The 56480-nt window shown below is 65.3% G+C and carries 48 protein-coding genes, 1 tRNA gene, 1 rRNA gene, 1 pseudogene and 3 riboswitches; of the genes and pseudogenes, 23 read left to right on the forward strand and 28 right to left on the reverse strand.

All coding sequences use genetic code 11. From position 1 onward, the window contains the following. Positions 1–7: 7 nt before the first annotated feature. The 4 genes from ACFVYC_RS14200 to ACFVYC_RS14215 all read right to left on the reverse strand — a co-directional run bounded on the left by ACFVYC_RS14200 (position 8) and on the right by ACFVYC_RS14215 (position 3907). Complete coding sequence (locus tag ACFVYC_RS14200; protein WP_387551092.1) at positions 8–781, reverse strand: NlpC/P60 family protein; 774 nt, start codon at positions 779–781, stop codon at positions 8–10. Between the two features lie 165 nt (positions 782–946). Further along, a complete protein-coding gene (locus ACFVYC_RS14205) occupies positions 947–1639 on the reverse strand; it encodes a C40 family peptidase (protein ID WP_387551210.1) in 693 nt (230 codons plus the stop codon). Positions 1640–1709: 70 nt separating this feature from the next. Beyond that, positions 1710–1905, reverse strand: a riboswitch (cyclic di-AMP (ydaO/yuaA leader). A 113-nt stretch (positions 1906–2018) separates the two neighbouring features. Next, positions 2019–2840 (reverse strand): M23 family metallopeptidase, encoded by an 822-nt coding sequence (locus ACFVYC_RS14210; protein WP_387551213.1) that lies wholly within the window; start codon positions 2838–2840, stop codon positions 2019–2021. A 10-nt stretch (positions 2841–2850) separates the two neighbouring features. Further along, a riboswitch (cyclic di-AMP (ydaO/yuaA leader) is annotated at positions 2851–3094 on the reverse strand. A 117-nt stretch (positions 3095–3211) separates the two neighbouring features. Next, positions 3212–3907: a metal-dependent transcriptional regulator gene (locus tag ACFVYC_RS14215; protein WP_387551095.1), complete on the reverse strand. Its 696-nt coding sequence runs from the start codon at positions 3905–3907 to the stop codon at positions 3212–3214. A gap of 278 nt (positions 3908–4185) precedes the next feature. Here ACFVYC_RS14215 and serC point away from each other — a divergent pair, with 278 nt between their 5' ends. Beyond that, on the forward strand, positions 4186–5316 hold the full coding sequence (gene serC, locus ACFVYC_RS14220; protein ID WP_387551098.1) for a phosphoserine transaminase: 1131 nt from the start codon (positions 4186–4188) through the stop codon (positions 5314–5316). Between the two features lie 305 nt (positions 5317–5621). Here serC and ACFVYC_RS14225 read toward each other — a convergent pair. Next, positions 5622–6152, reverse strand: a pseudogene (locus tag ACFVYC_RS14225) (DUF3027 domain-containing protein); the annotation flags it as partial. Positions 6153–6350: 198 nt separating this feature from the next. Beyond that, complete coding sequence (locus ACFVYC_RS14230; protein WP_013599963.1) at positions 6351–6734, reverse strand: cold-shock protein; 384 nt, start codon at positions 6732–6734, stop codon at positions 6351–6353. A 219-nt stretch (positions 6735–6953) separates the two neighbouring features. Between ACFVYC_RS14230 and ACFVYC_RS14235 the strand changes: the two genes are divergently transcribed. The 7 genes from ACFVYC_RS14235 (at position 6954) to ACFVYC_RS14265 (ending at position 14619) form a co-directional block, all read left to right on the forward strand. Beyond that, complete coding sequence (locus tag ACFVYC_RS14235; protein WP_387551101.1) at positions 6954–7187, forward strand: hypothetical protein; 234 nt, start codon at positions 6954–6956, stop codon at positions 7185–7187. A gap of 10 nt (positions 7188–7197) precedes the next feature. After that, positions 7198–9684 (forward strand): helicase-associated domain-containing protein, encoded by a 2487-nt coding sequence (locus tag ACFVYC_RS14240; protein ID WP_387551104.1) that lies wholly within the window; start codon positions 7198–7200, stop codon positions 9682–9684. A 13-nt stretch (positions 9685–9697) separates the two neighbouring features. After that, positions 9698–11344 carry a DNA repair helicase XPB gene (locus ACFVYC_RS14245; RefSeq protein WP_387551107.1) on the forward strand — a complete coding sequence of 549 codons (1647 nt, stop codon included), beginning with the start codon at positions 9698–9700 and terminating at the stop codon, positions 11342–11344. Between the two features lie 63 nt (positions 11345–11407). Beyond that, complete coding sequence (locus ACFVYC_RS14250; protein WP_387551110.1) at positions 11408–11908, forward strand: DUF427 domain-containing protein; 501 nt, start codon at positions 11408–11410, stop codon at positions 11906–11908. 75 nt (positions 11909–11983) lie between these two features. After that, complete coding sequence (locus ACFVYC_RS14255) at positions 11984–12694, forward strand: response regulator transcription factor (protein ID WP_163165678.1); 711 nt, start codon at positions 11984–11986, stop codon at positions 12692–12694. A gap of 2 nt (positions 12695–12696) precedes the next feature. After that, positions 12697–14223 carry a sensor histidine kinase gene (locus ACFVYC_RS14260; RefSeq protein ID WP_387551113.1) on the forward strand — a complete coding sequence of 509 codons (1527 nt, stop codon included), beginning with the start codon at positions 12697–12699 and terminating at the stop codon, positions 14221–14223. 108 nt (positions 14224–14331) lie between these two features. Further along, entirely contained in the window at positions 14332–14619 is a 288-nt protein-coding gene (locus tag ACFVYC_RS14265) for a WXG100 family type VII secretion target (protein WP_387551115.1), read from the forward strand. 18 nt (positions 14620–14637) lie between these two features. Here ACFVYC_RS14265 and ACFVYC_RS14270 read toward each other — a convergent pair whose 3' ends face one another. Then, entirely contained in the window at positions 14638–15783 is a 1146-nt protein-coding gene (locus ACFVYC_RS14270; RefSeq protein WP_387551118.1) for an RNase H family protein, read from the reverse strand. 271 nt (positions 15784–16054) lie between these two features. Here ACFVYC_RS14270 and ACFVYC_RS14275 point away from each other — a divergent pair, with 271 nt between their 5' ends. After that, entirely contained in the window at positions 16055–17365 is a 1311-nt protein-coding gene (locus tag ACFVYC_RS14275; protein WP_387551120.1) for an ABC transporter substrate-binding protein, read from the forward strand. Between the two features lie 153 nt (positions 17366–17518). Here ACFVYC_RS14275 and groL read toward each other — a convergent pair whose 3' ends face one another. The 5 genes from groL to ACFVYC_RS14300 form a co-directional block, all read right to left on the reverse strand. Continuing rightward, the gene (gene groL, locus ACFVYC_RS14280; RefSeq protein WP_387551123.1) at positions 17519–19147 is read right to left on the reverse strand and encodes a chaperonin GroEL; all 1629 of its coding nucleotides are present in this window, start codon (positions 19145–19147) and stop codon (positions 17519–17521) included. Between the two features lie 280 nt (positions 19148–19427). Further along, a complete protein-coding gene (locus ACFVYC_RS14285; protein ID WP_387551125.1) occupies positions 19428–20708 on the reverse strand; it encodes an ABC transporter substrate-binding protein in 1281 nt (426 codons plus the stop codon). After that, complete coding sequence (locus ACFVYC_RS14290; protein ID WP_009358138.1) at positions 20705–20911, reverse strand: cold-shock protein; 207 nt, start codon at positions 20909–20911, stop codon at positions 20705–20707. Before ACFVYC_RS14290 ends, ACFVYC_RS14285 begins: the two co-directional genes overlap by 4 nt. Positions 20912–21084: 173 nt before the next feature. Next, the gene (locus tag ACFVYC_RS14295) at positions 21085–21744 is read right to left on the reverse strand and encodes a LytR C-terminal domain-containing protein (protein ID WP_387551128.1); all 660 of its coding nucleotides are present in this window, start codon (positions 21742–21744) and stop codon (positions 21085–21087) included. 46 nt (positions 21745–21790) lie between these two features. Further along, a complete protein-coding gene (locus tag ACFVYC_RS14300; protein WP_387551130.1) occupies positions 21791–22120 on the reverse strand; it encodes a DUF3263 domain-containing protein in 330 nt (109 codons plus the stop codon). Positions 22121–22245: 125 nt separating this feature from the next. On the opposite strand from ACFVYC_RS14300, the gene ACFVYC_RS14305 reads away from it, so the two are divergent. After that, positions 22246–23016, forward strand: coding sequence for a uracil-DNA glycosylase (locus tag ACFVYC_RS14305; protein ID WP_387551132.1), 771 nt, complete (start codon positions 22246–22248; stop codon positions 23014–23016). Between the two features lie 14 nt (positions 23017–23030). Continuing rightward, positions 23031–23870 (forward strand): siderophore-interacting protein, encoded by an 840-nt coding sequence (locus ACFVYC_RS14310; protein ID WP_387551135.1) that lies wholly within the window; start codon positions 23031–23033, stop codon positions 23868–23870. Between the two features lie 15 nt (positions 23871–23885). On the opposite strand, the gene ACFVYC_RS14315 is transcribed toward ACFVYC_RS14310, so the two are convergent. From ACFVYC_RS14315 to ACFVYC_RS14325, 3 genes are all read right to left on the reverse strand, one after another. Beyond that, positions 23886–25373: a threonine/serine exporter ThrE family protein gene (locus tag ACFVYC_RS14315; protein WP_387551138.1), complete on the reverse strand. Its 1488-nt coding sequence runs from the start codon at positions 25371–25373 to the stop codon at positions 23886–23888. A 34-nt stretch (positions 25374–25407) separates the two neighbouring features. After that, the gene (locus ACFVYC_RS14320) at positions 25408–26724 is read right to left on the reverse strand and encodes a peptidoglycan bridge formation glycyltransferase FemA/FemB family protein (protein WP_387551140.1); all 1317 of its coding nucleotides are present in this window, start codon (positions 26722–26724) and stop codon (positions 25408–25410) included. A gap of 104 nt (positions 26725–26828) precedes the next feature. Then, a complete protein-coding gene (locus ACFVYC_RS14325; RefSeq protein WP_387551143.1) occupies positions 26829–27902 on the reverse strand; it encodes a lipid II:glycine glycyltransferase FemX in 1074 nt (357 codons plus the stop codon). A gap of 200 nt (positions 27903–28102) precedes the next feature. On the opposite strand from ACFVYC_RS14325, the gene ACFVYC_RS14330 reads away from it, so the two are divergent. Next, positions 28103–28648: a TspO/MBR family protein gene (locus tag ACFVYC_RS14330; RefSeq protein WP_387551146.1), complete on the forward strand. Its 546-nt coding sequence runs from the start codon at positions 28103–28105 to the stop codon at positions 28646–28648. A 47-nt stretch (positions 28649–28695) separates the two neighbouring features. Here the strand turns inward: ACFVYC_RS14330 and ACFVYC_RS14335 are convergent, their stop codons facing one another. From ACFVYC_RS14335 to ACFVYC_RS14350, 4 genes are all read right to left on the reverse strand, one after another. Beyond that, positions 28696–30138: an L-serine ammonia-lyase gene (locus ACFVYC_RS14335; RefSeq protein ID WP_387551149.1), complete on the reverse strand. Its 1443-nt coding sequence runs from the start codon at positions 30136–30138 to the stop codon at positions 28696–28698. 253 nt (positions 30139–30391) lie between these two features. Next, complete coding sequence (gene gcvT, locus ACFVYC_RS14340) at positions 30392–31552, reverse strand: glycine cleavage system aminomethyltransferase GcvT (RefSeq protein WP_387551151.1); 1161 nt, start codon at positions 31550–31552, stop codon at positions 30392–30394. A 9-nt stretch (positions 31553–31561) separates the two neighbouring features. Beyond that, complete coding sequence (gcvP, locus tag ACFVYC_RS14345; RefSeq protein WP_387551153.1) at positions 31562–34489, reverse strand: aminomethyl-transferring glycine dehydrogenase; 2928 nt, start codon at positions 34487–34489, stop codon at positions 31562–31564. A gap of 178 nt (positions 34490–34667) precedes the next feature. Continuing rightward, positions 34668–34766: riboswitch (glycine riboswitch) on the reverse strand. Between the two features lie 91 nt (positions 34767–34857). After that, the gene (locus tag ACFVYC_RS14350; RefSeq protein WP_387551156.1) at positions 34858–35397 is read right to left on the reverse strand and encodes a TetR/AcrR family transcriptional regulator; all 540 of its coding nucleotides are present in this window, start codon (positions 35395–35397) and stop codon (positions 34858–34860) included. 65 nt (positions 35398–35462) lie between these two features. On the opposite strand from ACFVYC_RS14350, the gene ACFVYC_RS14355 reads away from it, so the two are divergent. Further along, complete coding sequence (locus ACFVYC_RS14355) at positions 35463–37040, forward strand: MFS transporter (RefSeq protein ID WP_387551158.1); 1578 nt, start codon at positions 35463–35465, stop codon at positions 37038–37040. A gap of 130 nt (positions 37041–37170) precedes the next feature. Here ACFVYC_RS14355 and ACFVYC_RS14360 read toward each other — a convergent pair whose 3' ends face one another. Then, on the reverse strand, positions 37171–37650 hold the full coding sequence (locus tag ACFVYC_RS14360; RefSeq protein WP_387551161.1) for a Dps family protein: 480 nt from the start codon (positions 37648–37650) through the stop codon (positions 37171–37173). A gap of 215 nt (positions 37651–37865) precedes the next feature. On the opposite strand from ACFVYC_RS14360, the gene ACFVYC_RS14365 reads away from it, so the two are divergent. From ACFVYC_RS14365 to ACFVYC_RS14375, 3 genes are all read left to right on the forward strand, one after another. After that, positions 37866–38894 (forward strand): nitrilase-related carbon-nitrogen hydrolase, encoded by a 1029-nt coding sequence (locus ACFVYC_RS14365; RefSeq protein ID WP_387551164.1) that lies wholly within the window; start codon positions 37866–37868, stop codon positions 38892–38894. A 65-nt stretch (positions 38895–38959) separates the two neighbouring features. Beyond that, complete coding sequence (locus ACFVYC_RS14370; RefSeq protein ID WP_387551216.1) at positions 38960–39985, forward strand: agmatine/peptidylarginine deiminase; 1026 nt, start codon at positions 38960–38962, stop codon at positions 39983–39985. Further along, entirely contained in the window at positions 39982–41544 is a 1563-nt protein-coding gene (locus tag ACFVYC_RS14375; protein WP_387551167.1) for an APC family permease, read from the forward strand. Before ACFVYC_RS14370 ends, ACFVYC_RS14375 begins: the two co-directional genes overlap by 4 nt. Before the next feature lie 113 nt (positions 41545–41657). On the opposite strand, the gene ACFVYC_RS14380 is transcribed toward ACFVYC_RS14375, so the two are convergent. The 3 genes from ACFVYC_RS14380 to ACFVYC_RS14390 form a co-directional block, all read right to left on the reverse strand. After that, positions 41658–42206 carry a hypothetical protein gene (locus ACFVYC_RS14380; protein WP_387551170.1) on the reverse strand — a complete coding sequence of 183 codons (549 nt, stop codon included), beginning with the start codon at positions 42204–42206 and terminating at the stop codon, positions 41658–41660. A 274-nt stretch (positions 42207–42480) separates the two neighbouring features. Next, positions 42481–42783, reverse strand: a complete 303-nt coding sequence (locus ACFVYC_RS14385) for a DUF4193 domain-containing protein (RefSeq protein WP_387551173.1) — start codon at positions 42781–42783, stop codon at positions 42481–42483. Positions 42784–42875: 92 nt separating this feature from the next. After that, positions 42876–43079 carry a hypothetical protein gene (locus ACFVYC_RS14390; RefSeq protein ID WP_387551175.1) on the reverse strand — a complete coding sequence of 68 codons (204 nt, stop codon included), beginning with the start codon at positions 43077–43079 and terminating at the stop codon, positions 42876–42878. 186 nt (positions 43080–43265) lie between these two features. On the opposite strand from ACFVYC_RS14390, the gene ACFVYC_RS14395 reads away from it, so the two are divergent. Further along, positions 43266–44687 (forward strand): FAD-binding oxidoreductase, encoded by a 1422-nt coding sequence (locus ACFVYC_RS14395; protein ID WP_387551178.1) that lies wholly within the window; start codon positions 43266–43268, stop codon positions 44685–44687. A 39-nt stretch (positions 44688–44726) separates the two neighbouring features. Here the strand turns inward: ACFVYC_RS14395 and ACFVYC_RS14400 are convergent. Together ACFVYC_RS14400 and ACFVYC_RS14405 are read right to left on the reverse strand one after the other, a co-directional pair. Beyond that, positions 44727–44800 (reverse strand) — tRNA-Thr (locus ACFVYC_RS14400). Positions 44801–44962: 162 nt separating this feature from the next. Further along, positions 44963–45838, reverse strand: a complete 876-nt coding sequence (locus ACFVYC_RS14405) for a DsbA family protein (protein ID WP_387551180.1) — start codon at positions 45836–45838, stop codon at positions 44963–44965. Positions 45839–46017: 179 nt separating this feature from the next. On the opposite strand from ACFVYC_RS14405, the gene ACFVYC_RS14410 reads away from it, so the two are divergent. The 4 genes from ACFVYC_RS14410 (at position 46018) to ACFVYC_RS14425 (ending at position 51171) form a co-directional block, all read left to right on the forward strand. Further along, a complete protein-coding gene (locus ACFVYC_RS14410; protein ID WP_387551183.1) occupies positions 46018–47520 on the forward strand; it encodes a trehalose-6-phosphate synthase in 1503 nt (500 codons plus the stop codon). Further along, positions 47510–48352 (forward strand): trehalose-phosphatase, encoded by an 843-nt coding sequence (gene otsB / locus ACFVYC_RS14415; protein ID WP_387551219.1) that lies wholly within the window; start codon positions 47510–47512, stop codon positions 48350–48352. Before ACFVYC_RS14410 ends, otsB begins: the two co-directional genes overlap by 11 nt. A 210-nt stretch (positions 48353–48562) precedes the next feature. Beyond that, positions 48563–49645 (forward strand): ABC transporter ATP-binding protein, encoded by a 1083-nt coding sequence (locus tag ACFVYC_RS14420; RefSeq protein ID WP_387551185.1) that lies wholly within the window; start codon positions 48563–48565, stop codon positions 49643–49645. A gap of 107 nt (positions 49646–49752) precedes the next feature. Further along, positions 49753–51171, forward strand: coding sequence for a DUF4032 domain-containing protein (locus tag ACFVYC_RS14425; protein ID WP_387551188.1), 1419 nt, complete (start codon positions 49753–49755; stop codon positions 51169–51171). Here the strand turns inward: ACFVYC_RS14425 and ACFVYC_RS14430 are convergent, their stop codons facing one another. Further along, positions 51172–52542: an FAD-binding oxidoreductase gene (locus ACFVYC_RS14430; protein WP_387551191.1), complete on the reverse strand. Its 1371-nt coding sequence runs from the start codon at positions 52540–52542 to the stop codon at positions 51172–51174. A 222-nt stretch (positions 52543–52764) separates the two neighbouring features. Here ACFVYC_RS14430 and ACFVYC_RS14435 point away from each other — a divergent pair, with 222 nt between their 5' ends. Then, complete coding sequence (locus tag ACFVYC_RS14435; protein ID WP_387551194.1) at positions 52765–54495, forward strand: glycoside hydrolase family 13 protein; 1731 nt, start codon at positions 52765–52767, stop codon at positions 54493–54495. Between the two features lie 2 nt (positions 54496–54497). Next, positions 54498–55556, forward strand: coding sequence for a LacI family DNA-binding transcriptional regulator (locus ACFVYC_RS14440; RefSeq protein ID WP_387551197.1), 1059 nt, complete (start codon positions 54498–54500; stop codon positions 55554–55556). Positions 55557–55573: 17 nt separating this feature from the next. Here the strand turns inward: ACFVYC_RS14440 and ACFVYC_RS14445 are convergent, their stop codons facing one another. Continuing rightward, positions 55574–56086, reverse strand: coding sequence for a hypothetical protein (locus ACFVYC_RS14445; RefSeq protein WP_387551200.1), 513 nt, complete (start codon positions 56084–56086; stop codon positions 55574–55576). 300 nt (positions 56087–56386) lie between these two features. Further along, positions 56387–56480, reverse strand: a 5S ribosomal RNA gene (gene rrf / locus ACFVYC_RS14450); the annotation flags it as partial.

The following is a 56480-nucleotide window of genomic DNA, read 5'->3' on the forward strand; positions in this document are numbered from 1 at the left end:
CGAGGTGTCAGTTGACGCGGATGAATACCGGGCCGGAACCTACGTTGGCGCTGAACACAACGGTCTGGTTGCCGTTGTAGCCACCGTGGACTGCCTGGCCGTTGCCGGCGTAGACAGCGATGTGGGCCATGCCGGAACCGCCGTTGGCGTAGTAGATGAGGTCGCCCGGCTGAGCCTCGGCAGCGCTCACGGTGCGGCCCAGGCCGAGGTAGCCTGCCGGCCAGTCGTGGAAGTTGATGCCCACGGCAGCCAGGGAGTTGGTCACCAGCATGGTGCAGTCCTGCGTGACGCCGAGCTGGGCGTAGGCGGCGGACAGGATGGCTGCACCCTTGCCGCTTGCCGAGGCGGGAGCAGCGGGGGCGGCGGCAGCCGGAGCCGTGGCGGTCACCTTGGCTACAGCCGCCGTCTTTGCGGCGGGAGCAGGCGCCGGAGCGGCTTCCTGAACCTCAACCTCGGGCTCCGGGGCTTCCACAACGGGAGCCGGCGTGGTGGTCACAGCAGGCTTCTCGAAGGAGATGGCGATGGTGGAAGCAGCGGAGATCGGAGCTTCAACCGTTGACTCAACTTCCAGGGTGGAAGCCGGAGCGGAGTCCCGCTGAACGTTGGCGTCAGCAGCATTGGCGGCGAGGCCGCTGGTCAGGACCAGGCCGGAAGCGGCTGCGATAACAGCTGCCTGGCGTCCTACGCCGCCGGCGTTGTCGCCGACAGCCTTGGCAATGATGGCCAGCGAGTTGGTCTTGGTGACCTCGGCGCGGTGCCGTGCGGTTGCACGAGTAGTCATCAGTTCTCTCTTTCGTTGTCCTTCACACCGCCGGTAGGCAGCCGAAGGGGACTGGACGCGCCGGCATCTTGGGGGTACGCCGGCACGCCCCGAACGGGGATGTGGTGATTTAGCGAAAAGCGTGTTTGGGCAAAGAAAAAGCCCTTGGACCGTGAGGTCGAAGAACTAGTTCATGGTGTAGAACGAGGAGGTGCCGGTAGCAGCTACCGAGTGCAGCAGCGTTCCCTGGGAGGGGTTCAAAGCGCTGATCATCATGCCGTTGCCGACGTAGATGCCAACGTGTGCGCCACCGTTCTGCATGACCAGGTCACCGGGCTGCGGCGTGGACGTGGGCTTCATTGCGGTCCACGCGTTCACGCGGGGGATGCTGATGCCGGCCTGGGCGTAAACCCACTGGGTGAAGCCGGAGCAGTCCCAGCCGTTGGGGGTGGTGCCGCCCCAGACGTACGGGCGGCCGATGCCGGTGTACGCGATGGCAGCAATTCCGGAGGTGGAAGCCGAGGCGACGGTTTCGGCGAGCTTCTCTTCAGCGGATGCCGGAGCTGCAGCGGTGGTGGCTGCCGTGTTGCCGGTGGTGGCAGCCCGGTTACCGGAGGTGGTGGACAGCGTCCGCACCGTTTCGATCTTCGGCGCTGCGGTGGTCTTGACCACCGGGCGCTCGAAGGAAACGGTAGCCGTGGGCGCCGCAGTTACGGCGAGGGCCGGCTGCGATCCGGACTCGGTGGAAGCGGAGACACCAGCGGTGGTATCCGCGGCGTTGGCCGGCAGGCCCATGGTCAGGATGAGGCCGGATGCAGCTGCGATAACTGCAGCCTGGCGACCTACCGTCCCGGCATTGGCACTAACAGCCTTGGACATGGTGTCCAGGGGGTTGGTACGAACCGTTTGCGCACGGTGGCGCGCAGAATTATGGCGTGAAGACACGAAGGTAGCCTCTCCCAATGCCTACGAGGTGAGCTGTCGGATTCGGATGGGAGTCACCCGGCCGCGCGGCTTCTGGGAAGCTTTTGCGACTTAACCCCAAGGCCTTCAGACTCGAAGGCCAAAATTGGTTCCCCCGCCCCTGCCAGACGATGAAATGCGAACGGACCTTGAGCGGTGGCAGAGTTAGGCAATCCGCACAAGAGCGTCAACTTCGGAAAAGTTGACGCGAGTTAGACGGTACAGCAGTTTCGAACGAATGTCACATTCAGGTCACGGCAGGTCAACATCATTTGATAGCTCACCGTCACTTGACTCAGAGCCAGCCGGTCGGGTCAACGACTTCGCCGTTGACCTGGACCTCGAAGTGCAGATGGCAGCCCGTGGAGGCTCCTGTGGTGCCGCTGAGGGCCACAACATCCCCGCGGGATACCGTTTGCCCCTCCTTCACGCTGAAGGACGAGAGGTGGTTGTACGTGGTTTCCAGGCCATTGCCGTGGTCCACCACCACCCGGTTGCCGCCACCGTACTGGTGCCAGCCAACGAAAGTAACGGTTCCGGTAGCCGCAGCCAGAACCGAGGTGCCGCATTGGGCAACGTAGTCCTGTCCGCGGTGGAAGTCACCGGAGCCACCCGTGATCGGGCTGACGCGGTAGCCGAACGGCGAGGCAGTGCTCATTGCAGCGAGCGGGGCACCGAGGCTTCCGGCGGAAGCGGCGCGGGTGATGGCGCCTGCGGACTGGGCGCTGAGCAGCTGCTTCAGCTTCCCGTCCGGGTCCGCCTGCGTGACCACAGCAGAACGGCTGAAGTCGATCTGGGCTTCCGCTTCCGCGGAAACCTGGGGCTGCGGGGCAACAGAGGACGCTGCAACAGGAGAGGATCCTGAGGCGTCGGTGGCCATCACGGGACTGGTCGCCGGTACGGTCACGGTGAGCACCAGTCCGGTGGCGGCCAAGGCGACGCCGGCCTTCTGGCCGATCCCGCTGGCAGCAGCAAACTCTGTGATCTGGCGGAAGGGACCACGACGCCGGCGCGCATCACGGTGCGGATCGCGGGGGCGTTCCGAGGTGATGACTTCGACAACGCGCGGTGTCGAAGCAGGGACCGCCGCGCGGCGGCGTCCCCTGGGATTCTGCATGGTCAAGAAGGGTTCCTCTCTGGAAAGCCTGCGAAGTTAGCTGTCGGATTCGGGTCAGAGAGTTCAAAGACCCGGTCCGCCGTAAGCAAGCTTCGGCACAGAGATATCCCCGGAGGAATCCTTCACTGGAAGAGGCTTGCTGCTGACGGACTTCACCCCAAGGCAGTCCCCCGGCTGCCGTGTGTGGTTCCCCCGCCTCTGCCAGTTACGACTCGTGCTCCCGATCCGCTGGCAGAGCTCGGCTCCAGATCAGGTAACGCTTTAATATCAACGCTTCGGTTCAACTATAGAGGCTTAAGGCCCAAAGTAACAATTCCGTTATCTTTGCGTAGCCCAGCTCACATGGGGTAGGGAAGCGGACATCAGGCTCTCTAGCGGATTGCTACGAACACGTGCGCGGCCACCTCGGGGGGCAGTTCAAGCGCTCCTTCGATACCCGGAACCCGGACGGAGATGTAGTCGCCCACCCGCTCCAGCGACACAGCAGCCCCTGGCCGGATGCCGCCCTCGTCCAGCTGCGAGAGCAGTTCAGGCTCCACCTGGATAGGCTCGGCAAGCCGGCTGACAGTTACAGCGGAGGCAGGACCATAGGACTTCATCGCTTCCAGGAGGCTGATCGCTCCATCCGCGAAGCCAAGGGAGGGCCCGCCACCCAAGGCAGCCAACCCGGGAATCGGGTTCCCGTACGGAGACTCGGTGGGGTGGTTCAGCAACTCGTAGATGCGCCGTTCCACCCGCTCGCTCATCACATGTTCCCAGCGGCAGGCTTCATCGTGGACGTAGGCCCAGTCCAGCCCGATAACGTCGGCGAGGAGCCGTTCAGCCAGGCGGTGCTTGCGCATCACTTCCGTGGCGCGCTTCCGGCCGGTCTCCGTAAGCTCCAGGTGGCGGTCACCCGACACCACCACCAGGCCGTCCCGCTCCATTCTGCCGATGGTCTGGGAAACGGTCGGCCCGGAGTGCCGCAGCCGTTCGGCAATGCGCGCCCGAAGGGCAACAATGTTCTCTTCCTCGAGCTCCAGAATGGTCCGAAGGTACATCTCCGTAGTATCGATCAGATCCGTCATCCAGCTCAGCTCCTCGAGCGCAGTACCTTGCGTTGTCCCACCGTACCGCCTTCAACGCGGCGTAGTCCGTGGAAAAGCTTAGCCTATTTTGACTTTGTCCAAATAGTTGAAGATGGCGGTGGGAGCGTCTCATTGGATGGACTATGACGGTTCCGGTTCCCGCTGAAACAGCCCAACAGGGCAGAATAAGGGAGGCCCTGGTTGCAGCCGTCACCGGCTGCCGGCCACCAACACCCGTCCGGACCAAAAGCCGTGTCCATGCCGAAATTGGAGCACCTGTGAGCGAAACCAGCATCACGATCCCCGCCGACCTTCTGCCCAAGGATGGACGGTTCGGCGCCGGGCCGTCGAAGGTCAGGCCGGAGCAGATCGATGCGCTGTCCGCGGCGTCCAGGAACATCCTGGGCACGTCGCATCGGCAGGCCCCGGTCAAGAACCTCGTTGGCTCCGTCCGCGAGGGCCTCAGCCAGTTCTTCCGCGCTCCCGAAGGGTACGAAGTTGTACTCGGCGTCGGCGGCTCCACGGCGTTCTGGGATATTGCAAGCTTCGGCCTTGTGGAGAAGAAGGCACAGCACCTGTCCTTCGGCGAGTTCGGCTCGAAGTTCGCCGCGGCAACCAACAAGGCGCCCTTCCTGGATTCCTCTTCCATCATCAAGTCTGACCCCGGCACACGCCCGGCGGCCCAGGCCGAAGCAGGCGTGGACGTCTACGCCTGGCCGCAAAACGAGACCAGCACCGGCGTTGCAGCCCCCGTGCAGCGCGTTGCCGGGGCCGACGAGGGCGCACTGGTGCTCGTCGACGCCACGTCCGCGGCAGGCGGACTGGACGTGGACGTTGCCCAGAGCGATGTCTACTATTTCGCCCCGCAGAAAAACTTTGCCTCCGACGGCGGGCTTTGGCTTGGCCTCTTCTCCCCTGCCGCCCTGGAACGCGCAGCGCGGATCAAGTCCAGCGACCGTTGGATTCCGGATTTCCTGGATCTGCAGACGGCCATTGACAACTCACGCCTGAACCAGACGTACAACACCCCGTCGCTGTCCACGCTGGTTACCCTGGACGTCCAGGTGCAGTGGTTGAACTCCAACGGCGGCCTCGGCTTCGCTTCCGCCCGCACGGCAGATTCTGCCGGCCGTATCTACAGCTGGGCGGACGCCTCGGACTACGCCACTCCGTTCGTCACCAACCCGGACGAGCGCTCAAACGTCATCGCCACCATCGACTTCGATGAGACCGTGGATGCCGCAGTGGTGGCCAAGGTCCTGCGCGCCAATGGCATCGTGGACACCGAGCCGTACCGCAAGCTCGGCCGCAACCAGCTGCGCATTGCAACGTTCGTGGCCATCGAGCCCGCAGACGTTTCCGCCCTCCTGGCCAGCATCGATTACGTGGTGGGCGAACTGCGCAAGTGATGCAGCTGCGCAAGCAGCCCGCTGACGCAACGCATCAGCATTAACGCACGACGGCGCCGCCCGGGTCCTGCCCGGTCGGCGCCGTTGGTGCTTCGCAGCCCAGTCCGTGCCCTGGCACGGCTCCGTGCCAGGGGCTGTTCCGTGCCTTAGTTTGTTGCGTCCTGCGCTGTGCGCTGTTCCGGTACGACTCCGGCGTCCGCAGCCCCGGCTTCGCGGTTCGGGTCTGCACCCTGCTCCGCTTCCCCGACCTGGTCTTGCCCGTCCTGGTCCTCTCCGTCCAGCACGCCGACGGCCTCCCGTGCCGCAGCATCCCCGTCCGCGGGCTCAGCGGCACCAGCGTGCGCCATGTCGGCCTGGTCCGTACCGGCATAGGGCTCCTCTGCCTGTGGTGCGCCGGGTTCCAGTGGGCCGACCTCAGGCTCACCGGCGTGGTGGCCGCCGGTTTCCAGGTCCGCTTCCTGCTCATCCTCGGGCCTGACCCGTTCCGCCCACGGAACCCATTCCGGGGCGAGGATGGAGTCTTCGGACGGCAAGAGGCCGAGCTCGTTGATTGTGACCACCTTGGACCGCGAATTCCGGGTCACCACGGCGAACCACTGCCAGCCTGCGTAGCCGGGCAGCCTGCATTCAAAGAGGTGCGTTACCAGGCGGTCGCCTTCGCTCTTTGCTGCCAGGTGCCGCCCGATGTCGGATGCCGCGGTGATGCCTGCAATGGCCGTCCGTGCCGTGTCCACGGCGGCAGCGAGGAAGGCGTCCGGCTTGCCGGTCCGCCAGACAGGCACTCCGGCCCGGCGCTTGGCCGTTTTACCCGCCCCAGCCGCCGGGGCGGCAACAATACCGGCGGCACGGCCCGTTGTGGCACCTGCCTGCAGCGCCACCAGGTCCACCGAAGCCGGGTCCACCGACACCGGTTCCACCAACTCGATTTCCAGTGCTTCCGGCGACGCCAACCCGGGGTCCACGGACGCCGTGCTTGTTGGCTCCAGGTCCACTGGCTGCGGGTCCTGCTGATCAGCTTGCGGGTTCATGAGGGCCTAAACGTCCAGCTCGTCGGCAACCTTACGCAGGGCGGCGGCGATGGCCTTGCCCTTATTGCCTTCCGGGTATTTGCCTTTGGAAAGGGTTCCGGACAGGTTGTCCAGGACGGTCACGAGGTCCTGCACCAGCGGTGCGAGGTCCTTGGCGCTGGGCCGCTTGGCCTTGGCAATGGACGGCGTTTTGTCCAGCACGCGCAGGCCCAATGCCTGGGCTCCCTTGCGGCCGTCGGCCACACCGAACTCGACACGGGTGCCGGCCTTCAGCTCTGTTACGCCCTCGGGCAGCGACGATTTGGGCAGGAAGACTTCCTGGCCGTCTTCGCCCGCGAGGAATCCGAAGCCTTTTTCCTTGTCATACCACTTGACCTTGCCGGTAGGCACGTAATCAACCTTCTTCGTTCTGACGTCTTGAGACACGGCCCGCCGTCACCGCATCCGCATTGCTGTGCGGGTTCAGGGTATGACGGCCGGAGACCGTGTTGGTCTGTATCCCCCAAGGTTATCCTGCCCGGTGCCGTAATCCCGCTTCCGAAGGCTCTCCGCAACGGCAACCGCGCACCCTTGGCGGAGCTGTCAGACCGGGCTGTTAGCGTTACGTTCATGACACCCTCGCGTTACCGGCGTCCCCTGACGATCCTCGCCGCAGTTATAGCCGTGCTTTCACTGGTGGCGGTGGCAGCCGTCATGGCATTCGCCTTCGCTGGTTCCGTGGCCCCGGCCTGGGTCACGTACACCGCACTGTATGGCCTGCCGCTGGCGTTCCTGCTGATGCTGTTCCTTGTCCTGGACAACGTTGCCGGCCGCCGCCGGGCAGGAAAACCGGGCGGACGGTAACGTTGGACTGATGTCCCTCATTCGCGCGCTCAGCAAGGATCTGGAGGCCCGCAGCGACGACTCGTTGCGGGCGCTGTTCGACGCGCGGCCGGACCTCATCTCCCCCGCAGTACCGGACTTCGCCGCCCTCGCTGCCCGGGCCAGCGGGCGCGTCAGCGTCCAGCGCGCGCTGGAGCGCCTCAACCGGCCCCAAATGCAGGTGCTGGAAACCCTCCATCTGTGCACTAACACGGACACCGAGCACAGCGCCTCCGCCGCAGGATTGCGCAAGCTGATATCGGGTTCCACCATTGCCGCCGTGGAACGGATCCTGGCCTCGCTCCAGGAATTGGCCCTGGTCCACCGTGCCGAACCCCCGCACGGAGCAACGGTCACCGGCAACCGGCAGCGGTACTATCTCCCCGTTGGCAGCCTTAAGGACGTCGTGGGGATCTACCCCGCCGGGCTTGGCCGCAGCTACACGGAGCTGGTGCGCCTCCAGCCGGCCTTCGCGCAGCGGGCGGTCCACCTCGTTTCCGAGCTTCACCGAAGCGGAGCAGCCATCCACGGGGCCACAACACCCATGGAGGCAGCGCTTGCCCTGCAGCACTGGACGTCCTCGCCCGAAGCCCTCCAGGAGATCCTGGCCGCGGCTCCGGAACGGACCACCGCCTTGCTCGCCCGGTTCCGGAACTGGGCCATGGGGGCCGTCCCCCAGGCGCAACGCAAGGCGTCCGTCACCACCGAGGGGTCCGACGTCGGGCCCATCGATTGGCTCCTGGCCCGGGGCCTGCTGGTGCCTTTGGACGCCGCCCATGTGGAACTGCCGCACAGCGTAGGGCTCTCGCTGCGCGGCGGTGCCATCATCAACGACTTCCACCTTTCGCCGCCGGTACCGGAGCTCGGCCGGACCAGCGCCGCTTTGCGGCGGAACGCGGCCCTGGGTGCCATCAGTGAGACTTTGCGGCTGGTGGGCGAAGTACTTCATGGCGTGCGGGAACAGCCCCTGGCCACCCTGCGCAGCGGCGGCGTGGGCGTCCGTGAGATGAGGCGGCTGGCTGAGCTTCTCCGGATCGACCAGCCCCGCGCCGGGCTTCTCCTGGAGCTCTGCGGCCTGGCGGGGCTGATCCGCCTGGACGTCGATTCGTCCTCGTGGGTCCAGCCGCCGGAACTTGAATGGCTCGTGCTGCCGCGGCAGGAACAATGGCTCTGGCTGGTCAACGCCTGGCTGGCCAGCGAGCGCGTGCCGTCACTGGTGGGGCAGCCGATCAATGGAACTCCGGGAGCAACTGCGCACCGCGCGGCTTCCGGGAGCACCATCATCGCGTTGTCGGCCGAGGCCCAGCGGCCGGACGCCCCCGTGGTGCGCAAACGGATCCTGGAGATCCTGAACGAACTCACGTGTGAGGCAGCCGCCCCGGACGGAACAGCGCCGGTCCTGGACGCCGCAGCGGTGCTCCAGCGCGCCGAGTGGGTCCAGCCCCGCATGGCGCGGCGCTTCAGCTCCCTGATCCGCGGAGTCCTGGCCGAAGCCGAGATACTCGGACTGCTGGGCTCGGGAGCCCTGAGCCAGCTCGGAAGTGCCATCGCGGACGACGAACCGGACGCCGCCCTCTCCATCCTGGGCGAGCACCTGCCCGCGGAGTTGAACCACGTGCTGCTCCAGGCCGACCTCACCGCCGTGGCACCCGGATATCTTGCCCCGGCGCTGACCGAAAAGCTGCTGCTGATGGCCGACGCCGAAGGCCAGGGGCCGGCCACCATCTACCGGTTCTCACCCGGCTCGATCCGCCGGGCGCTGGACGCCGGCCACGACGCCCCCGCCGTCCTGGAGTTCCTGCGGGAGCACTCGGCCACCGCTGTACCCCAGCCCCTGCAGTACCTGGTGGAGGATACGGCCGCCCGGCACGGCCGGCTGCGGGTGGGCACAGCGGCCAGCTTTGTCCAGAGCGAGGATGAAGCCTCACTCCTGGAGCTGCTGTCCGGACCCAAGACGGAGACGCTGGGCCTGGTACGGATTGCCCCCACAGTCCTCATCTCGTCCGCGCCGCCGCGTGAAACAGCGCAGGTCCTCCGGAGCCTGGGACTCTCCCCCTCCATTGACGATTCAGAGCAGCCGGTGCTCCGGCTGCGCCGCGCTCCTGCGCCGCATACCCCGTCCCGGCCCGTGTACACGGCCCCGCGGACAGCCCCACCGGCGGTAGAAGTCCAAGCCCAACTTGACGTGCTGCGGCACCGTCCTGCCGCCGTCGGGAATCATCACGGCCCGGAGGGAGACCCTACTGGGGAAGCAGCCACGCAGCTTGGACTGGAGGCCCTGCAGCGGGCCATCAGGCTCAAGCAGCGCATCAGTATGAACGTGGTGGACGGCATGGGGAATGCCAACCTGGAAATTGTTGTTCCCCTCTCAGTGAGCGGCGGACGGGTGCGGGTCTTTGACCCCGCAAAGGACACCGAACGGGTGTTGTCCATCCACCGCATTATTGATATTGAGGCCGCAGAGGAACTGCGCCAGTGAAGGACGCCCCCGCGTGAACGACGGACCCCTGATAGTCCAGAGCGATAAAACCATCCTCCTCGAGGTGGACCACGAGCTCGCAACCGAAGCCCGGCATGCCATCGCGCCGTTCGCAGAGCTGGAACGGGCCCCCGAGCACGTCCACAGTTACCGGCTCACCCCGTTGGGCCTGTGGAATGCCCGCGCGGCCGGACTGGATGCCGAAAGGGTCCTTGACACCCTGTTGAAGTATTCGCGGTTCCCGGTGCCGCATTCGCTGCTCATCGACGTCGAGGAGACCATGTCGAGGTACGGCCGGCTGCGCCTGGAAAAGGACACGCAGCACGGACTGGTCATGCGGACTGATGACTATCCGGTCCTGGAGGAAGTGATCCGCTCCAAGAAGATTCAGCCGCTGCTCGGGCCCCGCATCGATGGCGAAACCGTAGTGGTGCACGCGTCCCAGCGCGGACAGCTCAAGCAGCTCCTGCTCAAGATCGGGTGGCCGGCGGAGGACCTGGCCGGCTACGTGGACGGCACCCCGCACCTGATTGCGCTCAATGAGGACGGCTGGAAACTGCGGCCGTACCAGAAAATGGCCAGCGACAACTTCTGGGCCGGAGGCAGCGGGGTTGTGGTGCTGCCCTGCGGTGCGGGCAAAACGCTGGTTGGCGCAGCGGCCATGGCAACCGGCTCCACCACCACCCTGATCCTGGTCACCAACACCGTGGCCGCCCGGCAATGGAAGGACGAGCTGCTCAGGCGCACGTCCCTCACCGAGGACGAGATCGGCGAATATTCGGGGGCGGTGAAGGAAGTCCGGCCGGTGACCATTGCCACGTACCAGGTACTCACCATGAAGCGCGGCGGCCTCTATCCGCATCTTGAACTGGTGGACGGACACGACTGGGGTCTCATCATTTATGACGAGGTCCATCTGCTGCCCGCCCCGATCTTCCGGATGACCGCGGACCTGCAGGCCAGGCGCCGTCTTGGCCTCACGGCTACCCTGGTGCGGGAAGACGGCCGAGAGGGCGAGGTGTTCAGCCTGATAGGACCCAAACGCTACGACGCGCCCTGGAAGGACATTGAGTCGCAGGGCTACATCGCCCCGGCGGACTGCATCGAGGTGCGCGTGGACCTGCCGCGGGACGAACGCTCGGCCTATGCCATGGCCGATGATGCAGACAAGTACCGGCTTTGCGCCACCTCCGAGTCCAAAACGCGGGTGGTGGAGCAGCTCGTCACCCGGCACGCCGGGGAGCAACTGCTGGTCATCGGCCAGTACATCGACCAGCTGGATGACCTCGGGGAGCGATTGAAGGCACCGGTCATCAAGGGGGACACGTCCGTGAAGGTGCGCCAGAAGCTTTTTGATGCCTTCCGCGCGGGTGGGATCCAGACGCTCGTGGTTTCCAAGGTGGCCAACTTTTCCATCGACCTCCCGGAAGCCTCGGTGGCCATCCAGGTTTCCGGTTCCTTCGGTTCGAGGCAGGAGGAGGCGCAGCGGCTGGGCAGGCTCCTGCGGCCCAAGAAGGACGGCCGGTCAGCCCGGTTCTACTCCCTGGTGGCACGTGACACCCTGGACCAGGACTTCGCCGCCAAGCGCCAGCGGTTCCTCGCGGAGCAGGGCTACGCCTACCGCATTATGGATGCGAAGGACGTGGAAACGGCCGAGTAGCACCGTGCCCTCCGTGACGCCCTGTCCAGTGCGGACCAGACGGATGGGGCGCACACTGGAGGCATGCATTCTGAAAGAAGGCCCGCCATTCCCCTGCCGGGTCAGGAATCCGTGTGGGACTATCCCCGGCCGCCACGGATAGAGCCCAACACGGAACGGATCCGGATCTATTTGGGCGGCGAGCTGATCCTGGACACCACCGACTCGCTCCGGGTTCTGGAGACGAGCCACCCGCCGGCCTACTACCTGCCCCGGTCAGAGTTCCGCCCAGGTGCACTGGAGCCCGCTCCCGGGAGCAGCTTCTGCGAGTTCAAAGGCCCAGCGAAGTACCTCACCGTCCGCGGCGGCGGAGAGGTCAGGGAAAAGGCAGCATGGTTCTACCCCAACCCGGTCGCCGCATACGCTGCACTGCTGGACCGCGTTGCGGTCTACCCGGGCAGGATGGATTACTGCGAGGTCGAGGGTGAGCGGGTGCGCCCCCAGGCCGGAGGCTACTACGGGGGCTGGATCACCGGGCGCGTGACGGGCCCCTTCAAAGGCGGACCCGGCTCGCTTGGTTGGTAGAAACAACTGTGCCCCTACACCTTGCTCACAAGAAGCACCCAGACAACTCCCAGTGTCTGGGAGCATGATGGGAATATGAACAAGAACGGCCCTGAAGCGAAGCTCCTGGTGGTGGATGACGAACCCAACATCCGGGAGTTGCTCTCCACGTCCCTCCGCTTTGCCGGATTCGACGTCGTCTCCGCCGCAAACGGACGCGATGCCCTTGCTGCTGCCGACCTGCACGCCCCGGACCTCGCCGTCCTGGACGTGATGCTCCCGGACATGGACGGGTTCACCGTCACCCGCCGCCTCAGGGCCTCGGGCAAGCACTTCCCAGTTCTGTTCCTGACAGCCAAGGATGACACGGAGGACAAGGTCACGGGCCTCACCGTCGGCGGGGACGATTACGTCACCAAACCCTTCAGCCTCGATGAGGTGGTCGCCAGGATCCGGGCCGTGCTGCGCCGGACGCAGCCCCTGCTCGACGACGACGCCGTTATCCGCGTCGACGATCTCGAACTGGACGACGACGCCCATGAAGTGCGGCGCGGCGGCACTGTCATCGAGCTGTCGCCCACGGAGTTCAAGCTCCTCCGCTACCTCATGCTCAACCCCAACCGGGTGCTGTCAAAGTCGCAGATCCTGGACCACGTCTGGGAGTACAACTTCAACGGTGATGCCTCCATCGTGGAGTCGTACATCTCCTACCTGCGCCGAAAAGTGGACATTGACCCTGCAGCTCCGGCCCTTATCCAGACCAAGCGCGGCGTGGGGTACGTGCTCCGGACGGCAGAAAAGCGCTGACCTTGCTGCAGCGGTGGAAATCGGCCTCACTCAGGTCACAGCTGGTGGCCATGATCATGGCACTGCTTATTGTTGCCCTTACGGCCACAGGGGCGGGCACGCTGGCCCTGCTTCACAGCTACCTGCAGGACCAGGTGGACCAAAAGCTGTACGCAGCAGTTGAGCTGGCGGGCAGGCAGCGGTCCTTCTCGCCGCTGCAGGCACCCACGGTACCCACCGATTATTCGCTGATTCTGTTTGTGCCCGGCGAAGAGCCTTTTCCGTTCGGGGCTGAACCGGACAGCGGGCCGGAAATCAGTTCCATGACGGTGGAGCAGGCCCAGGCGCGGGGCAAGGAGCCCTACCAGGTGCGCGGCACCGACGGCGAGAACTGGCGCGTGATAGCCGTGACGATCCAAAACAACCAGACCACAGCGGTGGTGGTCATCGGCCTGCCGCTGGAGAGCGTCGACGACGTCCTGGAGCACGCCACCCTTGTTGTCCTCGGAGTGGGCCTGCTGACGCTGCTGCTGGCGTCACTGATCGCCAGCTGGACTGTTTCGCGTGCCTTCCGGCCGCTTGCGCGGGTGGAAAAGACCGCCGCAGCCATTGCCGCCGGGGACCTGTCCCGCCGCGTGGACGTGGAAAATCCCGGCACCGAGCTGGGCCGGCTCAGCAGCTCACTGAACGCCATGCTCGCCCACATCGAAACAGCTTTCTCCGCCCGCACGGCCTCGGAGGCGAGGATGCGCCGGTTCGCGGCCGATGCCTCCCACGAACTGCGTACCCCGCTGGTGACGATCCGGGGCTTCTCGGAGCTGTACCGGCATGGGGCGTTGGCCACGAACGAGGACGTGGCCACTGCCATGGGAAGGATCGAAAGCGAAGCCAAGCGCATGGGCTCCATGGTGGAGGACCTGCTGCTGCTGGCCCGCCTTGATGAACAGCGCCCGCTGCAGCAAAAGCCGGTTGACCTTCAGTTGATCGCCCATGACGCGGTGGTTGATACCCAGGCCAGCGCCCGGTCCCGGGTGATCTCTCTCGTGGGGCTCGACGGCGGCCCGGCAGCTCCTGCACCCGTGCTGGGTGACGAAGCGAAACTTCGCCAGGTGGTGGGCAACCTGGTAGGCAACGCCTTGCGCTACACCCCTGAGGGCAGCCCGATTGAGCTGGCGGTTGGCGTCCGCGCCGTGGACGGCGGGCAACTGCGCTCAGTCATCGAAGTCCGCGACCACGGGCCCGGCATCTCCGAGGAGGACGCGTCCAAGGTCTTCGAGCGCTTTTACCGGGCCGATACGTCCCGTACGCGTGAGACGGGGGGCAGCGGGCTGGGGCTCGCCATTGTGGCCGCCATCGTCGGTTCTCACAGCGGCTCCGTCCGGGTAGAAACCACCGCCGGCGGTGGTGCTACCCTCGTGGTCACCCTCCCGAACCGCGAGGACGCACCGGAGAACGGGTCCGCGGACGCCGGAGTGGAGAGCCTAGGCTCATTTCCCAAGCCTGCCGGCCACGCCGCCCGGGGCAGCGACGGACGGGTTATCCACATATAGCCTCCCTGTCATGGCACGGTTCGCACCCGCCTCCGTAGGCTCGTCAACGTGGCCCGGAGAGTCCGGGTGCGGGAGCAAACGCTGCCCGTTCCAGCGAAAGGCACTGCCATGAGCATCATTTCCGTCGACACCGAACTGCTCCAGCTCAAGTCCGCCAACGTCCAGGCAACAGTGGACCGGATCAGCGCCGACGTCCAGGCCATGAAGCGGGGGCTGGACGAGCTTCAGGGCAGTTGGCGGGGCTCTGCAGCCACCAACTTCCAGGCACTTATCACGGAGTGGACCATCACTCAGGGCAGGGTGGAGGCTTCACTGGCTTCGATCAACATGGCGCTCTCATCGGCCGCGGCCACGTACGCGCAGGCTGAGCAGGGAAACACCCAGAGGTTTAGCTGACCCGCTGCCTGCCGGGGCCTAGGCTTCGGGGGTGCCCTGATGGAACCGCAGCCGCCAACGTCCGCCGTCCAGCACCCACAGTGAGCTTCTGAGGGTTGTACCGGAACGCGCGTAGCTTCGGTACGTCAGCAGGACGGCGCCGGGGCCGATGCGGTCGGCGCCGAGGATCTCGATGTCGGTCCGCTCGCCCGGGTCTTCTTCGAGCGCCATCATCATGGCGTCCCGTGTCCAGACCCTGCCCGAGCTGCCGATCTCCAGGAAGTCAGGGTGCAGCAGGACAGCCGTCCTGCCGATATCGCCGCGCACCAAGGGGCCGAGCAGTTCCCGCTCCAGCTCTTCCACCAGCGCTTCGGGCGCGGCTGTTCCCGCCCGGCCTGCTCCGGCCAGTTCAAAGGCACCGTCCAGCTGGGTAAAGTCCAGCTGGGTAAATCCTCCTTGAGCGATATCCTCTTGCGCGAGGTCCTCTTGCCTGAGGTCCTCTTGCGAGAGGTCCTGCTGGGCGGACTCCTTCTGGGCGGACTCCTTCCCGGCAACGCCCTGCCCGGCAACACTTTGCCGGCCAACGTCCTGCTGCGTTATGACCTGCTGGCTGAACAGGTCAAGCTCGCCGGGGGCGGCTGCTGGCGTAGCTCCGGCAGGGGCTTTCCCGGCTGCCGGGTTTCCGGAAGCCGGGGCTCCGGAAGCCGATGCGTGGTGGGCGCCTGGGAAACCCGGTCCCGACCGGGCCGCAACCCCCTGCTGGTAGGCGGTCGCGGCGGCCCGGGCCCGCTCATCGGCGGCTTCGTTCAGGTCATGCCCGGCGTGCCCCTTGACCCACTCGAACCTGTACTTCCGCCCGGCGAGCTCCCGGTCCAGCTCCTTGAGCAGATCGACGTTCAGCACCGGCTTGCCGTCCGCCTTCCGCCAGCCCTTCCGCTTCCATCCCGGCATCCATTTGGTGATCGAGTTGATGACGTACTGGCTGTCGCAGAGGATGTGCAGGTCCTCGTGGCGAAGGTGTGCGGTGGCCCGCAGCAGATCCAGGACGGCCATGAGTTCGCCCTGGTTGTTGGTGCCGTGGGGCCAGCCGCCGGCACGCCAGCAATCGTCATTCACGTACCAGGCCCAGCCGGCCGGGCCAGGGTTTCCCAAAGCCGAACCGTCGGCCGCTGCAGTAATCGTCACCGGTCCATCCTGCCAGAAGCGGACGACAATGCGGTGATACCTGCACAGGGCAGCACCGCAGAATGGCACAGTCCAGGGGATCGTGTGCATGTGCGGGAAGCCTCCCGCAACAACCCGGAAAGCGTTTACCGATACCTCTTGACGCGGGTGCTGGAGCCCGGGCACAATCGGATGTCATACTAGAAAACGTTTTCTCACTTATTCCCCCTAGTGACGATGCCGCCGGGAAAGCTCCAGGAAGCGGATTCAACAGAACAAGGAAGGCACATCAATGACGATTCCAACTGTTAGCCGGAGAAGGTTCCAACTCGGCGCAGCAGCCGTTGCCCTCTCACTGCTCGCAACCGGATGTGGCACCTCCGCCAGTTCGAACAGCAACGAGGAAGTGACTCTCCGGTTTGCCTGGTGGGGCAACGAGTACCTCAATGCCCAGACTGCGAAGGCCATCGAGGCCTTCGAAGCAGAGCATCCGAATATCAACATTGAATCCGAACCCGGCGAATGGGCCAGCTACTGGGACAAGCTGGCCACGAAGACAGCGGCCAATGACGCCCCTGACGTCATCCAAATGGACCAGAAGTACATTGCCGAATACGGCGGACGCGGTGCCTTGCTGGACCTGTCCAGGCAGGACGGCATTGATACATCAAAGCTGGACAAGGAAGCCTTGGCATCAGGCCAGTATGACGGCGCCCAGTACGGCCTGAGCACCGGCCAGAACGCTTACGTCATCATGGCGAACACCCAGGTCTTTGAGGCCGCCAACGTGCCCCTGCCGGACGACAGCAAGTGGACCTGGGACGAGTTCATGGAGACTGCGTCAAAGATCAGCGCCGCGGGAGACGGCAAGAACTACGGCGCAGCCTACGGCAGCAACGAAGCGGACCTGATCATCTGGCTGCGGCAGCATGGCGAGGACCTTTACTCCCAGGACGGCAAGCTGGACTTCGAAACCTCAACCGCTGCCTCCTTCTGGGAACGCCTGAAGGAACAGCGTGATTCGAAAGCCAGCCCGCCGGCGACGGTCGCCACCGAAGACTCCGGTGCCGGGCTTGAAGAAAGCCTCTTCGGCACCAACAGAGTGGGCATGGCATGGTGGTGGACCAACCAGCTCGGCTCCTTGGAGGCGACCACCGGCAGCAGCATCAAAATGCTCCGGGCGCCCAGCACCGGCGGCTCCGCGGCAGGCAACGGCATGTACTACAAGCCCACCATGTTCTGGTCGGCTTCTTCACGTTCCAAGGATCCTGAAGCAGCGGCCACGTTTATCAACTACCTGACCAACAGCCCGGAGGCCGGAGCCATCCTGATGACCGACCGGGGCGTGCCCACCAACCCGGAGATCGTTGACAGCATTACGCCCTCCCTCAAGCCTGCCGACACCACCGTGGTCAATTACCTGAAGGCCATTGCCCCCGACATGAAGGACGCACCACCCGTTCCCCCGGTGGGCGCGGGCAGCGTGCAGAACGTCATCAAGCGGTACACCGACGAAGTCCTCTACGACCGCCTCACCCCGCAAGCCGCTGCTGAAGCATTCAAGAAGGAAGTGGAAGGGATGCTCGCCAGCGCCAGGAAGTAGGGGCACCCTGGCGTTTTTGGAGAGTTACTGGGACCTCCGGGGCGCACAAGTCCGGGTACGTAACCAACAACTCCTGTGGACGTAAAAAATGCGGCCCCCTCGCGAGAGGGGGCCGCATTTTTGTGCTGGCGGGACAGGCCCGGCAGGGAAGGCTTAGAAGCCGCCCATGCCGCCCATGTCGTCGCCGCCGCCAACCGGAGCAGCGTTCTTCTCCGGCTTGTCGGCCACAACTGCCTCGGTGGTGAGGAAGAGACCGGCAATGGAGGCCGCGTTCTGCAGGGCAGAGCGGGTTACCTTGACCGGATCGTTCACACCGGCAGCCAGCAGGTCGACGTATTCGCCGGTTGCGGCGTTCAGGCCGTGGCCGGCGGGGAGGCCGCGGACCTTGTCGACCACAACGCCCGGCTCCAGGCCGGCGTTGAAGGCGATCTGCTTCAGCGGGGCATCGATGGCAACGCGGACGATGTTGGCACCGGTTGCCTCGTCGCCCGAGAGCTGCAGGTTGGCAAATGCCTTGGCACCGGCCTGGATGAGGGCCACGCCGCCACCGGCGACGATGCCTTCCTCAACAGCTGCCTTGGCGTTGCGCACTGCGTCTTCGATGCGGTGCTTGCGCTCCTTGAGTTCAACCTCGGTTGCGGCACCGGCCTTGATGACTGCCACGCCGCCGGCCAGCTTGGCCAGGCGTTCCTGCAGCTTCTCGCGGTCGTAGTCGGAATCGGAGTTCTCGATCTCGGCACGGATCTGGGATACGCGGCCGGCGATCTGATCGGCGTCGCCGGCACCTTCGACGATGGTGGTCTCGTCCTTGGTGACAACAACCTTGCGTGCCTTGCCCAGGAGTTCCAGGCCAGCGGTTTCCAGCTTGAGGCCAACTTCCTCGGCGATGACCTGGCCACCGGTGAGGACGGCGATGTCGGCAAGCTGTGCCTTGCGGCGGTCGCCGAAGCCCGGGGCCTTGACGGCAACGGACTTGAAGGTGCCGCGGATCTTGTTGACGATCAGAGTGGCCAGGGCCTCGCCTTCGATGTCCTCAGCGATGATCAGCAGCGGCTTGTTGGACTGCATGACCTTCTCGAGGACAGCAACCAGTTCCTTGACGTTGGAGATCTTGGAGTTGACGATCAGGATGTACGGATCCTCGAGGACCGTCTCCTGGCGCTCGGTGTCCGTGACGAAGTAGGCGGAGATGTAGCCCTTGTCGAAGCGCATGCCTTCGGTGAGCTCAAGCTCCAGTCCGAAGGTGTTGGACTCCTCGACCGTGATAACGCCTTCCTTGCCCACCTTGTCCAGGGCTTCGGCGATCAGGGCACCGATTTCGTCGTCACCGGCGGAGATGGACGCCGTGGCGGCAATCTCTTCCTTGGTTTCGATTTCCTTGGCGGAGTTCAGCAGCTCGGCCGTAACGGCCTCAACAGCCTTCTCGATGCCGCGCTTGAGGGACAGCGGGTCGGCGCCGGCAGCAACGTTGCGCAGGCCTTCCTTCACCAGTGCCTGTGCCAGCACGGTAGCCGTGGTGGTGCCGTCGCCGGCGACGTCGTCCGTCTTCTTGGCAACTTCCTTGACCAGCTCGGCGCCGATCTTCTCGTAAGGATCGTCCAGTTCGATCTCCTTGGCGATGGAAACACCATCGTTGGTGATCGTGGGGGCGCCCCACTTCTTTTCGAGGACGACGTTGCGTCCACGCGGGCCGAGGGTGACCTTAACGGCGTCGGCGAGGATGTTCAGGCCCCGCTCAAGGCCGCGGCGTGCCTCTTCATCAAATGCAATGATCTTGGCCATAACGGCAATAGTCCTTTCGGGACAGTCGTTAAGAATGAACCTTCGCTGCAGTGCCCGCGACGGACGATCCTTCACCGTTGGCCTCTGTATGCCTCCGGATGCGGATCTCACTCCAGTTAGGTGTTTCTCGCTCCTCGACCGGTGCACGGCGCCGCTGGCCGGAACCAGCTTCGCTTAGCAGTCGGTGCGTCAGAGTGCTAACTCAATAATTAGCACTCCCCACGTGAGAGTGCAAGCGAAAGGACACGGAAAACGGAGCTTCCGGGCCCCGCGGCGAGGTTCAGCCCGAAGCCCGTCCCGCCGTCTCAAGGCCGCTCACGGTTGGGTTGTTGTCAGCTGCATAGGCGAAGGCCGTGAAGGTGGCCGTGGTGATGTCTCCATTGGCATCAAAGGCAACCGGCCCGGATTCGCCGTCGTAGTTGGCATCCGGCCCGGATTTCAGCCGGGCCAGGCAGTCCTTGAAGGAAAGGCATGCCTCACCGGGGCCCTCCCCCGCCGTTTGCCCGGCGGTGCCGCCCGAAACAGCGATGAGGTTGGCGGCGATTGACCGGCCGGCATCGTCCTGGGCCCTCGCGGCTGCAAGGGCTGCCACTGTTACGGCGTCATAGGCTTCGGCGGCGAAAGATACGTCCTTCAGCCCGGGGTCCACCGTCAGGAGCCTTGCCTGGAAGTCGGCGTCGGGTAGCTGTCCGGGGACCACGGCGCGGGCACCCTCCAGGTACCCCGCTGCCAGATCTGAACCGTAGCGGCCGAAGGCGCCGTCACTGAGGATGAGGCGCTTTCCGTCCACACCTGAGTTCGCCAGTTCCACCAGGGCGCCCTGCGCACCATCGCGGGCGATGAGTATGACGGCGCCCGGTTCAGCCGCGCGGGCCGCATCGGCCACGCTGCCCGCATCGCCGGGCTTGAAGCTGGCAGTGGCCAGCACTTCCAGCCCCGCCTGCCCGGCAGAGGCGGCAACGGCGTCCGAAAGGTCTTTGCCGTACGAACCCTCCTGGTACAGCACGGCGACCGACGTGGCGCCGGCGTCCTTGGCCAGCTTCACGAGGACAGGGCCCTGCGCGACGTCGGCCGGTGCGGTCCTGAAGTAGTAGCCGCCGCTGCTGATGCCGCTGAGCCCGGCGGCGGTGTTGGCGGGCGAGATGAGCGGGGTGCGGGCACGGGAGAGGACGTCGATCGCCGCTGCGGCGTGGCTTGAATCGGTGGGACCGACCACGACGTCCGCTTTCGCGTCGGCCAGCGCCTGGGCCTGTTCTGCCACACTCTGCCCTGCAAGGGCGGGAAGGAGCTCCACCGGCCGGCCCTTGTGGCCGCCGGCCGCGTTGATCTCCTGCACAGCGAGCTTGGCTGCCGCAAGTTGCGGTGCATTGAGGAAGCCGTTTCCGCCGGCGTTGTCCAGGATCAGGCCCACGCGGAGGGTGCCGTCGCCCGAAGCCTCCGCAGCTTCCACCCGGGCATTGCCGGTGGCCCCGGAACAGGCGGTCAGAGCCAGGGCGGAGCACAGGGCAGCCGTTGAAAGCGCCCGGCGGAGGTTTGCAGGGCGGAGGTTCGGGTCAGTCACTCGGCCGGCCGGACGCTTTCAGCCTGCGGGCCCTTCTCGCCTTCGCCCACTTCGAGTTCCACCCGCTGGCCCTCGTCCAGGGCCCGGTACCCTTCACCCTGGATGGCAGACCAATGGACAAAGATGTCATCGCCGGAGCCGTCAACGGTGATGAAGCCGTAGCCCTTTTCAGCGTTGAACCATTTGACGGTTCCCTGTGCCATGCTGACCACTCTTTCCGTTGTGTCCGGTGCCCACGCCGCTGTGTGCCGACAGGCTCCAGCCGCACCTGAATTCACTCTAGCCAATGCCTGCCCGGGGGTAGCCGGATGGGGCCGGGCCGTCCGCAAAAGTTATTCAGGCGTAACCGCCTGCCGCGGAACGCGAGGTCAGGGGGTTACCGGTAGCCCGGCCCCAGCACTACAACCAGCGGCACCTGGAAGTCGGCGCTGTTTACCACAGTAGGAATGCCGAGGAGCGCCGCCAGGGCCCGGGCACCGGGCAATTGCGCTGCCCCCTGGTAGTAGATGACAGAGGCCTGCTGCGGGGCGCCCGCCCAGTTGCCCACCTGTCCCAGGGTCCAGCCGTCGGCCTGGACTGTTCCGCCCACCCGGCCGGCAAGTCCTGCCGTCCCGGCGGCGTTGTAAATGGCGACGCTTTGCGACTTATCGATGAATACGGGAGCTGCGGTTGGCTCGTCCAGTTCCGGTTCGGCGTCCGTGCCGGGGTCGGCCTCGCCGGGCCCGGCCTCGCTGGTGGCGGAAGGTGTTGGCTCTGCAGAGGGTTCCGGGGAAGCCTCCGGGGTGGCCGTAGGGGTGGACCCGGTAACGGCCAACGGGGCTGCTTCCTGGCTTGACGAGGCCTGGCTGTCCGGCGTGCTGAAACCGAGCTTGGGGAGAATCAGGAAGGACACCAGTCCAATCGCCAGAGCGGCAATACCCACCGCGAGAATGGGCCAGAGCCGCACCCGTGACGGGGCGGAAGCCGTGCGGTGGACACCTTGTCGCGACGCAGTCTCCGGGACCTTGTCGAATTCATCGCGGGCGTATTTGGTCATGGAGATATCCTTGTTTATTGCTGCTGGCGGCCCAGCTGGGAGCGTCTTACGCGTCAGACCCCAGGCGCCGTGCGGTACGTGCACGGTGACGCGACGTACGTAGTCTACGCAATCGCTTGACCAGCATGGGATCGTGGGCCAGCGCATCCTCGCTGTCGATCAGTGCATTGAGAAGCTGGTAGTAGTGGGTTGCGGAGAGGTCGAAAAGCTCCCGGATGGCCTGTTCCTTGGCGCCGGCGTACTTCCACCACTGCCGCTCCAACGCAAGCATCTGCTGGTCACGCTCGCCCAGCGGTGAGTCTTTGAGCTTGAAGTCGACCAGGAGGGACTGCCGGGATTCCGGCTCCGGCAGGTGCTCCCGAGCTGGTTCCGCCACGGCGCACTCCTTAGCTGGTTACGTAAAATGTCTGACCCCCATGCTACGGACGAATAACAGCCTTGTCATTTGCGGTGGGGGCAGCACGCGGGCCCCGCCCCAGGACACCCTGCAAGAATGGGACCGTGTTTGACTCTGATGCCCTGTTCGAAATCGAGCCGGAACCTGCGCACGGCGCGGGCTTCGCCGAACTGGCGCTGCTCCCGCTGGAGGAGCTGATGGCGCCCGACTGGGCCGCCGCCCTGGCAGGCGTGGAAAACGAACTTCGGGAGGTGCTCACCTTCCTCGCCGGCGAAGTGGCAGCGGGGCACGAGGTGCTGCCGGCGCCGTCGAACGTCCTGCGTGTCTTCCGGCAGCCGCTCGCCCGGGTAAAGGTCCTGCTCGTCGGCCAGGATCCCTATCCGACACCCGGGCATGCGGTGGGATTGTCCTTCTCCGTGGACCCGGGCACGCGGCCCATCCCCCGGAGCCTTGCGAATATTTACCGGGAGCTGGAAACGGATCTCGGGCTGCCGGCGAGGGTTCACGGCGACCTGTCCGCCTGGGCTGACGAGGGTGTGCTGCTCCTGAACCGCGTCATGACGGTGCGGGCAGGGTCCGCCGGCTCGCACCGCGGCAAAGGCTGGGAGAAGATCACGACGGCGGCTGTCTCCACAGTCGCCCACCGACGGAACCAGGACGGATCCAGGATGCCGCTGGTGGCGGTCCTGTGGGGGAAGGACGCCGAAAGCGTCCGCCCCCTCCTGGACGGGGCACCGGCGGTGGCAAGCGCCCACCCCAGTCCCTTGTCCGCATCCCGCGGCTTTTTTGGATCCCGGCCCTTCAGCCGCGTCAACGAACTCCTGTTGGGGCAGGGTGCCCCCGGCGTAACCTGGGAGCTCCCCCCGGCACCCTAGCTTAGGCTTGCCTTATGAGCACCGTTCCCGCCGCTACCAGCGCCACGAAGAAAAGCCGTCCGCAGATCAACCTCGCCGTGGTGCGCCGGGAAGAGCTTTCCCCGCACATGGTTCGGATCGTTGCCGGCGGCGATGGCTTCGCGGACTTCGTCAACAACGGCTTCGTGGACCGCTACGTAAAGATCGTTTTTCCCCAGCCAGGCGTGAAGTATTCCACCCCGCTGGATTTGTGGAGCATCCGGGAGACGATGCCGCGGGAACAGTGGCCGTTCACCCGGACGTACACCATCCGCTGGGTGGATCCGGTGGCGCGTGAGCTGGCCATCGATTTTGTGGTGCACGGCGATGAAGGCCTCGCTGGCCCGTGGGCAGCCAAGGCACAGCCCGGCGACACCCTGACGTTCACCGGCCCCGGCGGCGCCTACAACCCGGCACCGGACGCCGACTGGTATCTTTTCGCCGGGGACGAGGCGGCGCTGCCCGCGATTGCGGCCTGCCTGGAGTCCCTGCCGGGGGAAGCAGCGGGCCTGGCCTTTGTGGAGGTGGACTCCGACGCCGACATCCAGCCGATCGCCGCTCCGGCCGGAGTCACAATTCACTGGCTGGCCCGCAACGGTGTCCCCGCGGGCGAGAGCGACGTTCTGGTTCAGGCGGTGGCAGCCGCCGAATGGCCTGCGGGCCGGGTGGACGTGTTTGCCCATGGCGAGCGCGGCTACATGAAGGCCCTGCGTGCGGTCTTTTTTGATCAGCGCGGCCTGGAACGCAGCCAGGTTTCTCTGTCGGGCTACTGGGCCAAGGGCCGGGTGGAGGATGCGTTCCAGGCGGAGAAAAAACTTCCGGTGGGACAGATCTAGCCGCACGGCCCCCGGTCAGCGGCGGCGGGCCCGCCGCCGCTCATTGCTGGCCAGGCTGCGCGTCAGCGGCCTCGCAAGGGTGTCCCCGAGGACAATACCGCCCGCTGTCCCCAGGACGATGGCACCGGCGTTGAGCATCCCCCCGGCACCGAGCAGGATTTCGGCTTCCTCAATGGTGAGCACATACATGGACCGGAAGATGGTCAGGCCGGGCAGCAGGATCAGTGCTGCGGGGACGGCAACCACCAGCTGCGGCGCTCCCATCCTCAGCGCGACCACCCGCGCCAGCAGGCCAATGACCACGGCCGCCAGTGCCGGTGAAAAACGGTCACCCACGCCGAGCTGGCCCGCCGCGAGCAGTACAAGGTAGCCGGCCACTCCCACGGCAGCTGTGGGCAGCAGCAGCTGCCAGCTGGTCTGTTCGGTGATGCCGATGGCCATCACTGCCACTGCCACGAAGATCACCAGGACCCACAAATCGTAGGCCGGCGGGAACGTTTCTGTAATGTCGATGCGCTGCATCCCGGTGAGCTCACCCACCACGAACGCGACGGCGATGCCGGCCACGATGGCGCCGAAGGTCAACAGCGTTGACAGGAACCGGCCCGCGGCCGTTACCGGGAAGCCGTTGATGGCGTCCTGCACCGACGAGACGAGGCGGCCGGTCGGCAGGAGCAGGAGGATGCCGCCCACCACCACAATGGCCGGCGACGTGGTCAGCCCGAACTGCCACAGCACCAGCGCCAGCTGCGTCACCACAAAGGAGCAGCTGGCCGTGATAAAGAAGTCCGGCACGCGCCACCTTCCCAGCTGGCGGGCCAACAGGCTGATGCCGATGTTGGCCACAAATGCGATGGCCGAGGCCACCGGTCCGCCGCCCAGGACACCCACGAAGACAGCCGCGAAAGTGCCGAACGCCACCGTGACCATCCAGCGCGGGAAGGGCTTGGGGCTGGTGATGGCCTCATCGAGCCGGCGGATCGCCTCGTCCCGGCCCACTCCCCCGGCCACAATGTCCGTCACCAGCTGATGCACCTTCGCCAGGCCGGCGTAGTTGTTGGTCCAGGAACGCACCACGCGCAGCAGTGCGACGGGCGTCTGGTCCTTGGGTGCGTAGTTAATGCCAACGGACTGGTTGGTGATGTCCACTTCGATGTTCTTAAGGCCCAGCGCAGCGGTGACGGCGATGATGCTCGTCTCCACCTCAAGGGCACCGGCCCCGTACCGGAACATGGTTTCGGCCAGGTGCAGGGCGAAGTCGAGGGTCTTGCGGGCGGAGGTGTCAACGCCGCCCACCTGGATCATCGGGTTGGCGTAGGGGCTTCCGGTCAGCCGGTCCACAATGCTCATCGGCGCGGTGGGCGGGTTTTCGCCCTGCACGAGGCGTCGCAGCATCCTTTTGGCGGCGGCGTTCTGCCGGACCTGGGCAGGGGTCAGCGGCTCTGTTTTGGGCAGGCCGTCCGTGTGCGGCCTGCGCCCGGGACGTTCGGGCCGGTCAGTCATGGTTGCCTCCTCCCGGTGTGGTGCTGTCGGCTTTTCAGGTGGAACGCTTCAGGGGCAGTTTGCCCAGCAGTGTGCGGGCAGCGGCGGCTGCCGCGCGGGCCAGCCTGTTGGCGTGGAAGACGGCAGGCCGGACCGGCGCCACGAAGTCGCCCACCAGCTGGACCACTTCTCCCCCGAAGCCCTTTTTGAACTCGTACCCGCCGTGGCCTTCCTCGTCCTGGCCGGAAATGCCGAATGTCCCGTAGAAGTTGTAACGGGGGTACCCCTTCTCCAGTGCATGCAGCATCATGCCCCAATACAGGGAGGTGGCGCCGTTGAAGTAGATGTAGTCCTGCACGGTGCCGCCGATGACGCACACCACCTCGTCGCCGTAGCAGACAAAGTGGATGGCGGCCACGGTGGCAACTCCCACGGAGTCGGGGAACCGCTCGATGTCCTTCAGGCTCCGTTCATAGCTGTCCACAAGGTCCTGGACCACTTTGAGCCGGTTGGCTTTTTTCTTGCTGCCGGTCTCTTCCACCTCGCGGCGCAGTTCGGCCGCCGCCGCCGATTCCGCCTCCAGCCGCTCCGTGATGGACTTCCGGTACGCCGGAATGTCGATCTTGGCCATCATCAGCTTCGTGAACTCTGCGGAGGTGGTCCGGAGCAGGTGCTCGTAGTAGGCGCGTTCACGGTAGACGAAGCCCTTTTCGTCCCCGGCCCTGCTCAGCGCACCGTAGAACTCGTCAAGGGTTTCAAGGGTTGCCTGTTCCAGGAAGACGCCGTTCTTCTCCGCTTTGCGGATGGCCTTGCGGGTCCGGTAGCTGGCGCCCATGATGAGCTCTTCGGCGTCGTTGACGCCCGCAAGGCTTTTGATGAACATCCAGTTCACGTTGACGAAGTTCATGTCCAGTCCCTGGTGCCGGAATCCCAGCCCGGCAAGCCGGGCCACCAGCGGGCGGTTGTCTTCGACCTCGGGGTGTTCCGCGCCGTCGGCGTCGCGGGCTATGTATTTGAGGTTGGGGGAAATCCGCAGCTCGGCGGCTTTGCGTTCCGCGGCGTGTTTGCGGAGGAGTCCGACGACGGCGCGCACCAGGTCTGCGTCCGCGTAGTCCATCAGGGGTCCCTTGGCGCATTCGCACACTGTGTAGCCCAGACGGGTTGTGGTGTAGTTCAGTTTCCCCGCTGCCACCAGTTCACCGTTGCGGCGAACGCCGAAAAGTTCCACCTGCTGGCCGCGGGCCTGCTGGAACGCCGCGAAGTCGACGGACTGGAAGAAGCTGTTTTGCGGGTGCTTCAGGGCAAAGGCCTCGAAGTCGGCGTCGCTGAGGATGGCGAATTCAAGATCGGTGCCGGTGGTGACTGGATTCAAGGGATTTCCTCATTCGCTGTTGTGCGGCCTTGCAGTGGCAGGCGCAGGGCAATGATGGCTACGGGGCGGACCAGCGGTTCAGGGAGCGGCCCGGGCGCGTTCGGTCAGTAAAACTGCTGGCCAATCCGCGCAGTTTCGATCCGGCGGAAGACTTTTTCTGCGCCCTTGACCCAGAGGCGGTGCTTCAGGGGAGCAAGAACGTAGTCGTGGCAGCCCACAAAATCGGTGACCGTTTTGGTGAAGCTGGTCTTGAACATGCCCATGCCGTACAGGTTGTGGCTCTTGTCCTTGATCCGGACGGCAGGCGGAGTGCCGCAGAAGTCGTATTCTGTGCAGCCGAGCTCCTGCATGCGCTTGATGGCTGCCCACTGGACGAGGTGCGAGTCGCCGTACTGTTTGCGGTTCTGGGTGGAACCGCCGTCCTTGTACGTGGCTTTGGCTCCGTAGTTGATGACGAACGCGCCCACGCTGGGTTTGCCGTCCTCGTAAACGAAGAAGAAGTTGCCTTGGCCGCGGTTGCAGAACTCGTCCCAGAACGCCGCGTAGTACTCGTAGCTGCGCAGCGGCATGGAGCCTTTGGCGTTGACGGTGTCCGCCATCAGGTCGTAGAGCGTTCGGTAGGCCTCCGGGCCGTGTTCCTTCCGGAGTACTTCGCAGCCTTCCCGCTCGGCGCGGCGGATAGCGTTGCGGGCGCGGGAGGAGATCGCCTTAAAGACGGCTTCTTCCGGGCCGGAGATGTCCAGCAGGGCCGTGGAGTCGTTGGACTGGATGTTGGGAGCCTTGACCAGGCCGGCAACGGCCAGGTGAGCCTGGGCTTCGGCTGAATCAACGACGTCCGGTTCGATCTTTATGGTAAAGACGTTGAGTTTCCTGGCGCGGGCAAACTCGGCGCAGGCCTGGAGGGCGGCTTTCAGGTCACCGGAGTCAGCGAGGTCGGGGCCTTTGATGAGGTACCAGAGCCGGCCCAGCACCGGGAACCGCTTTTCGAGAACCAGGTTGTAGCTGGCTGCGCCGGAACTTTCCAGCACCAGGAAGCGGACCTTCCAGCCAGTGCCGTTCTTAACCGACGCATACGCTGCCGACTGCAGCATGTTGCCGCCGTTCGGGTTGGCAGTGACGTGCTTGTCCCAGTTTTCAATTTCCTCGGCGGTGGCAAAACGTGCGGTGAATTCTCGCAAGGGGGCCGTGTCCAATCAGGGTTGTGCGCGGTTCTGTACTCGTGGCTGCGTGCGGACATGCAGCCTCAAGTCTAAAGCCTGGCGGCGTTCGGGCATTCCAGCCTGGCGGGCAGGGGGCTTTTCTAGCGGCACGGGCCGGCCCCGTTCCACCCATGCCACACCTGCTTGACTCCGGGAAGGGTGTTGGCGAGGGTTGAAGCATGCAGCCGCACCCCGGAAAGTTGACGCTCCCGCAGGATAACGACGCTGAACCGCCGGGTGCGGGCAGGCAAGCGCTGGCTTTAGTCGCCCTCCTGGCTGCGTCGTTCCTGGTTGCGGGGCTCGGGTCCATTGCCACTTTCAACAACGTGGACGGCTGGTACACCACCGCCGATAAGGCCCCTTGGTCACCGCCCAACAGTGTCTTCGGCCCGGTCTGGACTTTCCTCTACACGGCGATGGCGGTCGCCGCCTGGCTGGTGTGGCGGACGCGGGCACCGTGGACCAAGCGGGCTCTGACGGCCTACGGAATCCAACTGGCACTGAACCTGGCGTGGACTCCTGTGTTTTTCGGTCTTTACCCCGCCCTCGGCACGGCTGCCCTGTGGCTGGCGCTGGGGATCATCCTTGCCCTTATTGCCGCCGTCTCCGTGACCGTGATGTATTTCGGCCCCATCAGCCGCGCCGCCGGGCTGCTCCTGCTGCCGTACATCAGCTGGCTGGTGTTCGCCGCCACGCTCAACTGGTGGGCCGCCGTCCACAACTGACGGGGGCGTCCCACGTCAACAGCACGTCCACTGCGGACGCCGGCCTTTTAGCATTCGACGACGTTGACGGCGAGGCCGCCCATGGCCGTTTCCTTGTATTTGGAGCTCATGTCCTTACCGGTCTCGCGCATGGTCACAATGACTTCGTCGAGGGATACCCGGTGTGAGCCGTCGCCCCAGAGCGCCATCTTTGCCGCGTTGATCGCCTTCGCGGCGGCGATCGCGTTCCGTTCGATGCAGGGCACCTGGACCAGGCCGCCGATCGGGTCACAGGTCAGGCCGAGGTTGTGCTCCATCGCGATCTCGGCGGCGTTCTCCACCTGCGCCGGGGTCCCGCCCATCACCTCGGCCAGTCCCGCGGCGGCCATCGACGACGCCGATCCCACCTCGCCCTGGCAGCCCACCTCGGCACCGGAGATGGATGCCTGCTCCTTGTAGAGGACTCCGACGGCGGCGGCGGTGAGCAGGAACTTCACCACCACGTCCTCGCGGTCCTCCTGGGTGGCGTTTTCCATCCCGGGCGCAAAATGCAGCGCGTAGTACAGCACCGCCGGGATGATCCCGGCCGCCCCGTTCGTGGGCGCGGTGACCACCCGGCCGCCGGAGGCGTTCTCCTCGTTCACCGCCAGGGCGATCAAGTTAACCCACTCCTGCCAATACTTCGGGTCATGGAAGGCCTCGTCCTCGCCTTCGCTGTCCGGGTTGCCCGAAGCGGGGCGGGAACTTTCCTTTTTCAGCCGGTCGTACCAGTCAGGGGCGCGGCGGCGGACCTTCAGCCCGCCGGGCAGCACACCTTCCCGCTTCAGGCTGGTAGCCACGCAGCCCTCCATCACGGAGTAGATATGCAGCAGGCCCGCCCGGATTTCCTCGGGAGTGCGGCTGTCTTCCTCGTTGACCCGCATCACGTCGCTGATCCCCAGCCCCGTTGCGCGGCAGTGCTCCAGCAGCTCGGCGGCGGTGCGGAAGGGCAGCGGCAGGTCCTTCTTGGACTCCTCCAACTCCTGCTGCGCAGCATCCTCCTCGCCCTCGCGGACAATGAAGCCGCCACCCACGGAAAAGAACGTGGCCGTGTGCAGGATCTCGTCCGCTGCGTCGAAGATGGTGAAGGTCATGCCATTGGTGTGCCGCGGCAGGATGGTCAGCGGCCGCAGCACCATGTCCTTCACCCCATACCGCAGCGGAACAGCACCGGCCAGCTGCAACGTGCCGGTCTCCTCGATCGCCGCCAGCCGCTCCTCCACCTCGTCCGGCAGGATCAGCTCCGGATGGAACCCCTCCAACCCCAGCAAAATGGCGGTCATCGTCCCGTGCCCGTGCCCCGTCGCCGCCAGCGAACCGTACAGATCCACCCGCAGCGATGACACACGGTCCAGGGCGCCGGAGGATTTCAGCTCCTCAGCGAATACGGCAGCAGCCCGCATCGGCCCCACAGTATGAGAACTAGAGGGCCCAATCCCGATCGAAAAAAGGTCAAAGACTCCAACAGCCATTGCGGTTCCTAACTAGATACTTCGTGGTCGGGTTGGGAGGCGGGTGACCGAATTCCTCCGCGTGCTGGCTCGTTCCTCGCCTCTGACGCACGCTTCCGGAATCCGGTCACCCACCGTGGGCCCATGCACCCAGCGAAACACTCGCACAAGGGGCCCGCGGAGCCGGACTTTTCGAAAGCCTGCGTCAAAGCGACGAAGGAGCAGCAGGCGTGAAAATGTCCGGTCCGCCGGTCCCGAAGCTAACCACGAAAACCTACTTGGCCCGCTTGTAGAACGGGAGGTTGACCACTTCGAACGGCTCTGGTTTCCCGCGGAGGTCAACCTCCAGGGCGGTACCCACTTCGGTGAACTGGACGTCCACGTACGCCATGGCGATGGGGTATGCCAGGGTGGGTGAAGGCTGGCCTGAAGTGACTTCGCCGACGACGCTGCCGTCCTTGAGGACCGGGTAGTGGGCGCGGCCTGCGCGCCGGCCCAGGCCTTTGAGGCCCACGAGCCTGCGGCCGGACGTGGTACCGGCACCGGCTTCCTTTCGGGCGGCCAGCGCGGCCTTGCCCACAAAGTCGCCTTCCTTGGAGAGCCCGACAACGGGTCCCAGGCCTGCGGAAAACGGGTCGCCCTGGAGGGAGAGTTCGTTGCCGTACAGCGGCATCCCCGCTTCCAGGCGGAGGGAATCGCGGGAGGCCAGGCCCGCGGGCGTCAACTCCCCCTCCTCCGCAATGGCGACGAGAGCCTGCCAAAGGCCGGGGGCGTCGTCGTTCGCTACAAAGATCTCGAACCCGTCCTCGCCGGTGTAGCCGGTGCGCGCGAGCAGGAGGTCCAGCCCCGCGCCGGCCACCAGGAACGGGACCTCGACAGCGGCGTAGTACTTGAGGTCCCTCACCAGGCTGTGCCGGGCCGCCGGAACCAGGCGGAGCAGCAGCTCCTGCGCCTTCGGGCCCTGGACAGCGATCAGCGAGGTCGCGTCTGAAGCGTCATTGACCACGACGTCGAATCCTGCTGCCCGTTCGCTGAGGGCATCAGCCACCACCGTGGCGTTGCCTGCATTGGGCACCACCAGGAAAACGTCGGTACCGTCGCTGCCTGTGCCTGCGGCCGCGGGGCGCCGGTAGATGATGAGGTCGTCGATGATGCCGCCGTCCTCGTTGCAGATCAGTGAGTACTTGGCCTTGCCCACGGGCATGGCCGAAATCTTTCCTACCAGCGCGTAGTCCAGGAACGCCGCCGCTTGAGGACCGGTGACCCAGACCTCACCCATGTGGGAGAGGTCGAAGAGGCCGGCGCTTTTGCGGACGGCGTGGTGCTCGGCGAGTTCGGAGCTGTACTTCAGGGGCATCTGCCAGCCGCCGAAGTCGGTGAAGGATGCGCCCAGCTTCTTGTGCTCGTCGTGGAGAGCGGTGTACTTCTCACTCATGGCGGAGCCTTAGTTTTCGAACTCGGAAAGCGGCGGGCAGGAGCAGATCAGGTTGCGGTCCCCTGCCGCGCCGTCGATGCGGCCCACGGGCGGGAAGTACTTGTCCTGCTTGAGCGCCTTCACGGGGAACACCGCCTGCTCACGCGGGTAGGCGCGGTCCCAGTCGCTGCTGATGGCCGCGGCGGCGGTGTGCGGTGCGTTGCGCAGCGGGCTCTCGGTAACAGTGAAGTCCCCCTGCTCCACCTGGTCGATTTCGGCGCGGATGGACATCATGGCCTCAATAAAGCGATCGATCTCGCCGAGGTCCTCGGACTCCGTGGGCTCCACCATCAGGGTGCCGGCAACGGGGAACGCCAGGGTAGGAGCGTGGAAGCCGTAGTCAATGAGGCGCTTGGCCACATCCTCGGCGGTGACCCCGGTCCTCGCGGTCAGTTCACGCAGGTCCAGGATGCACTCATGCGCCACCAGCCCGCCTTCTCCCGTGTACAGGACCGGGAAGAAATCATTCAGGCGCGCCGCGATGTAGTTCGCGGCGAGCAGCGCGGACTTGGTGGCTTCGGTGAGCCCCTGGCCGCCCATGAGCTTCACGTACGCCCACGAGATGGGGAGCACGCCGGCGGAACCGTACTTCGACGCCGAGATCGGCACGTCGTTGCCTTCGGTCCAGGTGGCCGCGTTGCCGGGCATAAACGGTGCCAGGTGTGCCTTGGCGGCCACCGGTCCGACGCCGGGTCCGCCGCCGCCGTGCGGGATGCAGAACGTCTTGTGCAGGTTCAGGTGCGACACATCGCCACCGAACTTGCCGGGCTGGGCCAGTCCGACCAGCGCATTGAGGTTGGCACCGTCGATGTACACCTGGCCGCCGGCTGCGTGGATGGCATCGCAGACTTCGCGGACGTCGGCGTCGTACACGCCGTGGGTGGACGGGTAGGTGATCATGATGCAGGACAGCGCATCCCTGTTGGCCTCGATCTTGGCGTACAGGTCCGCGTGGTCGATGGTGCCGTCGGCGGCCGTGGCCACCACCACCACCTTCATGCCCGCCAGGACAGCGGACGCTGCGTTGGTGCCGTGCGCGGAGGCCGGGATCAGGCAGACGTTGCGCTGGGCCTCGCCGCGGGAGTGGTGGTAGCCGCGGATCGCCAGCAGGCCCGCGAGCTCGCCCTGGGACCCGGCGTTGGGCTGGATGGACACCTGGTCGTACCCGGTAATCTCGGTGAGCTGAGCCTCCAGGTCCGCGATCAGTTCGCGCCAGCCCTCGGTTTGGGAATCCGGGGCGAACGGGTGGATGGAGGCAAACTCCGGCCAGGAGATGGCTTCCATCTCGGCGGTGGCGTTCAGCTTCATGGTGCAGGAACCCAGCGGGATCATGGTGCGGTCCAGCGCCAGGTCCCGGTCCGAAAGCTTCCGGATGTAGCGCAGCAGCTGGGTCTCGGACCGGTAGGTGTTGAACACCGGGTGCTGCAGGAAGGTCGAGGAACGTTCGACGGCGGCGTCCAGGCCAAAGCCGGCGTCACCTTCGGAGCCGGCTGAGACGCCGAAGGCGTCCAGCAGCCGGGCGGAGATATCCGTCGTCGTGGTTTCATCAGTGGAGAAGCCCACCGTGTCCGCGTCGATGCTGCGCAGGTTGATGCCCTTTGCCTCGGCGGCGGCCACGATGCCCGCAGCCTTGCCCGGCACCGAGACTGTAACGGTGTCGAAGAAGCTGGTGTGCAGCACCTCGAGACCGGCGGCCTTGAGCGCGGCGGCGAGATTCCTGGCATGGCTGTGGGCGGACTCGGCAATCGCCTTCAGCCCCTCGGGGCCGTGGTACACCGCGTACATCGAGGCCACGATGGCCAGCAGTGCCTGCGCAGTGCAGATGTTGGACGTGGCCTTCTCCCGGCGGATGTGCTGCTCCCGGGTTTGCAGTGCCAGGCGGTAGGCAGGAACCCCGGCGGAGTCCTTGGAAACGCCCACCAGGCGGCCGGGCATGGAACGCTCCAGGCCCTTTTGCACTGCCATGTAGGCGGCGTGCGGTCCGCCGTAGAACAGGGGAACACCGAAGCGCTGCGCCGAGCCGACGGCGATATCCGCTCCCTGCTCGCCCGGAGGCGTGATCAGGGTCAGGGCGAGCAAATCGGCGGCAACGGTCACCAGCGCGCCGCGCTCCTTGGCGTCGGCGATCACTTCGCTGTGGTCGAAGACCCGGCCGGAAGCCCCGGGCTGCTGAAGCACGACACCGTTGACGGCGCCGTCGGGCAGTCCCTTGGAGAGATCCGCCACCTCGACTTCGAAGCCCAGCGCCTCAGCCCGGCCCTTGACGATGGCGATGGTCTGCGGCAGGCAGTCGGCGTCCAGAACCGTCTTGCCGTCGCGCGCATCCTTGTTTTTGTTGGCGCGGCGCATCATCAGCACGGCTTCAGCCACAGCGGTGGCTTCGTCCAGCAAGGAGGCGTTGGCGATGGGCAGGCCCACCAAATCCTGGACCATGGTCTGGAAGTTCAGCAGCGCCTCGAGCCTGCCCTGGGAAATCTCGGGCTGGTACGGGGTGTACGCGGTGTACCAGGCCGGGCCCTCAAGGATGTTGCGGCGGATCACCGGGGGCGTCACGGTGTCGTAGTAGCCCTGGCCGATCATCTGCACGGCGGTCTTGTTCCTGGCTGCCAGCCGGCGGAGTTCAGCGAGTGCCTCCACCTCGCTGAGGGCGCCTGCAAGTTCCAGTGCGGAGTCCTGCCGGATGTCCTTGGGGACGGCGGTATCCACCAGCGCGTCCACGGTGTGGTAGCCCACGGCCTTGAGCATGGTGTCGACGTCGGCCTCCCGGCGCGCGCCGATATGCCGGTCAACGAAGGTCGCGGCGGAAGAAGCCTGGGGGCCGGAGGCCGGGTAGGCGGGGGCCGGGGAGGCGGGGGCCGGGAAGGCGGAGGCCGGAGATACAGTCACGAGGAACTCCATAACTAAGGCGGCGCAGGGTACGCCACATCGATTCGGGTCCTCCCCGCTCTGTATTGGACCTGAGAGTTTCCGCGTTGCCTGCTTCAGCGGGCCCCGCTTGCACCGTCGGTGAGCCCAGCAGTCCAGGTTATCCGGGACCGGATATCCAGGCGGACGGCCTGCTACTTTCCAGAGGTGCCTCGCCGCGGCGGTACATGGGCCTGTGAGATTCCTGGGGAGGATTTGCTCCTACGGCGCCTGCTTGTACCTTCTGGCAGAACTCTCCCGCCGCAGATCAAAGGCTATTCACTTGGGTTGTTTTCAAGGGCCAGGGACGGCCCACACATTCAGTAATTCTCCTATGCCGCGGGCTGTGGGGCAAATGCCCGTCAGCCCCTCAACCGCTCCACGGCGGCAAGAAGTTCATCCACGTCGGCCTGCCTTCCGCCGGCTTGTCCGGAGGGCCCGCTTTCCCACATCGCATTGAAATACAGCCCGTCCCCCATGTAGAGCACGGCCTTTGCCATCGCCGGGCCCACGTCTTTTCCGATGAGCTCCAGCCATTGCTGCTGGATGGCAGCAAAGCGGCGGCGGGCGTCCTCGTGGGCCACCTCGGCCAGGCGCGTCGCGGCTACAAAGGAACGGTCCATGGGCGTATCGGACCAGAGCGATGACCGGATGAAATACGCTGCCGCCCCTTCCGGCGCAGCTGCCATAACGGCGAGGTCCTCCCCTGCCAGGCGGTCAAGCCGCTCAAGGGTGGCGGAGATCAGGGCTTCCTTGTTGGGGAAGTGGTACAAAAGGCCGCCTTTGGAGACGCCGGCACGCTTCGCCACCGCGTCCAGGGTGGCAGCCCTTTCCCCCACATCGATCAGGAGTTCTTCAAAGGCATCGAGGACTGCATCTCGCGCTACGGGTTTTCGGGGCATGGTTTCAATCATCCATTGTTGAATCGGGTTTTATAACTATACCGTCCGGACGGTATAGTTACGGGATGTTGTCTTCAGCCGCCTCCCCACAGAACATCACCCGCAGTGCTCCATCCGCTCCAGTTGAGCCGGCTCCCGGCGGAACATGGCGCGACTGGCTCGCCCTGGGGTTGCTGATGTTTCCTGTCCTCCTGGTAGCCGTTGACAACACGGCGCTGACCTTCGCACTGCCCGCGATCGCGGGCGCACTGGGCACGTCCGGGGTTGAGCTCCTGTGGATTGTGGACGCCTACCCGCTGGTACTGGCCGGGCTGCTTGTGGCAATGGGCAGCCTGGGCGACCGCATTGGGCGGCGCCGACTCCTGATCACCGGCAGCATCGGTTTCGCCGCAGTGTCAGCAGTAACGGCCTTTGCCCCCACCGCCGGCTGGCTCATTGCCGGCCGAGCCGCCCTGGGCTTCTTCGGCGCCATGCTGATGCCCTCCACGCTGTCCCTGATCCGCAACATCTTTGTGGATCCCAACCGCCGGCGGCTGGCCATCGCCATCTGGGCTGCAGGGTTCTCCGGCGGCGCCGCGCTGGGGCCAATCTTTGGCGGGTGGCTCGTGGAGCAGTTCTGGTGGGGAGCAATCCTGCTGGTGGCCGTGCCCATCATGCTGCCGCTGCTGGCCTTCGGCCCGGCCTTCATCCCGGAATCCAAGGACCCCGCACCGGGACGGGTGGACGCGCCCAGCATCCTGCTGTCCCTGCTCACCATGGTTCCGGTGGTCTACGGCATCAAGGAATTCGCCACCGAAGGTGCCGGCCCGCCGGCGCTGGGAAGCATCGCGTTCGGCCTGGCCATGGGCACGGCCTTTGTCCGCAGGCAGCAGCGGTTGGCAAACCCCCTGCTGGACATGTCCCTGTTCCGCAACCGGGTGTTCAGCATGGCCATCACCGCCAATATCCTGGCGCTGTTCTCCTTCAACGGTTTCATCCTCTTCCTTGCCCAGCACCTTCAGCTCCTTGAAGGCATGTCCCCGTCCTCGGCGGGAGTGGCGATGATTCCGGCGCTGGTGGCAACAGTGGTGGCCGGCCTTGCGGTGGTTCCGGTGGTACGAAGGATCCGGCCCGGTTTCGTAGTGGGCGCCGGGCTCGCCATGAGTGCCGCCGGCTACAGCATGGTGACGTTCGGCAGCCATAACAATGGACCTGCGCTGCTGCTCGCAGCCCTGCTGGTCCTGGCACTGGGCGTGGGAACGGCCGAGACGATCTCCAACGACCTCATTCTCGGCAGCGTACCGGCGGAAAAATCGGGCGCAGCCTCAGCGATCTCGGAGACAGGGTACGAAGTGGGTGCGCTGCTCGGAACTGCCGTTCTGGGCTCCATCCTCACGGCCTCCTACCAGCACAACCTGCGGCTCCCGGAGGGTCTCGCGGCGGCCGCCTCCGGCCACGGCACTGCACACGCCGGCGAAACGTTGGCAGGAGCCATGGAACTGGCAGCGGGCCTGCCGGCACCCCTGGCCGACGCTGTCCGGCAGGCAGCCGGCGCCGCCTTCGACTCCGGCGTCCACGTCACCGCGGCGATCGGGCTGGTACTGATGGCGACGGCGGCAGTGCTCGCCGCCGTCGTGCTGCGGAAGGTACCCAAGGCGCAATAGGGGGCCCGGCTGGCACAGTGGAATGCCCGCCGCCGGCGCAAAGACAGCGCCCGCCACAACAACAGCGCCCGGCACCGGACCCAAGGGTCCGGCGCCGGGCGCTGAAAGGCCGTGTTGCGCTGGTATCAGGCTACTGCGCGTCAGGCGCCGTGACGCTCGCGGAAGCCTTCATGGTTTCCGCGTTCACCATCCAGGCGAACTGCTCGAGCTTGGCGATGAACTCGTGGAGCAGGTCGGCAGACGTGGGGTCTTCCTCGTCGACTTCATCGTGGACCTTCCGCATGGTGCCCACGGCAGCTTCGAGGGCAGCAACAATCCGCTCGATGGCATCCTTGGTGCTGATGAGGCCCTCCGGGAAGGGAGCGAGACTGGTGGACCCGGCCACGGTGGAACTGCGGCCGTCCGGCAGGGCGTGCAGGGCGCGCATCCGCTCAGCCGTATCATCAGCGAACTGGCGCGCGGCGTCAACAATTTCATCGAGCTGCAGGTGAAGGTCCCGGAAGTTGGTTCCCACGATGTTCCAGTGGGCCTGCTTGCCCTGGATGTGCAGCTCAATTAGGTCCGTGAGCACAGCCTGCAGGTTGTTGGTCAGGGTCGGTGAAGCTTTCATGCGTCCTCCTCGATTGGTCCAGTAATCCCGACGGTACCAGCCCCGCACCCGGCAAAAGCCGGACCCGGGGAAATTTCTCAGTGAGCTTACTATCCTACTTTTTCGGGACGTAAACGAACGCGGTTCATATTTCCCCCTTGCGCCCAGGCGGATCAAACCGCATACTAAATGAACGTCATTCATTTAGTGACCGTCGTCTCACTGGAGTAGCAAACATGATTGAAATTTCCTGCCTCGACGCCCCTGCCTCCCTGGCCCGGACATCGCCGTCCAGCCGGCCTGCCCTGCGCGTCGGCGTAGTCCAGCACCGGTGGCAAGCAGACCGTGCCGCCGTCGAGGCCGAACTGAACGAGGGCATTGGCCGGGCCGCCCGACTTGGCGCCTCCGTGGTTTTCCTGCCCGAGCTGACGCTTTCGCGGTACCCGGCCGACACACTGCCGCGCAACGATGCCGCCGGGGGTCCCACCCGCTCCCGGCCCTCGGACACCGCCGAAGACCTGCTCACCGGCCCCACCTTCCGGTTCGCAGCGGACGCCGCCCGGCGCCACGGGGTATCCGTCCACGCGTCCCTGTACCAGCGGGCCGAAGACCCGGACGGCCAGGACGATGGACTGGGCTTGAACACAGCCATCCTGGTTTCGCCGAAGGGCGAGCTCCTCGCGCGGACGCACAAGCTCCACATCCCGGTCACCGCCGGCTACTACGAGGACAAGTTCTTCCGCAAGGGCCCGGCCGCCGCTGACGCCTACGAGGTCCATGCCCCGGCGGAGCTCGGCGGCGCCCGCCTGGGCATGCCCACCTGCTGGGACGAATGGTTCCCCGAAGTGGCCCGGCTGTACTCTTTGGGCGGCGCGGAAATCCTGGTCTACCCCACGGCCATCGGCTCCGAACCCGACCACCCGGATTTCGATACCCAGCCGCTCTGGCAGCAGGTGATTGCTGGAAACGGCATCGCCAACGGGCTCTTTATGATCGCGCCGAACCGCTGGGGCAGCGAAGGCACCCTGGACTTCTACGGTTCGTCCTTCATCTCAGATCCCTACGGCCGGATCCTCGCCCAGGCACCCCGCGATGCGTCCGCCGTGTTGGTGGCTGACCTGGACCTGGACCAGCGGAAGGACTGGCTGACCCTGTTCCCCTTCCTGGCGACGCGTCGCCCGGACACCTACGGCCGCCTCACCGAGCCCGTCCGCCCGGATGAACCCATCGGCGGCGAGCGCGGCTTCGCTGAGGTGTGCTCGTGACCGCCGCCGCAGCGCACCAGGACGGCGGGCCCCCGGAGCAATCCGGGCAAGCCCCGCACTGGCGGATGCCGGCCGAAACGGCGCCCCAGGAACGGCTCTGGATGGCTTTTCCTGCCCGCGGATACACGCTTGGCGAGTCGGCCGAAGCCGCGCACGCGGCGCGTGCCACGTGGGCTGCGGTAGCGAATGCCGCCGTCGAATTCCAGCCGGTCACCATGGTGGTGGATCCCGACGACGTCGATACGTCCGCCGCCTACCTGCACCCTGACGTTGAGGTGCTTGCGGCCCCGCTGAACGACGCGTGGATGCGCGACATCGGCCCCACTTTTGTCCTGGACGGCGGGGGGCAACTTGGTGCCGTGGACTGGGTGTTCAACGGCTGGGGCGGGCAGGACTGGGCGCAGTGGGACAAGGATGCGCTGATCGCCGGCGAGGTGGCCGGACGCTCGGGCGCACACCACCTCGTGTCCTCACTGGTGAACGAGGGCGGCGGCATCCACGTGGACGGCCAGGGTACGGTCCTCGTCACGGAAACCGTCCAGCTGGATCCTGGACGCAATCCCGGCCTCAGCCGGGCCGACGTCGAGCGCGAGTTAGCCCGGACCATTGGTGCCACCCATGTGGTGTGGCTGCCGCGCGGACTGACCCGCGACTCCGAGCGGTTCGGCACCCGCGGACACGTGGACATTGTGGCCGCCATCCCGTCTCCGGGCACGCTCCTGGTCCATTCGCAGGAGAACCCGGAGCATCCGGACTTTAAGGTCTCCCGGGAGGTCATCGACTTCCTGCGCGGCACCACGGACGCCGCCGGGCGGCAGTGGAACATCATCAAGGTCCCCGCCCCCGAAACACTGCGGGATGACGAAGGCTTCGTGGACTACAGCTACATCAACCACGTGGTGGTCAACGGCGGAGTCATCGCCTGCAGCTTCAACGACCCCCAGGACGACAAGGCCCTGCAGATCCTGGCGGAGGCCTACCCCGGACGGCGCATCGTCGCCATCGACGCACGGGAGCTGTTTGCCCGTGGCGGCGGGATCCACTGCATCACCCAACAGCAGCCAGCTGCCTCGCAGAAAGTGGTGTCATGACAGAAACCATCCGCACGGGTGGCTCCGCCGCAGGCGGTGCAGGACAGCATGCCCCCGGTACCGCCCACGGAATTACCCCGAAGGGCCTGAAGGGCGGGCAGCTGGGGCTCCTCGCCGTCGTCGTTCTCGGTATCTCCACCATCGCCCCGGCGTACACCCTCACCAGCGCGCTGGGTCCCACCGTCAATGAAGCAGGGCTGCAGCTGCCGGTGATTTTCCTGATCGGGTTCATCCCGATGATCCTGGTCTCGCTGGCCTACCGGGAGCTCAACGCCGACTCCCCGGACAGCGGCACCACCTTCACCTGGGTCACCAAGGCCTTCGGCCCCTGGGTGGGCTGGATGGGCGGATGGGGCCTGCTCGCTGCAAACATCATTGTCTTGTCCAACCTTGCCGGCGTGGCCGTCGACTTTTTCTACCTCTTCCTGTCCCAGCTCACGGGCTCCCCGGAGCTCGCCGACCTGGCCGCCAACAAGCCGCTGAACGTGCTGACCTGCTTTGTGTTTGTGGCCCTTGCCGTGTGGGTGAGCTACCGCGGGCTGCACACCACCAAGCTGGTGCAGTACGGCCTGGTGGGTTTCCAATTGCTGGTGCTGGGACTGTTCGTGGCCATGGCGTTCGCCAACTGGTCCACCTCCGAAACGGCAATCCCCTTCAGTTGGGACTGGTTCGACGTCACCAAAATCGAGACGTTCGGGCAGATCGCCGCGGGCATCTCGCTGTCCATCTTTGTGTACTGGGGCTGGGACGTCTGCCTGACCGTGAACGAGGAAACAGCCAACGGGAAAAAGACGGCGGGCCTCGCCGGCACCCTGACCGCCCTGATCGTCCTGGCGATCTACCTGCTGGTGACCATCGCCACCATGATGTTCGCCGGCGTCGGGGACACCGGCAACGGGCTGAACAACACCGAGAACCACGAGAACATCTTCACTGCGCTGGCCTCCCCCATCATGGGCCCCTTCGCCATCCTGATGTCCCTGGCGGTGCTGTCCAGTTCCGCCGCCTCACTGCAGTCCACCTTTATGTCCCCGTCCCGCAGCCTGCTGGCCATGGCCCACTACGGGGCATTGCCGGAGCCGTTCAGCCGGGTGAGCAAGCGGTTTGCGACGCCGGGCTACGCCACGGTTGCCGCCGGTTTCCTGTCCGCGGGGTTCTACGCCGTGATGCACGTGGTCAGCGAAAACGTCCTGAATGACACCATCCTGGCTCTGGGCCTGATGATCTGTTTCTACTACGGGCTGACGGCGATCTCCTGCGCGTGGTACTTCCGCAGCAGTGCGTTCAGCAACCTCCGCAATTTCCTGCTGCGGTTCCTTTGCCCGGTGCTCGGCGGCGTAGGCCTGTTCGTGGTGTTCGTGCAGACTGCCGTGGACAGCTGGGCCCCTGAGTTCGGCAGCGGCTCTGAAGTGTATGGAGTAGGGCTGGTGTTTGTCCTCGGTGTGGGCATCCTGGTCCTGGGGGCCGTGGTCATGCTGGTTATGTCCCGGTTGCGTCCCGGCTTCTTCCGGGGAGAGACCCTCAGGCGGGACACCCCCGCTCTGGTGGTTCCGGAGTAGGTCCGGGCTCCTTTGCAGCGCGCAGGAAAGGTGCCGTGCCCTGGATCATCGGGGCACGGCACCTTTTTTGCTCTTACCGCTGTGCAGTTATCGCTGTCGCTGTGCGGCGACCGTCACCAGAAGTGGGCGACGTCCACCACCAGCCGGGATCCGGACCCTGGTCCGTCCAGTGTCAGGACCCGGAAGGGCAGCCGGGCGCGGACGCCCACACCAACGGTGGTGTAGCCCTCGAAGCTTCCGGCGTAAACCGCCTGCCGGAAGGTCTGGTAAGCGGACACGTTGGACAGTTCTGTCCTGTTCCGGGGACTGTACGTGGCATTGCCGTTCTGATCGTAGGCGGGTGCCTTCAGGGTCAGCTGCAGTCGTGCACCACCCCGGACAGGGATGATTGCGCCGGAGCCGTCTTGCGTGATGTCGCTGACGTAGCCAACGGTGTAGCCCTTGACCGGGCCGTTGAGGTCAATCACCATCCGGTCGAAGCAGTAGTGCTGCCCGGTCCGGACGTTGGTGACGGAGGCGGTGCTGAAATCGGGTCCGGCTTTTGCGAGGGATCCCCATTGAAGACCGCAATACGACGTGGCAGCGGAGGCGGGCCCCGGAACCAGGATTCCCAGCCCGACAGCCATCAGGAGCGCCGTGAGCCAGATGAGGAGTTTTTTCATTGGGTGCCATCCAGAGGAGTGGAGCGATGTGGATAGGTCCAGAGTAGGAGCGTTTCAGGCCCGAAACGAGGGTTGTGGCCGCTTCGGGGCGCAACCGTGAGGAACGTTGAATCTGCATCACGCGGCTGTAAATCAAGGGCCTTTTTGCCGCCGTCCTTAACCTTTCCGGTGCCGTTTCTGGACCCGGCTGTTATACCGGATAACGACGTCGAAAAGACAAAACAGCGCCGGTCACCCGAGGGGTGGCCGGCGCTGTTTCGCGGACGTAGTAGTTTCAGCCTTCGCAGTCGCGGCAGTACTTCATGCCGTTCTTTTCGCGGGCCACCTGGGACCGGTGGCGGACCAGGAAGCATGAGGAGCAGGTGAACTCATCCGACTGCTCCGGAACAACAATGACAGTCAGTTCCTCGTTGGAAAGATCGGCACCGGGCAGGTCAATGCCCTCGGCCGTATCGTTTTCCTCGACGTCGATCACCGCGGTCTGCGCGTTGCCGCCACGTGAGGCCTGCAGGGCCTCGAGGGAGTCGGCAGTCGACTCTTCTTCTTGCTTGCGTGGAGCATCGTAATCGGTAGCCATAGCGTGTTCACTTTCGTTGCTGCACGGCACCATTTCAGGCACCTCAGTGAAGCAGTTTAGGTCATTATGCCTTCAGGCGCGCAAAAGTGTGTTCAAGCAGACATTCCGCCTGGTTCGGCCGCGGATTTTTCGTACTGTTCCCGTGCATGGCCCGCTCCGACTGCCACCCCGCTCAGTGCCGGCAGCCAGCCCCAGCGTGTCGCATCCGCCATGGCATCTGCCGCCTGGTCCGGGGTCTCGCAGTAGAAGGTATCCGCGAACCAGGCACGGACACGGGCAGGCAATTGAGCTGTCATGCCTGCGACGGTACGCAGCCTATGTTGTGGCCGCGTTTCGTCCTTGTCTCGCAGATATTAATCCGGCGCTGCTGCCCGAAGGGGGATAAACACAGACTGTTGACCCACCCGCTGAACTGCTCCTAGACTCCCGGCATCGGCAATCCCGGTGGGTTGTCCCAGCCCTTCGATCTGGAAGTAGCAGCGATGGCTACAGTTCATCAAAACCATCCGGAACGTGAAGTCCAGCAGTTACTGCATGAGTTACGTGGACGGCTGCAGGGATCGTTGCTTGAGCCGCAGGATCCGCTGTACGAGGAAGCGCGGACGGTGTGGAACGGCATGGTTGACCTCCGCCCCCGCGCCATCGTAAGGGCTGGAGCTGTCTCCGACATCGACATTGTGCTGGCTGCCGCCCGGCGCAGCGGCCTGGCGTTGGCGGTACGCGGCGGAGGACACAACGTTGCCGGCCATGGCACTGTGGACGGCGGCCTGGTCCTTGACCTGGGCGCGCTCCGGGCTGTCACGGTGGACGTCGGCAGCAGGCTGGTCACCGTCGAGCCGGGGGCCACCCTGGCTGATGTGGACGGGGCTACCACCGTCCATGGGTTGGCGGTTCCTCTGGGAGTCATCAGCGGAACCGGCGTGGCAGGACTCACCCTTGGCGGCGGGGTGGGCTGGCTGACGCGAACCGGCGGGCTGAGCCTGGACAACCTTGAATCCGTTGACCTCGTGACCCCCGGGGGCGGGCACCGGCACGCCAGCGGGAGCGAGAACCCGGAGTTGTTCTGGGGGCTGCGCGGCGGTGGCGGGAACTTCGGCGTCGTATCTTCTTTCACATTCCGCGCCCTTCCCCTGCCTTCGGAACCCCTCGGCGGCAATCTTTTCTACCGGCAACAGCACTGGAAGGCAACGCTGGTTGCCTTTGATGCCTGGACCCGTAACCTGCCGGACGACATGAACCCGATCATCTCGATCCTGGTTCTCCCTCCCCAGTTCGGCATGGGCAACGAGCCCTGGCTGATGCTTGGATTCACCTGGGCCGGCGCCGATCACCAGGCGGGCCTTGACCTCATCGACCAGTTCCGCGCTATTGCTCCGCCTGACGAAGAGGAGGTGGGACCAACGTCGTGGCCGGAGTGGCAAAAAGCTATGGACGTGGTGTTTCCCAAGGGCTCACGCGGTTACTGGAAAAACGTTTCGTTCTCGCGTCTGGACGAGGAGGTGGCAGAAGTTGTGGTGGGCTTCGCCTCCGAGGTGGTGTGGGAAGGAACCGGTATAGACATCCATCATCTGGAGGGCGTCTTCGGTCGGGTCCCGGGAGAAGCAACGGCCTTCCCGAACCGGTCGGCACGGTACTGGCTCAACGTTTACGGGTTCTGGCGGGACGCGGCCGAGGACGAGCGGCTGACAGCTTTCGCCCGCAAGGCCTACGCGCTGATGCGCCCGTTCGCCGAGGAGGGCGAGTACGTCAACTTCCTGGGGGCGGAGCCGGGAGTCGAGGAGGCAAACGCGGCGCGCATTGCCTACGGCCAGGACAAGTACCAGCGGCTCGTTGCCCTCAAGGACCAGTACGATCCGCAGAATCTCCTGCGCTTGAACCACAACATCCGGCCGACGGGTGCGTAGGGCGGGCCATCCGGATTTGCGGGCCAGGAAGACAGTCGGAGCCCCCTGTCGGATTCGAACCGACGACCCCCGCTTTACAAGAGCGGTGCTCTGGCCAACTGAGCTAAGGAGGCGTGCCCTGGCGGGCGGGCACCTGAACGGCGCTAGATAAGGTTAGCCCAAGTCCTCCCGGTGGTAAAAACGCCGGTTCTGGTGTCCGCGGAAGATGCCGGTGCAAAAGACAGGGCCCGCCTCCGGAACCTGTCCGGGGGCGGGCCCTGTAGCCCTGCGAAACTCTAGGCCTTGGCGTCGATTGCCGCCTGGATCTCAGCGTTCAGGTCCGCGGCGCCGTCCCACTGCTTGCCGTCGATGAAGACGGTGGGCGTTCCGGTGATGCCGGTGCGGTTGGCGAGCTCGGTGGAGTACTTCACGTAGGGGCGGAAAGTCTTGTCGTCCACGCAGCTGTTGATGTCGGCGTCGATGTCACCGGCCAGGGACTTCAGCTTGTCGTCAGAGAGTCCGGCTCCGCCTTCGGCAGGCTGGTTGGCAAACAGGAGGTCTACGTATTCGGAGTACTTTTCCGGTGCCTTGTCGGCTACGCAGGCAGCGGCGTTGGCTGCGCGTGAGGAGTAGTTGGTGGTGGACTGCCGGTCCAGGAAGCCCAGCGGACGGTACTCCATGGAGATCTTGCCCTCATTACGGAGCGTAGTGAGCGCCTCGTTGTAGGTGTTCTCGAACCGCAGGCAGACAGGGCAGATGAAGTCGATGTAGGCGATGACCTTTACCGGCTGGCCAGCTTCCGCCTCGGCGCCCGGCGCCACCACGGGGCTGGGCTGCGCATCAGGCTTGGCCGGAAGGCTGGCAATGTCCACTGTGGCCGGGTCTGTTTTTTTGACCTCGGTGTTGGCCAGCAATGTCACACCGCCGTTGACGTTGGCACTGGCCGGCACCGGCCCCTGGTCCGCGACGGGGGTGTTCTGCCGGATGCTGGTGGTCACCACCAACGCGATCACTGCCAGGATGGCCACAACGGCCGCCACAATTCCCCAGCCGATCAGCAGCTTGTTGCGCTTGTCCTTTTTCAGCTGGGCTTCACGGATCAGCCGCGCTTTCTCGCGGGCCTCCGCGGTGCGCTCAGCTTTGGACTTACGTACTTCGTTTGCGGGGCTCATGTGTTCCTTGGGTCGATCGACGAGGGGGACCAGTTCGTGGCAACCCTCTCATTTTAGGGGAGAAAACTGAGAGCTTGCCTGTTCAAGTATTCTGCCGGATTGACCAACGGACGAATAGCACGGAAGATTCCGTCCCGTTAGGGTGAACTAAGAGGCACTAGCAACCCCAGGGGGCCGCAATGCAAACACCCGTCCAGGAAAAACCTGCCACCGCAGCCGGGTCCGGCGCCGCCGGCTCCGGCCACAGCGGGGAAACAAAGTATGACTTCATGGTGGTCTCGAACAGGCTGCCGGTGGACCGCTGCGCCCCTGATGAAAGCGGCGGTGACGGCTCCGGGTGGCGCCGCTCCCCCGGCGGCCTGGTGACCGCGCTGGCACCGATGATGACCAAGTCCGACGGCGCCTGGGTGGGCTGGCACGGCGCCCCGGACGAGACGGTGGAACCCTTCAGCCACGGCGGCATGGACCTGGTCCCGGTACAGCTCAGCGCCGACGACGTCGAGCTCTACTACGAGGGCTTCTCCAACGCCACACTGTGGCCGCTTTACCATGACGTCATCGCCCCGCCTGAGTTCCACCGGACGTGGTGGGACGCCTACCGCAAGGTCAACAGAAGGTTCGCCGACGCCGTCATACGCCATGCCGACGAGGGCGCCACGGTGTGGATCCAGGACTACCAGCTGCAGCTGGTGCCACGGCTGCTCCGGGAAGCCCGGCCGGACCTCCGCATCGGTTTCTTCAACCACATTCCGTTCCCGCCGCCAGAGATCTTCGCCCAGCTGCCTTGGCGCCAGGCCATCATCGACGGCCTCCTCGGCGCCGACCTGGTGGGCTTCCAGCGTGCCAGCGATGCTGGAAACTTCATGCGTTCCGCCCGCCGCTTCCTGGGCGCCAGCGTCAAGCAGCAGCAGGTGCATGTCAAGGGCCAGGACGGGGAAATTACGCACATCGCCCGTGCCCAGGCGTTCCCCATTTCGATCGACGTCCAGCAGATCAGTGAGCTGGCCCAAAAGCCGGAGATCATTGAGCGGGCGCGCCAGATCCGCCAGGACCTTGGCAACCCGAAAACCATCCTGCTGGGCGTGGACCGGCTGGACTACACCAAGGGCATCCGGCACCGGCTGAAGGCGTTCGAAGAGCTCCTGGCCGACGGCAAGCTGTCTGTCGCGGACGCCACCCTGATCCAGGTTGCCAGCCCCAGCCGCGAGCGCGTTGAGCAGTACCGGCTCCTACGTGAGGAAGTGGAGGGCACGGTAGGCCACATCAACGGCACCTACGACACCCTTGAGAACACGGCGGTCCGCTACCTGCACCACAGCTACCCCGTGGAGGAGATGGTGGCCCTGTACCTGGCGGCCGACGTGATGCTGGTAACCGCCCTGCGGGACGGCATGAACCTGGTGGCCAAGGAGTACGTCACGGCCCGCACCAACAACGACGGTGCGTTGGTGCTCAGCGAGTTCGCCGGCGCCGCCGACCAGCTCAAGCAGGCGCTGCTGATGAATCCGCACGACATCGATGGCCTGAAGGGCGCGATCATGCGGGCGGTTGAGATGTCGCCCCGGGACGCCTCCCGGCGCATGCGAGCCATGCGCAAGCAGATCCTTGAGCACGACGTGGATTACTGGTCTGCGGAGTTCCTGCGTGCACTCGACGAGAAAGCGGTCCGTGATGACTCCTGACGGCCGGGCCGGCAACGGCAAGTTGACGCTGGCACCGGAACTTCGCGAGGCCCTTCGGCGCATCGCTGCGACCGATCATCTGCTGGTGGCCATGGACTTCGACGGCACCATGGCTCCCATCGTGGGCCATGCCGACGACGCCCGCCCCCTTCCGCGCGCAGCCACGGCGTTCGCCGGGCTCGCCGCCCTTCCCCGCACGACGACGGCGCTCATCTCCGGACGCGCCCTCGCCAGCCTGCGCGCAGTGGCGTCGCCGCCGGTGGACACGCTGCTGATCGGCAGCCACGGAGCAGAGGCCTGGCTGGGGCCGGGATCGACCGGATTGACGCTGGACCAGGATCAAAAGGTCCTGCTGGCCGAGGTCCGGACCATCCTGGCTGAGATTGCCGCGGAGGCGCCCGGCACCATGCTGGAGGACAAGCCGGCCGGTGTGGTCCTGCATACCCGCCTGGCCGAGGACGACGTCGCCCAGGACGCGGTATCAGCTGCACGTTCGCTGCTGCAGGACCGCAAGGGCGTCTTCCTCAAGGACGGAAAGCGGGTCCTGGAAACTTCAGTGGTGAACGCCTCCAAGGGCGAGGGGGTAACCTTCCTGCGGCAGGTCACCGGGGCCACGGCCCTCCTCTTTGCCGGTGACGACACCACGGATGAGGATGCGCTGGCCCGCCTGGGGCCTGGTGATGTAGGCGTGAAGGTAGGCCTGGATTTCACCCAGGCCCAGTACCGCGTGGAGGCACCGGTGCACGTGGCGGAGCTGCTGGAAGTACTGCTTCACGAGCGCAGCCTGGCCGTTGCCGAGGAAGACCAGCAGGGGTTCCACGGCAGAAGTTGAGCAAGGTCATATGTGACGTCCGTAACATTTGGAACGAAATGCTCAATATCTGACATACTCTTGCTTGTGATGTGGCGCACAAGAACCGTGCGGCGTCACTCGATGCTCCTCGGCCTGGCCGGGGAGCGTCTGCAAGACAAAACTGAACCAACATGAACCATTCACAACGGATCGTCCGGCACGTACCTGCCGGTGAAGGGATTGATAACTGTGGCTACAGTTACTTTTGATAACGCTACGCGTCTGTACCCGGGCACAGAAAAGCCCGCCGTCGATAAGCTCAACATCGACATCGCCGATGGCGAATTCCTTGTCCTCGTTGGACCCTCCGGTTGCGGTAAGTCCACCTCCCTGCGCATGCTCGCAGGCCTCGAGGACGTCAACGCAGGCCGTATCCTCATTGGCGACCGCGACGTCACCGACGTCCCGCCGAAGGACCGCGACATCGCGATGGTGTTCCAGAACTACGCGCTGTACCCGCACATGACTGTCGCGGACAACATGGGCTTCGCACTGAAGATCGCCGGTGTCTCCAAGGAAGAGCGTGCCGAGCGCGTCCGTGAAGCCGCCAAGCTTCTTGACCTTGAGCCGTACCTTGACCGCAAGCCGAAGGCACTCTCCGGCGGCCAGCGCCAGCGTGTTGCCATGGGCCGCGCCATCGTCCGTAACCCGCAGGTCTTCCTTATGGATGAGCCGCTGTCCAACCTTGACGCCAAGCTCCGCGTTCAGACCCGCACCCAGATCGCATCCCTGACCCGCCGCCTGGGCGTCACCACCGTTTACGTGACGCACGACCAGGTTGAGGCCATGACCATGGGCGACCGCGTGGCTGTGCTGAAGGACGGCCTGCTGATGCAGGTTGACACCCCGCGCAACCTCTACGACCGGCCCAAGAACGTCTTTGTTGCCGGCTTCATCGGCTCACCCGCCATGAACCTGCTCGAACTGCCGGTTGTCGACGGCGGCGTGCAGTTCGGCGGCACCGTTTACCCGGTACCGCGCGACGTCCTCGAAGAAGCACACGGCTCCACCGTGACGCTGGGCTCCCGCCCGGAGGACCTCGAGACTGCTCCGCACGGTGAAGGCCTGAAGGTGGAGGTCGACGTCGTCGAGGAACTCGGTGCCGACGCTTACGTCTACGGTCACACCACGCTTGACGGCAAGGACCACGACATCGTGGCACGCGTCGACGGCCGCCGCCCCCCGCTGAAGGGCGAGTCCATCTACGTCCGTCCGCAGTCGGGCCACGTGCACCTCTTCGACACCAAGACCGGCCTGCGCCTGGGCGACTAACATCCAGCCCTAATCCACTGACGGCGGCCCTCCTTCCTGGACGGGCCGCCGTCGGCGTTAACCCCTAATGTTTAGGCGAGCCGCCCTATGTACGAAAGAATTGACCCATGACCGAGGAAAACAGCGCCCAGTGGCACGACGAACCCACCGACTATGCGCAGATCGGCAAGCTGCCGCGGTTTGAGGCGGCCAGCGCCAATGACAGCAAGCTGTCCGCGGTCTCCAGCTCACTGAACATCACAGCGGCCGCCGCCGATCCCGAGCTCCTGGACCTCCCCTGGCACATCGCACTGGAGGACTGGCCGGCTGAAAACCTGGCAGCACTCCCCCGCGGCATCTCCCGGCATATCGTCCGCTTCGCGCACCTCGGCGGCTCCGTGATCGCCATCAAGGAAACCTCCGAGCACGTCGCCCGGCATGAATACCACATGCTCCGCAAACTGGCGCGGCTGGACGTTCCCTGCGTTGAACCGGTCGCCGTCATCACCGGCCGCACCACGCTGGACGGGCGGCCGTTGAACCCGGTGCTGGTCACCCGGCACCTGAAATTCTCTATGCCGTACCGTGCCCTCTTCTCGCAGATGCTGCGTAAGGACACACTCACGCGCCTGATTGATGCGCAGGCCCTGCTGATGGTGCGGCTGCACCTGATCGGCTTCTACTGGGGCGATGTTTCGCTGTCCAACACACTGTTCCGCCGCGACGCCGGCGCTTTCGCCGCCTACCTGGTGGACGCTGAAACCGGCGAGCTCTACCCGGACCTGTCCACCGGCCAGCGCGAATACGACCTTGAAATCGCGCGGGTGAACATTGCCGGTGAGCTGATGGACCTGCTGGACGGCGGGCTCATCGAGGAAAAGGTGGATCCGGTGGCCACCAGCGAGCTGATTATGGACAGCTACCGCCGCCTCTGGGCCGAGCTCACGGAAAAGGAATCCTTCGAACTCGGCGAACGCTGGCGGGTGGGCGCAAGGATCCGGCGGCTCAACGAACTCGGGTTCGACGTCGAGGAATACGCCATTAAAACCACCCAGAACGGGTCCACTATCCAGCTGCAGCCAAAGGTGGTTGACGCCGGGCACCACCAGCGCCGCCTGCTGCGCCTCACGGGTTTGGACGCGCAGGAAAATCAGGCGCGCCGGCTCCTCAACGACATGGATTCTTTCCGGGCGGACAATAACCCGGAGATGGACGAGGAATATAGCGCCCACCTGTGGGTCAGCCAGATCTTCGAGCCCATTGTCCGCTCCATTCCCCGCGACCTGTCCGGCAAGCTGGAGCCTGCCGAAGCGGTGCATGAGGTCCTGGAGCACCGCTGGTACATGTCCGAAAAGCAGGAGCGGCACATTCCCCTGGCGGAAGCAGTGCAGTCCTACATCGACTCCATCCTCCGGCACCGCCGGGATGAAGCCGCGATTATGCTCAACCCGGACACCGGGATGCTGAAGATCCTCGAGGTGGAAACCGAAGAGTCACGCTACGGTGATGACGAGTCGATCGACGAGTACCCGGACTCGGACGACTAACTAGATCGCCTTTCCTGGATTCAGGATGCCGGCCGGATCGAACAGGTCCTTGATCCGGCGCTGGAGCTCCCGGACCGGTTCCGGTTGTTCCTGGCCCAGCCACCGCAGCTTGTATTGCCCTACACCGTGTTCCCCGGTGATGGTGCCACCCATCTGCAGGGCTGCCGTGATGGATTCGTCAAGCACCTGCTGAAGCCTCGCCATGGCGCCTGTGTCCACCGTGCTGCCGTTCCGGTTTATCCAAAAAGTGGGGTGCAGGTTGCCGTCGCCGGCATGCGCCACTACCTTGAGGTGCACCCCGAAGCTGGCGGCCATGGCCTCCAGGGCAGCTACGTAGTCCACCAGGCGCGATCTGGGTACGGCGACGTCCTCTCCCACCCGGTACTCGTCGTCGACCTCCACACCCCTGCTGTGGCGCCTCAATTCCACCAGGCGTTCTGCCTCGGCGCTTGCCTCCGTGGTGACCGTTGCCCCGCCGGCTGCCAGTACTTCCCGGACCACTGCTGCCTCGGCGGCAGCGCCGAAGCCGTCCGTCTGGATCAGGAGCAGCGACCTGCCGCGCGACGTGAGGTCCGAGCCGTGGATTTCATCCAGCTGCGCCAGCGTGCCGCCGTCGAGCAATTCCATGATGGCCGGCTGCACCCGTGCCCTGCCCACGGCCAGGACCCCGGCCGCGGCGAGACGGAAGTCCGGGTAAAACGCCGCAATGGTGTGCACTTCGCGGGGAAGATACTTCAGGCGAACAGTCACCCCCACCACGATGCCAAGAGTTCCTTCCGAGCCAACAAACAGACCGGTCAGGTCGTAGCCGGCTACGCCCTTGAAGGTCTGGTGGCCGGTGTGAATGAGCGATCCGTCCGCCAGCACTATGTCCAGTGCGAGGATGGAGTCCCGGGTGACGCCGTACTTGGCGCACCGCAGGCCGCCTGCGTTGGTGGCCACATTGCCGCCAATTGTGGAGCTGCGGAAGCTGGCGGGGTCCGGTGCATACATCAGGCCGTGCGCCGCTGCTGCCTCGTTGAGCACGGCGTTGATGACTCCCGGTTGCACCACAGCTGTTTCGTCGTCAGGGCTCAGTTCCAGGATCCTGTCCATGCGTTCCAGGGACAGGATGACGCAGTCCTTGGTGGCGTGGGCGCCACCGGAAACACCTGTCCCGGCGCCCCGCGGCACGATGGGCACGGCACCGGTGGCGCAGATCCGCACTACCTCCTGCACGTCCGGTACCGACTCCGGGAAGACCACTGCCAGGGGCAGCTGGTAGTCGAGGATAGGCGCCTGGTCCACGGCGTACCGGCTCAGGGTTGCTTCTGTCCGGTCCACCTGGCCGGCGGCCAGTACCGTCTCCAGCTCCTCAACTACGCTTCCCACAAAGCCTCCACCCGTCGTCGCACATGTTTACCAGTGTAGGACCGGCCCAATGGGCGGTTTCATGAGGGCTCACTGCTGAAGAGGACGGATCCACTGTCCGGACATTTGGTGCAAGCGCTTCCAGTGTTGACCTGCGGAAAGGCAATTAATGACCGCGCAGCCTCCCGTGGACGCACTGGAAGCGTTTCCATGAAATAGGCCGGACAAGCTAAGCTTGCTTCCATGTCTGTCGAAACTGTGACGCCCAACACCGCTCCCCGGACCGGCCCGCTGAGCCTGATCCACTCTGATGACAGCCAGCCCGGCTGGTGGCGCTCAGCCGTGATCTACCAGGTGTATCCGCGTTCGTTCCGCGACCTCAATGGCGACGGCGTGGGAGACATTGCGGGCATTACGGAGGAACTGCCGCACCTGGCCGACCTCGGTGTCGACGCCATCTGGCTGTCTCCGTTTTTCCGCTCCCCGCAGCGTGACGCCGGCTACGATGTCAGCGACTACTGCGACGTGGACCCGATCTTCGGCACCCTTGGGGACTTCGACGTCATGATGGCGGAATCACACCGGCTGGGACTGCGGGTCATCGTGGACCTCGTGCCCAACCACTGCTCCGACCAGCACGCACTGTTCCAGGCAGCCCTGGCTGCGCCTGCCGGAAGCCCGGAGCGGGAAATGTTTATCTTCCGCGACGGCAACGGTCCCGAAGGCCATGAGCCGCCCAATAATTGGCAGTCCCACTTCGGCGGTCCGGCCTGGACCCGGGTAACCGGGCCCGATGGCCAGCCGGACCAGTGGTACCTGCACCTCTTTGATTCGTCCCAGCCCGACTTCAACTGGGACAACCCCGCCGTTCACACCGAGTTCGAACGGATTCTCCGGTTCTGGCTGGACCGGGGTGTTTCCGGTTTCCGTGTAGACGTCGCCCACGCGCTCGTCAAGGCACCGGGGCTCCCGGCATGGGGAGGGCGGGCTGACGGCGGAAGCTCAGACGGCTTCCCCGGCCATGAGGCACCGATGTTCGGCCAGCCGGCCATCCACGACATCTACCGCGCCTGGCGACGGATCCTGGACCAGTACGGCCCGGACCGGATCCTGTGCGCAGAAGCCAGCGTCGACCTCCCTCGGCTTGCCCACTGGGTCAGGGCCGACGAGATGCACCAGGCCTTCAACTTCCCGTACCTGCACGCCGGGCTGGATGTGCACCGGCTTCGGACGGTGATTACGGACTCGCTGACCGTCCTGGGCGCTGTGGGGGCTCCCAGCACCTGGGTGCTTTCCAACCACGACGTCGTCCGCCACGCCACCCGCTTCGGCTACAACGGGCAGGGGCCCCGCGACGGAGACGGCATCGGCCCCGCCGATCCTCAGCCCGACACACACCTGGGCCGGCACCGGGCTGCTGCCGCCTCCCTGTTTATGCTGGGGCTGCCCGGGGCTGCCTACCTTTACCAGGGTGAGGAGCTTGGGCTGCCCGACGGTATCGATATCCCGGGGAACCTGCGCCAGGATCCCACTTTCGCCCGGACAGGCGGGGAACGGCTGGGCCGGGACGGTTGCCGCGTTCCCCTGCCCTGGCGGGCTGCTGAACGCCACCTCGGCTTCGGCTCCGGCAAAAACCCCTGGCTGCCGCTTCCCCCCTCGTTTGCGGAATTGGCGAGGGACCTGCAGGCCGGCTCGCCGTCGTCGCACCTTTCCCTCTACCGGACCATGCTGGCAGCCCGCAGGGAGCTGGACCTGGGACGCGGATCCCTGGCATGGGCGGAGGACTGGTGCACGGATTCGTCCCTGGCCTATGTCAACGGCACTACGCTGGTGCTTATGAACCTCCACCACGAGCCACTGGAAATGCCCGCCGGCCAGGTCCTCGTCCGCAGTACGCTTTCCGGGCTGGAGGGCCTCCTGGCTTCGGGCGAAACAGCCTGGATCCGGATTGGACCGGACTCCTCCAGCGATTGAGCATGGCGGGGATAAAGGACGTCGCAGACAAAGCCGGTTTGTCGGTCGCAACAGTCTCGCGGGCGCTCAGCGGTAAATCGAACGTCTCCGCCAAGAGCCGGAAACTGGCGCTGGAGGCTGCGGGGGAACTGGGGTTCGTCCCGTCCTATCACGCCTCCAGCCTGGCCTCCGGGCGGAACCACAATGTAGGCCTCGTGGTACCGTCCATCCACCGCTGGTATTTCTCTTCCGTGCTGGAGGGTGTATCTGCCACCCTTCTGGACGCCGGTTACGACCTGACGCTTTACAACGTGGGCGACCAACCGGAGCGCCGCCAGAGCGTGTTGAACGATTTCCTGCTCCGGAAGCGCCTCGACGCTGTGATCGCCGTTGCGCTGGTGCTCAGCGACGACGAGATCCAGCAGCTACTGGCCGTCCACCGCCCGATTGTGGGCATCGGCGGCACTCTGCCCGGAGCCTCCACGATCAGGATCGACGACGAGCGGCTGGCCCGGAAGGCCACCGACCACCTGATCCGGCTCGGGCACACCCGGATAGCCCACGTCACCGGCGACGCCGCCATGAACCAGGACTTCAAGCTCCCGGGCATCCGGCAAGCGGGTTACCAACAGGCCATGCACATGGCGGGCTTGGAGATACGGCCGGAATGGCAGACCACGGCGGACTTCACCGTCCACGGCGCCTACATTGCCGCCCGCCAGCTCTTGGGAGCTGCAGCGGAGCGGCCCACAGCGGTGTTCGCCGCGTCCGACGAGATGGCCGTGGGCACTATCCTTGCCGCCCGCGATTTCGGCCTGCAGGTTCCGCGGGACCTCTCGGTGGTGGGCATGGACGGGCATGAACTGGGCGAGACTTTCGGCCTGACCACCGTGGATCAGGATCCCCGCGGGCAGGGCGCCCTTGCTGCCAGGACTGCACTGCGGTTGCTCGGGCCCAGGAGCGGATCCGACGACGCCTTGGCCGCACCGGAAGCCGATCTGGAGTTCAGGACAAACTTCGTGATCAGGACCAGCACTGCAGTGCCGCCGGACGAGCCCGGCCGACGGCGGCCCTCAACCTGACGCACTGGTGGGCGCGGTCATCCCTTCTCCTCGTCGGCCTCCGGGACGCCCATAAAACGGCAATACCGGGCAAGGACCAAGGGCCAGGCGGCAATGTACTGTTCACGGGTGGCGGCAGGGTTCTCGGCCCCTTCCCAGCCGTCGTGGAAGATGCGTACTTCCGTGCCGTCCTGGACGGCACGGAAGGCCACCCGCAGCTCGGTGGACCACAGCGCGCTGGAGCCGGGGTGCCAGGTCGCGTGGAAGGACAGCGGCGGCTGCCAGTCGTCAAGCGTGCCCCAAATGCTGGTCCGGCCGTCGTCGGCCGTTTCCAGGATGAGGTTTTCCTCGAACTCCACGTAAGAGCCCGCGCCGTACACACCGATTTTGTCCAGAGGCCACCAAAGGTGCGTGTGGTCGGTAAAGCCGGCGAAGGCGTGCGCAACGCTTCCCGGCACCACCACTGTGTGGACGACGGGTTCGAGGAGCTCGAGGGAACTCTCGTCATCGCTTCCAAACTTATCGTTGCCGTGGCTGAAGAGGCTGCTCATGGTGCCCCACTCTACCTGTGCCCACGCACGGCCAACGCTCAATCACTTCCTGCGGGTTTCCAGGCGACGCTCGATCATTTCCTGTCGCGTTTGCGCGGGTCCTCTATCAGTATGGGAGGGGTGCTCGACGGCGGTGCTGCCGCGGGTGGTGATAGGGCATCGTGGTTTGGGTTGCAGCAAGTGAGAGAGCGTCCCCGGGTTTCCTGCAGGAGGTGATAGAGCGTCCCCGGGTTCCCTGCGGGTGGGTGGTTAAAGCAGTAGGGCCCTGACGTCTTTTGTCAGGGCCCTACTGTAATTTATGTCCGGCGGTGACCTACTCTCCCACACCCTCCCGGGTGCAGTACCATCGGCGCTGTGGGTCTTAGCTTCCGGGTTCGGAATGGGACCGGGCGTT

Source organism: Pseudarthrobacter sp. NPDC058329 (genome assembly GCF_042879835.1).
Taxonomy (GTDB): Bacteria; Actinomycetota; Actinomycetes; order Actinomycetales; family Micrococcaceae; genus Arthrobacter.

Coding starts and splice junctions, on each gene's coding strand:
- ACFVYC_RS14365 (WP_387551164.1), top strand. CDS start 37,866: ATGATTGAAATTTCCTGCCTCGACGCCCCTGCCTCCCTGGCCCGGACA.
- ACFVYC_RS14390 (WP_387551175.1), bottom strand. CDS start 43,079: ATGACAGCTCAATTGCCTGCCCGTGTCCGTGCCTGGTTCGCGGATACC.
- groL (WP_387551123.1), bottom strand. CDS start 19,147: ATGGCCAAGATCATTGCATTTGATGAAGAGGCACGCCGCGGCCTTGAG.
- ACFVYC_RS14310 (WP_387551135.1), top strand. CDS start 23,031: ATGAGCACCGTTCCCGCCGCTACCAGCGCCACGAAGAAAAGCCGTCCG.
- ACFVYC_RS14210 (WP_387551213.1), bottom strand. CDS start 2,840: ATGCAGAATCCCAGGGGACGCCGCCGCGCGGCGGTCCCTGCTTCGACA.
- gcvT (WP_387551151.1), bottom strand. CDS start 31,552: ATGAGTGAGAAGTACACCGCTCTCCACGACGAGCACAAGAAGCTGGGC.
- ACFVYC_RS14265 (WP_387551115.1), top strand. CDS start 14,332: ATGAGCATCATTTCCGTCGACACCGAACTGCTCCAGCTCAAGTCCGCC.
- ACFVYC_RS14200 (WP_387551092.1), bottom strand. CDS start 781: ATGACTACTCGTGCAACCGCACGGCACCGCGCCGAGGTCACCAAGACC.
- ACFVYC_RS14335 (WP_387551149.1), bottom strand. CDS start 30,138: ATGGCTGTTGGAGTCTTTGACCTTTTTTCGATCGGGATTGGGCCCTCT.
- ACFVYC_RS14255 (WP_163165678.1), top strand. CDS start 11,984: ATGAACAAGAACGGCCCTGAAGCGAAGCTCCTGGTGGTGGATGACGAA.
- otsB (WP_387551219.1), top strand. CDS start 47,510: ATGACTCCTGACGGCCGGGCCGGCAACGGCAAGTTGACGCTGGCACCG.
- ACFVYC_RS14395 (WP_387551178.1), top strand. CDS start 43,266: ATGGCTACAGTTCATCAAAACCATCCGGAACGTGAAGTCCAGCAGTTA.
- ACFVYC_RS14330 (WP_387551146.1), top strand. CDS start 28,103: ATGCAGCCGCACCCCGGAAAGTTGACGCTCCCGCAGGATAACGACGCT.
- ACFVYC_RS14205 (WP_387551210.1), bottom strand. CDS start 1,639: ATGTCCAAGGCTGTTAGTGCCAATGCCGGGACGGTAGGTCGCCAGGCT.
- ACFVYC_RS14290 (WP_009358138.1), bottom strand. CDS start 20,911: ATGGCACAGGGAACCGTCAAATGGTTCAACGCTGAAAAGGGCTACGGC.
- ACFVYC_RS14435 (WP_387551194.1), top strand. CDS start 52,765: ATGTCTGTCGAAACTGTGACGCCCAACACCGCTCCCCGGACCGGCCCG.
- ACFVYC_RS14385 (WP_387551173.1), bottom strand. CDS start 42,783: ATGGCTACCGATTACGATGCTCCACGCAAGCAAGAAGAAGAGTCGACT.
- ACFVYC_RS14250 (WP_387551110.1), top strand. CDS start 11,408: ATGCATTCTGAAAGAAGGCCCGCCATTCCCCTGCCGGGTCAGGAATCC.
- ACFVYC_RS14355 (WP_387551158.1), top strand. CDS start 35,463: ATGTTGTCTTCAGCCGCCTCCCCACAGAACATCACCCGCAGTGCTCCA.
- ACFVYC_RS14240 (WP_387551104.1), top strand. CDS start 7,198: ATGTCCCTCATTCGCGCGCTCAGCAAGGATCTGGAGGCCCGCAGCGAC.
- ACFVYC_RS14445 (WP_387551200.1), bottom strand. CDS start 56,086: ATGAGCAGCCTCTTCAGCCACGGCAACGATAAGTTTGGAAGCGATGAC.
- ACFVYC_RS14350 (WP_387551156.1), bottom strand. CDS start 35,397: ATGCCCCGAAAACCCGTAGCGCGAGATGCAGTCCTCGATGCCTTTGAA.
- ACFVYC_RS14370 (WP_387551216.1), top strand. CDS start 38,960: ATGCCGGCCGAAACGGCGCCCCAGGAACGGCTCTGGATGGCTTTTCCT.
- ACFVYC_RS14315 (WP_387551138.1), bottom strand. CDS start 25,373: ATGACTGACCGGCCCGAACGTCCCGGGCGCAGGCCGCACACGGACGGC.
- ACFVYC_RS14275 (WP_387551120.1), top strand. CDS start 16,055: ATGACGATTCCAACTGTTAGCCGGAGAAGGTTCCAACTCGGCGCAGCA.
- ACFVYC_RS14440 (WP_387551197.1), top strand. CDS start 54,498: ATGGCGGGGATAAAGGACGTCGCAGACAAAGCCGGTTTGTCGGTCGCA.
- ACFVYC_RS14405 (WP_387551180.1), bottom strand. CDS start 45,838: ATGAGCCCCGCAAACGAAGTACGTAAGTCCAAAGCTGAGCGCACCGCG.
- ACFVYC_RS14360 (WP_387551161.1), bottom strand. CDS start 37,650: ATGAAAGCTTCACCGACCCTGACCAACAACCTGCAGGCTGTGCTCACG.
- gcvP (WP_387551153.1), bottom strand. CDS start 34,489: ATGGAGTTCCTCGTGACTGTATCTCCGGCCTCCGCCTTCCCGGCCCCC.
- ACFVYC_RS14410 (WP_387551183.1), top strand. CDS start 46,018: ATGCAAACACCCGTCCAGGAAAAACCTGCCACCGCAGCCGGGTCCGGC.
- ACFVYC_RS14425 (WP_387551188.1), top strand. CDS start 49,753: ATGACCGAGGAAAACAGCGCCCAGTGGCACGACGAACCCACCGACTAT.
- ACFVYC_RS14380 (WP_387551170.1), bottom strand. CDS start 42,206: ATGAAAAAACTCCTCATCTGGCTCACGGCGCTCCTGATGGCTGTCGGG.
- ACFVYC_RS14295 (WP_387551128.1), bottom strand. CDS start 21,744: ATGACCAAATACGCCCGCGATGAATTCGACAAGGTCCCGGAGACTGCG.
- ACFVYC_RS14235 (WP_387551101.1), top strand. CDS start 6,954: ATGACACCCTCGCGTTACCGGCGTCCCCTGACGATCCTCGCCGCAGTT.
- ACFVYC_RS14215 (WP_387551095.1), bottom strand. CDS start 3,907: ATGACGGATCTGATCGATACTACGGAGATGTACCTTCGGACCATTCTG.
- ACFVYC_RS14375 (WP_387551167.1), top strand. CDS start 39,982: ATGACAGAAACCATCCGCACGGGTGGCTCCGCCGCAGGCGGTGCAGGA.